General features: G+C 57.1%; 47 protein-coding genes (2 of these 47 only partly in view). 32 read left to right on the top strand and 15 right to left on the bottom strand.

Translation table 11 applies throughout. The annotated features are described in order from the left end of the window. Both GNG27_RS15505 and GNG27_RS15500 read left to right on the top strand, forming a co-directional pair. Positions 1-639: the 3' portion of an ABC transporter ATP-binding protein gene (locus GNG27_RS15505; RefSeq protein ID WP_156265157.1), read on the top strand. The gene continues 225 nt to the left of window position 1, outside the view; only the last 639 of its 864 coding nucleotides appear in the window; the start codon falls outside the window, past its left edge; its stop codon occupies positions 637-639. Between the two features lie 9 nt (positions 640-648). After that, complete coding sequence (locus tag GNG27_RS15500) at positions 649-1,422, top strand: ABC transporter ATP-binding protein (RefSeq protein WP_156264220.1); 774 nt, start codon at positions 649-651, stop codon at positions 1,420-1,422. 87 nt (positions 1,423-1,509) lie between these two features. On the opposite strand, the gene yegS is transcribed toward GNG27_RS15500, so the two are convergent. From yegS to ycgZ, 6 genes are all read right to left on the bottom strand, one after another. Beyond that, complete coding sequence (gene yegS, locus GNG27_RS15495) at positions 1,510-2,409, bottom strand: lipid kinase YegS (RefSeq protein ID WP_156264219.1); 900 nt, start codon at positions 2,407-2,409, stop codon at positions 1,510-1,512. Positions 2,410-2,536: 127 nt separating this feature from the next. Next, entirely contained in the window at positions 2,537-2,875 is a 339-nt protein-coding gene (locus GNG27_RS15490) for an anti-adapter protein iraM (protein ID WP_142486408.1), read from the bottom strand. 365 nt (positions 2,876-3,240) lie between these two features. After that, the gene (gene yegQ / locus GNG27_RS15485; RefSeq protein WP_156264218.1) at positions 3,241-4,602 is read right to left on the bottom strand and encodes a tRNA 5-hydroxyuridine modification protein YegQ; all 1,362 of its coding nucleotides are present in this window, start codon (positions 4,600-4,602) and stop codon (positions 3,241-3,243) included. Positions 4,603-4,774: 172 nt separating this feature from the next. Continuing rightward, complete coding sequence (locus tag GNG27_RS15480) at positions 4,775-5,053, bottom strand: biofilm development regulator YmgB/AriR family protein (RefSeq protein ID WP_185902374.1); 279 nt, start codon at positions 5,051-5,053, stop codon at positions 4,775-4,777. Between the two features lie 39 nt (positions 5,054-5,092). Beyond that, the gene (locus tag GNG27_RS15475; RefSeq protein WP_142486406.1) at positions 5,093-5,407 is read right to left on the bottom strand and encodes a hypothetical protein; all 315 of its coding nucleotides are present in this window, start codon (positions 5,405-5,407) and stop codon (positions 5,093-5,095) included. Between the two features lie 139 nt (positions 5,408-5,546). Next, positions 5,547-5,786, bottom strand: coding sequence for a regulatory protein YcgZ (gene ycgZ, locus GNG27_RS15470; protein WP_142486404.1), 240 nt, complete (start codon positions 5,784-5,786; stop codon positions 5,547-5,549). 305 nt (positions 5,787-6,091) lie between these two features. On the opposite strand from ycgZ, the gene GNG27_RS15465 reads away from it, so the two are divergent. Both GNG27_RS15465 and GNG27_RS15460 read left to right on the top strand, forming a co-directional pair. Then, positions 6,092-7,312, top strand: a complete 1,221-nt coding sequence (locus GNG27_RS15465; RefSeq protein WP_142486403.1) for a diguanylate phosphodiesterase — start codon at positions 6,092-6,094, stop codon at positions 7,310-7,312. A gap of 114 nt (positions 7,313-7,426) precedes the next feature. Continuing rightward, positions 7,427-8,170, top strand: coding sequence for a MerR family transcriptional regulator (locus GNG27_RS15460; protein WP_156264217.1), 744 nt, complete (start codon positions 7,427-7,429; stop codon positions 8,168-8,170). Between the two features lie 35 nt (positions 8,171-8,205). On the opposite strand, the gene baeR is transcribed toward GNG27_RS15460, so the two are convergent. From baeR to yegD, 7 genes are all read right to left on the bottom strand, one after another. Then, positions 8,206-8,931: a two-component system response regulator BaeR gene (gene baeR, locus GNG27_RS15455; RefSeq protein ID WP_142486400.1), complete on the bottom strand. Its 726-nt coding sequence runs from the start codon at positions 8,929-8,931 to the stop codon at positions 8,206-8,208. Further along, a complete protein-coding gene (gene baeS, locus GNG27_RS15450) occupies positions 8,928-10,331 on the bottom strand; it encodes a two-component system sensor histidine kinase BaeS (RefSeq protein WP_156264216.1) in 1,404 nt (467 codons plus the stop codon). Before baeS ends, baeR begins: the two co-directional genes overlap by 4 nt. Next, positions 10,328-11,743, bottom strand: coding sequence for an MFS transporter (locus GNG27_RS15445; RefSeq protein ID WP_156264215.1), 1,416 nt, complete (start codon positions 11,741-11,743; stop codon positions 10,328-10,330). The genes baeS and GNG27_RS15445 overlap by 4 nt, the downstream gene beginning before the upstream one ends. Then, positions 11,743-14,820, bottom strand: coding sequence for a multidrug efflux RND transporter permease subunit MdtC (gene mdtC / locus GNG27_RS15440; protein ID WP_156264214.1), 3,078 nt, complete (start codon positions 14,818-14,820; stop codon positions 11,743-11,745). The genes GNG27_RS15445 and mdtC overlap by 1 nt, the downstream gene beginning before the upstream one ends. Continuing rightward, positions 14,821-17,946 (bottom strand): MdtB/MuxB family multidrug efflux RND transporter permease subunit, encoded by a 3,126-nt coding sequence (locus GNG27_RS15435; RefSeq protein ID WP_156264213.1) that lies wholly within the window; start codon positions 17,944-17,946, stop codon positions 14,821-14,823. Then, entirely contained in the window at positions 17,946-19,178 is a 1,233-nt protein-coding gene (locus GNG27_RS15430) for an MdtA/MuxA family multidrug efflux RND transporter periplasmic adaptor subunit (protein WP_142486395.1), read from the bottom strand. Before GNG27_RS15430 ends, GNG27_RS15435 begins: the two co-directional genes overlap by 1 nt. 226 nt (positions 19,179-19,404) lie before the next feature. Continuing rightward, positions 19,405-20,757, bottom strand: coding sequence for a molecular chaperone (gene yegD / locus GNG27_RS15425; RefSeq protein WP_142486394.1), 1,353 nt, complete (start codon positions 20,755-20,757; stop codon positions 19,405-19,407). Between the two features lie 133 nt (positions 20,758-20,890). Between yegD and alkA the strand changes: the two genes are divergently transcribed. Beyond that, positions 20,891-21,754 (top strand): DNA-3-methyladenine glycosylase 2, encoded by an 864-nt coding sequence (alkA, locus tag GNG27_RS15420; protein WP_156264212.1) that lies wholly within the window; start codon positions 20,891-20,893, stop codon positions 21,752-21,754. Here alkA and GNG27_RS15415 read toward each other — a convergent pair. Further along, positions 21,725-25,054: a diguanylate cyclase gene (locus GNG27_RS15415; protein WP_156264211.1), complete on the bottom strand. Its 3,330-nt coding sequence runs from the start codon at positions 25,052-25,054 to the stop codon at positions 21,725-21,727. The genes alkA and GNG27_RS15415 overlap by 30 nt on opposite strands. Positions 25,055-25,398: 344 nt before the next feature. On the opposite strand from GNG27_RS15415, the gene udk reads away from it, so the two are divergent. The 3 genes from udk to asmA all read left to right on the top strand — a co-directional run bounded on the left by udk (position 25,399) and on the right by asmA (position 28,594). Beyond that, on the top strand, positions 25,399-26,040 hold the full coding sequence (gene udk / locus GNG27_RS15410) for a uridine kinase (RefSeq protein ID WP_032612454.1): 642 nt from the start codon (positions 25,399-25,401) through the stop codon (positions 26,038-26,040). 91 nt (positions 26,041-26,131) lie between these two features. Next, on the top strand, positions 26,132-26,713 hold the full coding sequence (dcd, locus tag GNG27_RS15405; RefSeq protein ID WP_142486391.1) for a dCTP deaminase: 582 nt from the start codon (positions 26,132-26,134) through the stop codon (positions 26,711-26,713). A gap of 27 nt (positions 26,714-26,740) precedes the next feature. Continuing rightward, positions 26,741-28,594 carry an outer membrane assembly protein AsmA gene (asmA, locus tag GNG27_RS15400; RefSeq protein ID WP_142486390.1) on the top strand — a complete coding sequence of 618 codons (1,854 nt, stop codon included), beginning with the start codon at positions 26,741-26,743 and terminating at the stop codon, positions 28,592-28,594. Positions 28,595-28,640: 46 nt separating this feature from the next. Here asmA and GNG27_RS15395 read toward each other — a convergent pair whose 3' ends face one another. Next, positions 28,641-30,224, bottom strand: coding sequence for a TerC family protein (locus GNG27_RS15395; RefSeq protein ID WP_142486389.1), 1,584 nt, complete (start codon positions 30,222-30,224; stop codon positions 28,641-28,643). A 690-nt stretch (positions 30,225-30,914) separates the two neighbouring features. Here GNG27_RS15395 and GNG27_RS15390 point away from each other — a divergent pair. From GNG27_RS15390 to rfbA, 24 genes are all read left to right on the top strand, one after another. Further along, the gene (locus GNG27_RS15390) at positions 30,915-32,051 is read left to right on the top strand and encodes a polysaccharide export protein (RefSeq protein ID WP_156264210.1); all 1,137 of its coding nucleotides are present in this window, start codon (positions 30,915-30,917) and stop codon (positions 32,049-32,051) included. Between the two features lie 5 nt (positions 32,052-32,056). Then, a complete protein-coding gene (gene wzb / locus GNG27_RS15385) occupies positions 32,057-32,500 on the top strand; it encodes a low molecular weight protein-tyrosine-phosphatase Wzb (protein ID WP_142486387.1) in 444 nt (147 codons plus the stop codon). 2 nt (positions 32,501-32,502) lie between these two features. Continuing rightward, entirely contained in the window at positions 32,503-34,665 is a 2,163-nt protein-coding gene (gene wzc / locus GNG27_RS15380; protein WP_156264209.1) for a tyrosine-protein kinase Wzc, read from the top strand. Between the two features lie 20 nt (positions 34,666-34,685). After that, positions 34,686-35,525: a colanic acid biosynthesis glycosyltransferase WcaA gene (gene wcaA, locus GNG27_RS15375; RefSeq protein ID WP_142486385.1), complete on the top strand. Its 840-nt coding sequence runs from the start codon at positions 34,686-34,688 to the stop codon at positions 35,523-35,525. A 2-nt stretch (positions 35,526-35,527) separates the two neighbouring features. Beyond that, entirely contained in the window at positions 35,528-36,016 is a 489-nt protein-coding gene (gene wcaB / locus GNG27_RS15370) for a colanic acid biosynthesis acetyltransferase WcaB (protein WP_142490002.1), read from the top strand. Then, the gene (gene wcaC, locus GNG27_RS15365; RefSeq protein ID WP_156264208.1) at positions 36,013-37,230 is read left to right on the top strand and encodes a colanic acid biosynthesis glycosyltransferase WcaC; all 1,218 of its coding nucleotides are present in this window, start codon (positions 36,013-36,015) and stop codon (positions 37,228-37,230) included. Before wcaB ends, wcaC begins: the two co-directional genes overlap by 4 nt. After that, positions 37,205-38,425 (top strand): colanic acid polymerase WcaD, encoded by a 1,221-nt coding sequence (gene wcaD / locus GNG27_RS15360; protein WP_142486383.1) that lies wholly within the window; start codon positions 37,205-37,207, stop codon positions 38,423-38,425. Before wcaC ends, wcaD begins: the two co-directional genes overlap by 26 nt. A gap of 11 nt (positions 38,426-38,436) precedes the next feature. Beyond that, on the top strand, positions 38,437-39,183 hold the full coding sequence (gene wcaE, locus GNG27_RS15355) for a colanic acid biosynthesis glycosyltransferase WcaE (RefSeq protein WP_142486382.1): 747 nt from the start codon (positions 38,437-38,439) through the stop codon (positions 39,181-39,183). A gap of 15 nt (positions 39,184-39,198) precedes the next feature. After that, a complete protein-coding gene (gene wcaF, locus GNG27_RS15350) occupies positions 39,199-39,747 on the top strand; it encodes a colanic acid biosynthesis acetyltransferase WcaF (protein WP_156264207.1) in 549 nt (182 codons plus the stop codon). 27 nt (positions 39,748-39,774) lie between these two features. Next, positions 39,775-40,896, top strand: a complete 1,122-nt coding sequence (gene gmd, locus GNG27_RS15345) for a GDP-mannose 4,6-dehydratase (RefSeq protein WP_106993498.1) — start codon at positions 39,775-39,777, stop codon at positions 40,894-40,896. Positions 40,897-40,898: 2 nt separating this feature from the next. Beyond that, entirely contained in the window at positions 40,899-41,864 is a 966-nt protein-coding gene (locus GNG27_RS15340; protein ID WP_142486380.1) for a GDP-L-fucose synthase, read from the top strand. A 2-nt stretch (positions 41,865-41,866) separates the two neighbouring features. Then, entirely contained in the window at positions 41,867-42,340 is a 474-nt protein-coding gene (locus GNG27_RS15335) for a GDP-mannose mannosyl hydrolase (RefSeq protein ID WP_156264206.1), read from the top strand. Then, positions 42,337-43,560 (top strand): colanic acid biosynthesis fucosyltransferase WcaI, encoded by a 1,224-nt coding sequence (gene wcaI / locus GNG27_RS15330; RefSeq protein WP_156264205.1) that lies wholly within the window; start codon positions 42,337-42,339, stop codon positions 43,558-43,560. Before GNG27_RS15335 ends, wcaI begins: the two co-directional genes overlap by 4 nt. Before the next feature lie 3 nt (positions 43,561-43,563). Then, positions 43,564-45,000 carry a mannose-1-phosphate guanyltransferase gene (gene cpsB, locus GNG27_RS15325; RefSeq protein WP_156264204.1) on the top strand — a complete coding sequence of 479 codons (1,437 nt, stop codon included), beginning with the start codon at positions 43,564-43,566 and terminating at the stop codon, positions 44,998-45,000. A 109-nt stretch (positions 45,001-45,109) separates the two neighbouring features. Continuing rightward, on the top strand, positions 45,110-46,480 hold the full coding sequence (cpsG, locus tag GNG27_RS15320) for a colanic acid biosynthesis phosphomannomutase CpsG (RefSeq protein ID WP_156264203.1): 1,371 nt from the start codon (positions 45,110-45,112) through the stop codon (positions 46,478-46,480). Between the two features lie 49 nt (positions 46,481-46,529). Further along, positions 46,530-47,924, top strand: a complete 1,395-nt coding sequence (gene wcaJ / locus GNG27_RS15315) for an undecaprenyl-phosphate glucose phosphotransferase (protein ID WP_142486375.1) — start codon at positions 46,530-46,532, stop codon at positions 47,922-47,924. 1 nt (position 47,925) lies between these two features. Continuing rightward, positions 47,926-49,404, top strand: coding sequence for a colanic acid undecaprenyl disphosphate flippase WzxC (wzxC, locus tag GNG27_RS15310; protein WP_156264202.1), 1,479 nt, complete (start codon positions 47,926-47,928; stop codon positions 49,402-49,404). A gap of 51 nt (positions 49,405-49,455) precedes the next feature. Beyond that, positions 49,456-50,736: a colanic acid biosynthesis pyruvyl transferase WcaK gene (gene wcaK / locus GNG27_RS15305; RefSeq protein ID WP_156264201.1), complete on the top strand. Its 1,281-nt coding sequence runs from the start codon at positions 49,456-49,458 to the stop codon at positions 50,734-50,736. Then, positions 50,733-51,953: a colanic acid biosynthesis glycosyltransferase WcaL gene (gene wcaL / locus GNG27_RS15300; protein ID WP_156264200.1), complete on the top strand. Its 1,221-nt coding sequence runs from the start codon at positions 50,733-50,735 to the stop codon at positions 51,951-51,953. The genes wcaK and wcaL overlap by 4 nt, the downstream gene beginning before the upstream one ends. A 13-nt stretch (positions 51,954-51,966) precedes the next feature. Beyond that, positions 51,967-53,355: a colanic acid biosynthesis protein WcaM gene (gene wcaM, locus GNG27_RS15295; protein WP_156264199.1), complete on the top strand. Its 1,389-nt coding sequence runs from the start codon at positions 51,967-51,969 to the stop codon at positions 53,353-53,355. A gap of 192 nt (positions 53,356-53,547) precedes the next feature. Beyond that, positions 53,548-54,543: an NAD-dependent epimerase/dehydratase family protein gene (locus GNG27_RS15290; RefSeq protein WP_156264198.1), complete on the top strand. Its 996-nt coding sequence runs from the start codon at positions 53,548-53,550 to the stop codon at positions 54,541-54,543. A gap of 210 nt (positions 54,544-54,753) precedes the next feature. Then, positions 54,754-55,650, top strand: coding sequence for a GalU regulator GalF (galF, locus tag GNG27_RS15285; RefSeq protein ID WP_156264197.1), 897 nt, complete (start codon positions 54,754-54,756; stop codon positions 55,648-55,650). Between the two features lie 371 nt (positions 55,651-56,021). Next, positions 56,022-57,107 (top strand): dTDP-glucose 4,6-dehydratase, encoded by a 1,086-nt coding sequence (rfbB, locus tag GNG27_RS15280; RefSeq protein WP_156264196.1) that lies wholly within the window; start codon positions 56,022-56,024, stop codon positions 57,105-57,107. After that, on the top strand, positions 57,107-57,671 hold the 5' portion of the coding sequence (rfbA, locus tag GNG27_RS15275; protein WP_156264195.1) for a glucose-1-phosphate thymidylyltransferase RfbA. It continues 305 nt past the right edge of the window; only the first 565 of its 870 coding nucleotides appear in the window; its start codon is at positions 57,107-57,109; its stop codon lies beyond the right edge, outside the window. Before rfbB ends, rfbA begins: the two co-directional genes overlap by 1 nt.

The raw sequence follows: 57,671 nt of genomic DNA, 5'->3' as shown, positions 1-57,671 counted from the left end.
CGGATGCAGTTCGGCGACGTCGATCTGCGCAGCGTCAGCGAAGCGCAGATGCGCGGCATTCGCGGCAAGCGCATCTCGATGATCATGCAGGATCCAAAGTACTCCCTGAACCCGGTGGTCTGCGTCGGGGATCAGATCGCCGAGGCCTGGCTGACCCACCATCCGGGGCGCAAGGCGGAGGCGAAAGCCAAAGTGCTGGAGATGCTGGATGTGGTGCGTATTCGCCAGCCGGAACGGGTGTATCAGCTCTATCCGCATGAGATCTCCGGCGGGCAGGGGCAGCGCATCATGATCGCCATGATGTTAATCACCGACCCGGAGCTGGTGATCGCCGATGAACCGACCTCGGCGCTGGACGTCTCGGTGCGGTTGCAGGTGCTGGGGCTGCTCGACGATTTAGTTCAGTCCCGCGGGCTGGGGCTGATCTTTATCAGCCACGATATCAACCTGGTGCGCAGCTTCTGCGACCGGGTACTGGTGATGTACGCCGGGCGGGTGGTGGAGTCGATTGCCGCCTGTGACCTGCACAACGCAAAACATCCCTATACGCAGGGGCTGATCAATGCCCTGCCGGAGATGAACCACCGCCGTCCGGTGCTGCCGGTGTTGCAGCGCCAGGCCAGCTGGCTGACCGAATAAGGAGCGAAGATGATCGAGGTAAAAAACCTGAATCTGGCATTCGGCGAAGGCGAGAAACGCAGCCAGGTTCTGTATGACGTCAATATTAACCTCCAGCCGGGGGAGATTTACGGCCTGGTGGGGGAGTCGGGCTCGGGCAAAACCACGGTGCTGAAGTGCCTGGCCGGGCTGTTCACCCACTGGGACGGGGCGCTGGCGATCAACGGCCAGCCGCTGGAGCGGCGCATCAGCCCCCAGCGCTGTCGACTGGTACAGATGGTGTTTCAGGATCCCTACGGTTCGCTGCACCCGCGGCATACCATCGGCGATATTCTGGAAGAGCCGCTGCAAATCCACGGCATCAACGACCGGGATCGCCGTATTTATGCCCTGCTGGATAAAGTCGGCCTCAACCGTGCCTTCCGCGATCGCTATCCCCATCAGCTTTCAGGCGGCCAGCGCCAGCGCGTGGCGATTGCCCGGGCGCTGATCCTCGAGCCGCAGGTGCTGCTGCTCGACGAACCCACCTCGGCGCTGGATGTCTCGGTGCAGGCGGAGATTTTAAACCTGCTGGCGGAACTGCAGCGCGAGTCGAAGCTCACCTACCTGATGGTGACCCACGATTTGGGCGTGATCGCCCATCTGTGCCAGAAGGTGGCGGTGATGCAGTACGGGAAAATCCTTGAGACGCTGACGGTAGATGACCTGGTGGCGGGGCAGGCGCAAACCGATTACACCCGGATGCTGGTCAACGCCAGCCAGCAGTACTCCCGTGAGATGGCCAGGGAGGTGGCGGTGTATTAGTGCGGTTTGTTTGCCGGGTGGCGGCTTCGCCTTACCCGGCCTACGAAACCCGTAGGCCCGCGCAAGCGCAGCGCCGCCGGGCAAAACTCAGCGCAGAAGGGGACAATCTGGCGGCAGCCGGCACCGGATCGCGTCCGGTAACAGGGCGATGCGGAAATGGTCGCCGCTCAGCGGCTCGCCGTCCAGGTTAAAGGTCATCCCGTGCGGAGCGACGACCTCGAACCAGGCAGACTGTCCGTCAATCACGTTCGGGCTCTCCTCCGGTTTAGTCAGGGTGGTCAGCAGGGCCGGGAGCAGTTCATTGGCAGAAAAAATTCGCAGCTGTAGTTGCCCGTCGTTAATCAGCGCATCCGGACAGAGCTGCTGCCCACCGCCCGCCTGACGACCATTGCCAATACCGATCACCAGCGCATCACCCTGCCAGCGAAAGTTCTCGCCGCGAATTTCACAGGTGTCGGGTTTGAGCAAATCCATGCGTGCCAGACCGTGGATCAGGTACGAAACGCCGCCCAGCGCGGCTTTCAATTTTTCCGGGGTTTCGCTGGTAATACGGGTGCCAAACCCGCCCGTTGCCATATTGATAAAGCAGGTTTCATTGTTCACCCGGGCGATATCCACCGCCGTGGCTTTACCAGCGATTGCCAGCTGCAGGGCTTTATCGAGCGCCTCCGGGATCCCGGCGCTGGTAGCAAAATCGTTGGCGGTGCCCAGCGGCAAAATGCCCAGCGCCGGACGCTGCGCCTCTGGCAAGTCAATCAGCGCTGTCGCCACTTCATTTATGGTGCCGTCGCCGCCACCTGCAATGACGGTCTCCACCCCGAGGTTGCAGGCTTCCTGAATATAACGGGCTGCATCACCTTTCTCCCATGTCACGCGGACATGGATCACCACCCCTTCTTCACGAAGAAGCGTCACGGCCTCGCGCAACAGATCGTTGCCTGTTCCTTTGCCGTTCAGAATTAATAAACTTGCCGGATAGGTCGTCATCCACATTGCTCCTGTGCTGATCTTTCAAAAGTGTATCGCAGCGCGGGAAAAAGCGGGTAAGAAGAGGATGAAAGGAAAAAAATAAATGAGTGGCGAGCCAAAACGTGCGCCACTCGGACCGTAACTTTTATGATGCAATAGCGCCATACGGGCATAACGCGAAAACACAGTCGGGATGATGTTTGCAGCGGGTCACCAGGGTGCCATCGTTACCGGGGCATCCCGAATTTGCGACAAATGATGACCAAAAGGTGGCGTTATAAGGAAAGGTTCGCAGGATGTGTAGCTTTCTGAGTGTGCCATCAACGGCAATGCCGAAGGGACTGGTAATAAGAACCGAGCCGGTGCTGATAAAGTAATCGCCTTTATACCAGATTATCAATCTAAGATTTTTAACAGTCAGAACGTGAATGAATATTGTTCCGGTACGAGGGCACACCATCCTGTTTTCAACCACCCAGTACATAGATTTCTCCTTCTCCTTAAGTGAAATTTCATTCATAAGAAGAATAGCATTCTGGATGTCTATGAATACCCTACCTTTAATAAATTGATGATTTCAGTTACTTCTCGTTGTAAATAAAGAAAAATTTACGTTAGGGACGCTAATGGTTGTATTGCGACAGCAGAGAGTGAAAGGGGGATGAGAGGAAATTCAGGCAAAAAAATTAGCCTGCGTAAGGGAGATTACACAGGCTAAGGAGGTGGTTCCTGGTACAGCTAGCATTTATGGGTTATGTTTTTCAGCGTCATAGATAATACCCGTATCAAACGCAGCGGTATGTGATCGGATTCTAAGAATCATCTCATACCAAAAAATAACCCTTAATCTTAACCGGCGTGAGGATTACGGGTATTTTCTCCGATGAAGTTACGCATCAGCAGGGCATAGTCCAGCGAGATATCTTCCGGCACCGGCAGCCAGACGGTATGTCCGTCTCCCGGCGCGACCGATACCGCTTCCCCTTTACCATTCTCCATATGTTCGAGGGTGAAATTGACGTTGCCCTGCGGGGTCATTAACTCCAAGCTGTTGCCCACGAGGAATTTGTTTTTCACCGCTACCGCCGCAAGAGGACCCTTGCGCTCGCCGGTGAACTCACCGACAAACTGCTGGCGCTCGGAAAGCGAGTGACCGTAGTCGTAGTTCTGGTAATCGTCATGAGTATGACGACGCAGGAAGCCTTCGGTATAGCCGCGGTGCGCCAGCCCTTCCAGCGTTTCCAGCAGGGTCGGGTCGAACGGTTTACCCGCAGCCGCGTCGTCGATCGCCTTGCGATAGACCTGGGCGGTACGTGCGCAGTAGTAATAGGATTTGGTGCGGCCTTCAATCTTCAGGGAGTGCACGCCCATCTGGGTCAGGCGCTCAACGTGGGCGATGGCGCGCAGATCTTTGGAGTTCATGATGTAGGTACCGTGCTCGTCTTCGAACGCGGTCATGTACTCGCCCGGACGCTGGGCCTCTTCAATCATAAACACGCTGTCGGTCGGCGCACCGATGCCCAGCGTCGGCTCAATGGTCTGCACCGGAATAGGCTCGTGTTTATGCACGATGTTGCCCACCTCATCCTGCTTACCTTCCTGGACCTTATATTCCCAGCGGCAGGCGTTGGTGCAGGTGCCCTGATTCGGGTCACGCTTGTTGATGTAGCCAGAGAGCAGGCAGCGGCCGGAGTAGGCCATGCACAGCGCGCCGTGGACGAAAATCTCCAGCTCCATTTCCGGCACCTGGCTGCGGATCTCTTCGATCTCTTCCAGCGACAGCTCGCGGGATAAAATCACACGGGTCAGCCCCATCTGCTGCCAGAATTTCACCGTTGCCCAGTTAACGGCATTGGCCTGCACCGAGAGGTGAATGTCCATCTCCGGGAAGTTCTCCCGCACCAGCATGATTAAACCCGGATCCGACATAATCAGCGCATCCGGCCCCATCTCCACCACCGGTTTCAGGTCGCGGATAAAGGTTTTCAGCTTGGCGTTATGCGGCGCGATGTTGACCACCACGTAGAATTTTTTCCCCTGCGAGTGGGCTTCGTTGATGCCGAGCTGCAGATTCTCGTGGTTGAATTCGTTATTACGCACGCGCAGCGAGTAACGCGGCTGGCCCGCATAGACGGCATCGGCGCCATAGGCGAAGGCGTAACGCATATTTTTCAGCGTTCCCGCCGGGGAGAGGAGTTCCGGTTTAAACATGATTGTTCTCGTTCTGATGACAGGTCAGATGCGCACACCAGGTGGGCGCCGGGAGGAGATCCCATACTTTAAGGGCGGGCATTGTAACGCTGCGGGGCAGGGAGGTAAATCCTTCAGATAACAAAACGCCGACGGCAGGACAGTACCGTCGGCGTTTCATTCACCGGGGCGATTAGAGATCGTCCTGGGTATGATCGACAATAATTTCCAGCGTTTTACGGATGATATCGGCTTTGACGACGTCGCGCGTGGACTCAATCTGCTGGATCAATCGTAAAATAATCGCTTTGTTGGTCAGCGGTTCCTTCGCATCCAGAATTGCGCTCATGACAGATTCCAGCAACGCCCACTCTTCGGCTAACAAACCGCCGGCGCTGCGAAAATAGTTAGACAACGCGTCGTTTGGCAGTTCTTCATAAAAGTCTGATTTCTGGAGCATAGCCTGGCTCATAGGTGTCACACCGGTTTAGTTAATAAATTAATGTTACAGCTAGTGTTTTTTGCTGTTGGCTTGCTGGCTATTGCCAAACAGGGGATACACATTACTGTTGTTTCGACCATCCGTGTCCCAATCCTGCTGTTCACTTTTAGGTTCGCGCCGGGAGCCACCCTTGCCGTCGCTGGAAATTTCCAGAATGATTTGGGAAAGCACATTCCGACGCTGGCCGTCTCGCTCTGCCGATAACATCTGTTGCAGCCTCTGCAGCAAGAGCTTCATGCTGATAGGGCCGTTTTCCTTAAGCAGAGAAAGGGTGGCTTCGCCAATAAGTTCATCAGTAAGTCGTTCATGGTCACTTCTGTTCATAACTACGTCTCTGTTGCCACGTCCACCTGCAGGGGGAATCGCGGCATTAAGTCAGTCTGTAGCGACAGTATAAAAAACCTGGCCTGAAGAAAAAACTGACTTGAAAACAATTCAATTAGCGGCTGTGGGCGTACGTCTCTTAACGATCGAACAGCAGGCCAATCAGCGTTTGGTAACGGCTCTCCTCTTCCCGATCCGATGCCTGTTCCATCCGGTAAAGCAGTCGGGTGCAGATGGCTTTTCGGTTGAGGATTTTTCCTTCCCGAAGGATCTCCACCACAATTTGTCCCAGCGTCTCCTGCTGGGAAGGCTGGTTTGCTTTATTAAAATATTGGGCAATGGCATTGGCTGTATTCGGTGCAAACCCGTTCTCGCGCATATGTCACTCCTGAAATTTGCATAGCTAAAAAATGGTTAATGTCTTGTTAACTGGTAAATACTGTACATACTAATTGTACAACTTAACAAATATATTTTGATTATTATGTGCTAACTTATAATTATCAATGGGTTAACTGTAAAAAATTTGGTAAAAAAGAAAAGAAATATTGTACATTTTCGGCGATTTTCGCCATTACTCCCGAAACAGAAAAAGGGCGCGATAGCCCCCGGGTCGGTTAACAAGACGTAGCGCCAACCATCTGATACTGTGGACTTTCATTCACCTCCTCTATTGGAAACCCTATGCTCACTACCATCATTTACCGTAGTCACTTTCGTGACCACGTGCCGGTTACTGTGCTGGAAGACATGGTTGTTGCAGCAAACAAAAAGAACAGCGAAGCCGGGGTCAGCGGCATTCTTCTGTTTAACGGCAAGCTCTTTTTTCAGCTGCTCGAAGGGCCTGAGGAGAACGTAAGAGCCATTTACCGCGCGATATGTGAAGACCCGCGCCACCACAACGTAGTGGAACTGCTGTGTGATTACTCCCCTGCGCGGCGTTTCGGCAAGTGCGGTATGGAACTCTTTGATTTACGCAAATATATTCGGCATGAGGTACTGCAAAGCGTGCTGGATAAAGGCACGACCAGGTACCAGCTTACCTATAACGACAGGGCACTGCAGTTCTTCAGAACCTTCGTCGAGGAGAGTGAAAAAGAGAACTATTTTGAGCTGCCGTCAGGGGATCACTGGGAGTTTATTGCCGATACCGACGCCCCCAGCGTTCGCTCCCTGAAGCAGCGCTACAGCGAGGTGTGCAGCTTCGCCTTTCAGCCGATTATCGATCCGCTGGCACGGGAAATTGTCTCCCTGGAAGCCCTGATCCGCACTGCGGAAGGGGAGGAGTCCCGTCACTGGTTCGAGGGGCTGGTGGGGGATGAACTCTACGAAGCCGACCTCAAAAGTAAGAGCGTTGCCTTTGCAATGGCCAGCGCGCTGGGGCTGGGGGATCAGAGCCTCTCTGTTAACCTGCTCCCGATGACCCTGGTCAAGGTGCCCAATGCGGTGAGCTATCTGATTCAGGAGATAGAGGCCCATGGGCTGGTGGCCGAGCAGATCGTCGTGGAGTTTACGGAGAACGAAGTTATCTCCCGACTCGATGAGTTTACCGGCGCGGTGCGTGAGTTAAAGGCCGCGGGGATCGGCGTGGCGATTGACCACTTCGGCGGTGGGTTTGCCGGGCTGCTGCTGCTGGCACAGTTCCAGCCAGACCGGATTAAGATCAACCGCGACCTGATCCGCGACGTACACAAGAGCGGCCCGCGTCAGGCTATCGTGCTGGCTATCATCAAATGTTGTACAGCTCTGGAAATTCTGATCTCGGCGGTGGGTATTGAGCAGCCCGAGGAGTGGATGTGGCTCGAATCGGCCGGCGTTTCTCACTTCCAGGGACACCTGTTTGCCCACCCTGAACTGGCCGGGGTCCCGCCAGTTTGCTGGCCTGAGCCGCGCGATACCTTCTGAAAGTGATACACCCCAGGCAGTGATACAATTCTGTTGTACAATATAACGGGTTGTACAGCCCGATGAGATTCGTTACTTTGTTTACAGAATATATCGGTCAGGCATGGGGAATTGATGGCCTTTTACAGTATTGGCGACGTGGCAGAACGCTGCGGTATCAACCCCGTCACACTACGCGCATGGCAGCGCCGGTATGGTCTGCTCAAGCCGCAGCGCAGTGAAGGCGGGCATCGACAATTTGACGACGACGACATCCTGCGCATTGAGGAGATCAAGCGCTGGATTGAACGTGGCGTGCCTGTCGGTAAGGTTAAAGCCCTGCTCGATCAGGACAAAGCCCCCGAGCCGGGGGACTGGGGCACGCTGCAAGATGAGATGATGGGCACGTTGCGTCAGGTCAGTCCGGGAAAATGCCGTGCCCAGATCGTGACGTTTTGCCAGCATCATCCTGTGGATGCGCTGATCGACCAGGTATTTATTCCTGTCCGGGAAACCCTCAGCCTCGATCAAAATACCGCGGGCATAATGTGCAGCATGCTGGACGGTATTCTGATTGAGCAGGCGGTCACCAGCCTGAGCGAATCACGCGCCAAAGCGGGCAGGGATGCATTGCTGATTGGCTGGAGCGTTGAGGACCGTACCCGCCTCTGGCTGGAGGCGTGGCGTCTTTCGCAGCGTGGCTGGCGTATTAACGTGTTCGCTGAACCACTGGAGTTACCCCATCCGGAGTTCTTCCCCGGACAGCATATCCTCGTCTGGGCCGGGCAAACGTTATCGCCGCAACAGCGCCTGCAGCTGGAGCACTGGCAAAAGCAGGGTTATAGCATTACCGCCCACGGGGCAGCCGAAGCTGCCTGAAAGATTACCCGCCGTAGCGGGTCACTTTTCACCTGTCACGCGCCGATCCGGCACGCATCCGCTTCCCAGCGATAACCCACACCGTATACCGCACGAATAAACGACTGATCCGCGTCGAGGGATTCCAGCTTGCGACGCAGGTTTTTGATATGGCTGTCGATAGTACGGTCGGTCACCACCCGGTAGTCATCATACAGATGGTTCAGCAGCTGCTCGCGGGAGAAGACCTTGCCCGGCTCGTGCGACAGGGTTTTCAGCAGGCGGAACTCGGCGGGGGTCAGGTCCAGCAGCTTGCTGCGCCAGCTGGCCTGGAAACGGCTTTCGTCGATGATTAACGGACTTTCGGCATCCAGCGCCTGCAGCTCGCGCTGCGGCTTGCAGCGGCGCAGAATGGTTTTCACCCGGGCCACCACTTCGCGCGGGCTGTAGGGCTTGCAGATGTAATCATCAGCACCGATCTCCAGCCCCAGCAGGCGGTCGATCTCTTCGATTTTAGCGGTCACCATCACAATCGGCACTTCGGAGAAGCGGCGGATCTCGCGGCACAGGGTCAGGCCGTCGGTGCCGGGCAGCATCAGGTCCAGCAGGATCAGATCCGGCGGGGTCTGGCGCACGTAGGGCAGGACCCGATCGCCGTGGCTGATTAGCGACGGGGCATAACTCGCCGCCCGCAGATAGTCGATTAATAACTGCCCAAGCTTAGGCTCATCCTCCACGATCAGGATGCGGGGTGTGTTTTCGTCAATGGGTAACTCAGTCATGCTTCTCTCGATAAATCGCGTTCCAGCGGTAGCTCTACTGTAATGCTAACCCCGCCAAAAGGCGAATGGGCGGCGAGGAGGGTACCTCCGTGGGCTTCGACGATGTTGACGCAGATCGCCAGCCCCAGCCCGGATCCGCCGCTGGCGCGGTTGCGGGAACCTTCGGTGCGATAAAAACGCTCAAACAGTTTGCTGAGCTGTTCGTCAGAGACGCCGGGCGCCGTGTCGGCAAAGGTCAGCGCAAAGCGGTGATCTTCGCATTTGCCGGAAATACGCAGCGCGCCGCCCGCGTCGGTATAGCGCAGGCAGTTTTCCAGCAGGTTGTTGAAGAGCTGCATCAGCCGGTCGCGATCGCCAAACACCACCGCGTTCTCCGGCAGCGACAGCTCGATGCGCAGGTCGCGGCTGGCAAAGCGTTCGCGGAAAACGCCGCTCGCCATTTCCAGAATATTAATCACATCGACAGGCGCTTTCTGATAGGCCAGCGCCCCCTCGTCGGACATCGACAGCTGATGCAGGTCCTCCACCAGCTTGGTGAGGGTGCCCACTTCCGCCTGCAGTGAGGTGACGGATTCAGGGGTGAATTTGCGCACGCCGTCCTGGATCGCCTCCAGCTCGCCGCGCAGCACCGCCAGCGGGGTGCGCAGCTCGTGGGAGATATCGGCCATAAAATCCCGGCGCATCTGCTGATTTTTCTCCAGGGTGCTGGCGAGCTGGTTAAAGTCCTGCGCCAGCTTGCCCAGCTCGTCCTCGCTGCGGGTATCCACCCGGGTGGAGAAATTGCCCGCCGCCAGCTGATGGGTGCCGTCCACCAGCCGTTTGACCGGTGCCAGCAGGCCGCGCGCCAGCGGGAAGGTCGCCAGCGCCGCCAGCAGGGTTGAGAGGGCGACAATCAGCCAGCTGGTCTGGCGCTGCTGCCGGTCGAAGTTGATGTCGGTATTGCGCGTCAAGCGTTCTACCGGGGAGGCGATCACCCAGCCGACGGCAGCGCCATTCACGGTGATGGCGCGCTTCGTGCCGTCCGGCGGCACCGGGGCGCGCGGGCCGACCAGCACCCGCATATCCTGGTCGATCACCCAGAACTGGGTACGCCAGCCGTGGGGCGGCATGCCGGGGCCGGGGCGATCGTCGTCGGTGTCGTGCTCCAGCGAGCGCAGGATCTGGAAAATAAAGCGATCATTATTGCGCAGAAAACGCCAGTTGCCGTGCAGGGCGTACTGCTCGGCCAGGGCATCGCTTAAGCCCTGTAAACGCTGCTCATTACCGTGTTTGATGTAGTCGATAAAGCCGCGCTCAAAGCTGACCCGCACCGCCCAGTGCATGGTGATCAGCAACACGATGCAGGTGGCAAAGATGGCCAGAAACAGCTTACCGGTAATGCCGGGCCGCCAGAACTTCATGGTTCACTCCTTTTGCGCCGCCTGATGACGACATTCTTGCTGGTATCATCCGGGACCCGGGCGAAAACAAAGGCCGGCAGGGCGATAATTACCGCCATGCTCAGGTAGGTGTAGAGGAACACCTGATGGACAACGGGGCTGTCCGCCGTCAGGTGATGCTGGCCGTACATGCCCAGCAGCAGCCCGGCAATGGTGACGCCCACGCTCATCGACAGCTGCATGATCATCGACAGCAGGCTGTTGCCGCTGCTCGCCTGCTCGTCGGGCAGATCCTTCAGGGTCAGGGTGTTCATGGAGGAGAAGCGGATGGAGTTGATCATCCCCTGGCAGAACAGCACCAGCGGCAGGACGTAGTACCAGCCGAGCAGCGCGACGCCCATAAACAGCAGGCTCACCAGCGCCAGCCCGAGGGTTGAGGCCACCAGCACCCGGCGATAGCCGAGAGCGTTCACCACCTGGACCACAATGCGCTTCATCCCCATGCTGCCGAGCACCATCGGGATCATCATCAGCCCGGCGTGGAATGGCGAGAAGCCGAGGCCAATCTGTAAAAATACCGGGGTCATAAACGGCAGCATCCCGCTGCCGATGCGTCCGACAAAGCTGCCGAGCAGCCCCAGCCGGTAGGTGGTATTGCGAAACAGGCTCAGGCTGAACAGGGCGCGATCGTTATCCCGGGCATGCCACAGATACCAGAGAATGGAAATCACCCCGATGGCGACCAGCCCGGCCAGCGACAGGGTGGAGATCCCCAGCCCCTTCTGACCGTCAAGGGCTAACGTCAGAGTCGCCATCCCTGCCGCCAGCAGGAAGAACCCCACCAGATCGAAACGCCGGGTCTGCATTTTGTAGTTTGGCATCAGCCAGAGGGTGGCTATCGCCCCGATAATGCCCACCGGCAGGTTGATCAGGAAGATCCAGTGCCAGGAAGCATACTCCACCAGCATCCCGCCAAGGGCCGGGCCGAGCAGCGGCCCCACCTGGCCGGGCAGGGTGACGAAGGTCATTGCCGCCATGTACTGCTCACGCGGAACGATCTTCATCACCGTCAGCCTGCCGACCGGGACCATCATCGCCCCGCCGACGCCCTGCAACACCCGGGACATCACCAGCTCGTTCAGCGTTTCCGCCCGGGCGCAGAACAGCGACCCGGCGGTAAACAGCACGATGGCGGTAAAGAAGATATTGCGCACCCCGACCTTGTCCGCCAGCCAGCCGCTGGCGGGCAGCATTACCGCCACCGTCAGCACATAGGCGACGATCACCATATGCATATGCAGCGGGCTCTCCCCCAGGCTCTGCGCCATTGAGGGGAGGGCGGTGTTAACGATGGTCGTATCCAGGGCCTGCATAAAAAAGCCGAAGGCGACAATCCATAGCTGCCAGCGAACGTTGCCGGGGAGATCAGTCATTAGCCGGTTACCGTCTCTTTCTGTTTACGTGAAAAACGCACCCGTAAGCGATCAAAGAACAGATAGACCACCGGGGTGGTGTACAGGGTCAGCAGCTGGCTCATCACCAGCCCGCCGACAATGGTGATCCCCAGGGGCTGACGCAGCTCTGCGCCATCACCGCTGGAGATTACCAGCGGCAGCGCGCCAAACAGCGCCGCCAGGGTAGTCATCATGATCGGGCGAAAACGCAGCAGGCAGGCCTGGAAGATCGCCTCCTGCGGAGTCATGTTGCCGTTGCGCTGTGCTTCCAGCGCAAAGTCGACCATCATGATGGCGTTTTTCTTCACGATCCCGATTAACAGCATAATGCCAATCAGCGCAATCAGGCTGAACGGGGCGCCAAACAGCTCCAGCGCCAGCAACGCCCCCACGCCCGCCGAGGGCAGGGTGGAGAGGATGGTCAGCGGATGGACGTAGCTCTCGTACAGCACGCCGAGAACGATATAGACCGTGGCGATCGCCGCCAGAATCAGGATCACCTGCGAGTTCATGGTCTCCTGGAACACCTGGGCGGTGCCGGCGAAGCTGCCGCGCACCGTTGACGGCACCCCGAGCTGGGTCATGGCGCGGGTGATGGCCTCGCTGGCTTCCGAGAGTGATTTGCCGGTCGGCAGGTTAAACGACACGGTCGACGCCGCCGACAGCCCCTGGTGATTGACCGACAGCGGCGCGTTAGCGGGCTGCCAGCTGGCGAAGTAGGAGAGCGGGATCGTCTTGCCGTCGCTATTAATCACAAACATCTTATCCAGGGCGCTGATGTCCTGGGTATAGCGCGGATCGACCTCCATCACCACCTTGTACTGGTTCATCGGCTGATAGATGGTCGAGATCTGCCGCTGGCCGAAGGCGTTGTTCAGCAGGCTGTTGGCGGCGTTGACATCGATGCCCAGCCGGGACATGGTTTCGCGGTCGTAGGTCAGGGCCATCTCGGCGCCGTTGTCCTGCTGGTCGGAGTTAACGTCCGCCAGCTCCGGCAGGGCCGCCAGCGCCTTGCGGATCTTCGGCTCCCACTCCCTGAGGGCCGCGAGATCGTCCGACAGCAGGGTGTACTGGTAGCTGGCGTTCGACTGACGCCCGCCGACGCGGATATCCTGCACCGCCACCAGGAACATGTTCGCTCCGGGCTCTTTGGCAAGCTTAACCCTCAGGCGGTCGATCACCTGCTGGGCGGTTTCGTTACGCTCGTCGCGGGCTTTGAGAGTGATAAACATCATCCCGCTGTTGACCCGCGACCCACCGGTAAAGCCGGTGACGTTATCCACCGCCGGATCTTCGCGGATGATCTTCATGAAGTCCCGCAGCTTGCCGCGCATCGCCTGGAAGGAGATGCTCTGGTCGGCCTGAATGCCGCCCATCAGCACCCCGGTGTCCTGCTCCGGGAAGAAGGTTTTCGGGATGGTGATGTACATCCAGACGTTAAGCGCAATGGTACCGACCAGCACCAGGCCGACGATCCGGGTGTGGTTCAGCACCCATTTGAGCGATTTGCCGTAGCCCGCCTGCAGCGCCATCAGCATCCGGCCAAAGCCTTTCTTGCGCGGCTGCGACTGGGGCGGGCTGCGCTTGAGCATCCAGCCGCACATCATCGGGGTCAGGGTTAAGGATACGAGCAGCGAAATGCCGATCGCCACCGACAGGGTGACGGCGAACTCTCTGAGCAGACGCCCCGGCAGACCGTCCATCAGCAGCAGCGGCAGGAACACCGCCACCAGCGACAGGCTCATGGAGAGCACCGTAAAGCCCACCTCCCGGCTGCCCTGCAACGCCGCCTGGAGCGGTTTCATCCCCGCTTCGAGGTGGCGGGAGATGTTCTCCAGCACCACGATGGCGTCATCCACCACAAAGCCGGTGGCGATGGTCAGGGCCATCAGCGACAGGTTGTTGAGGCTAAAGCCGCACAGGTACATGGCGGCGAAGGTGCCGATCAGCGACACCGGGACCGCCACCGCCGGGATCAGCGTCGCGCGCCCGGAGCGCAGGAACAGGAACACCACCAGGATCACCAGCGCCACCGAGATAATCAGCGACTGCTCCACCTCCTCCAGCGAGGCGCGAATGGTGGGGGAGCGGTCCTGGGCGATCTGCAGGTCAATGGCCGCCGGAATAGTCTCCTGCAGCTCCGGCAGCCGGGCGCGGATGCTGTTCACCGTCTCAATAATGTTGGCTTCCGGCAGCTTGCGGATCATCAGCAAAATGGCCGGTTTGGCGTTGGTCATCCCGGCGTTACGCACGTCCTGCACCGAGTCGGTGACGCTCGCCACGTCGCTTAAGCGCACCGCCGCGCCGTTGTTGTAGTGGATGATTAAGGGCTGATATTCCGCCGCGGTTTTCAGCTCGTCGTTGGTCTGGATCTGCCAGCGGTGGCTGCCGTCCTCCACCGACCCCTGGGGTTTACGCACGTTGGCGTTGCTGATGGCGCTGCGCACGTCGTCCAGCGACACGCCCTGGTTAAACAGCGCCTGCGGGTTGAGCCCCACGCGTACCGCGGGCAGGGAGCTGCCGCCAACGTCGACATCGCCCACGCCGTCGATCTGGGCGATGGTTTGCGCCAGCTGGGTGGAGGCGAAGTCGTACAGCTGCCCCTGGGAGTAGGTGTCCGAGGTGAGCGTCAGGATCATGATCGGCGCATCGGACGGGTTGGCCTTGCGGTAGGTCGGCCGGCTCGGCATCCCGCTCGGGAGCAGGCTTTGCGCGGCGTTGATCGCCGCCTGCACGTCCCGCGCCGCGCCGTTGATGTCGCGGTTAAACTTGAATTCCAGAATGATGCGCGTGCTGCCGAGGGAGCTGCTGGAGGTCATCTCGTTGACCCCGGCAATGCGTCCCAGGGAGCGCTCCAGCGGCGTCGCCACCGATGAGGCCATGGTCTCCGGCGAGGCCCCGGGGAGTGAGGCGCTGACCATAATCACCGGGAAATCCACCTGCGGCAGCGGGGCCACCGGCAGCAGCCGGAAGCCGAGCACGCCGCAGAGGGTGATGGCGAGCGAAATTAAAATCGTCGCCACCGGGCGGTAAATGAAGAGGGCAAAAAACTTCACTTACGCCTCCTCTTCTTCACGTTTCGGGAAGCGGCTTTTGCTCCACAAGGCCAGGCGGTCAAACAGCAGATAGATCACCGGGGTGGTGAAGAGGGTTAACACCTGGCTCACCAGCAGACCGCCGACCATACCGATGCCTAACGGACGACGCAGCTCTGCCCCGACCCCGGTGCTGAGCATCAGCGGCAGGGCGCCGAGCAGCGCGGCCAGGGTAGTCATCAGGATCGGACGGAAACGCAGCAGGCAGGCCTGATAGATCGCCTCCCGCGGCGGCATGCCCTGCTCGCGCTCGGCGGCGAGAGCAAAGTCGATCATCATGATGGCGTTCTTCTTGACGATACCGATCAGCAGGATGATGCCGATAATCGCAATCACGTCCAGCTCGCTGCCCGCCAGCATCAGGGCCAGCAGGGCCCCCACGCCCGCGGTCGGCAGGGTTGAGAGAATGGTGATCGGATGGATAAAGCTCTCGTACAGCACCCCCAGCACGATGTACATCGCCACCACCGCGGCCACGATCAGCCAGATGGTACTCCCGAGCGCCGCCTGGAATGCCAGGGTACTGCCCTGGAATTTAGTCTGGATGTCGGTCGGGAAGCTGAGGTTTTTCTCCGCGTCGGTAATTGCCTGCACCGCTTCGCCCAGCGAGTAATCATCCGGGACGTTAAACGAGATGGTGGTGGATGGGAACTGATCCAGATGGTTCACCGCCAGCGGCGTATAGCGCTCCTCCACTTTGGCAATCGCGCTCAGGGGCACAATGCCGCCGCTGCTGCTGGTCAGGCGTACCGAATCCAGTGCCGCCAGGCCTGGCGTCTGCCGGGTGTCGTGCTCGAGCACTACCCGGTACTGGTTGGCCTGGGTGTAGATGGTGGAGATCAGGCGCTGACCGAAGGCGTTGTACAGCGCATTATCCACATCCGCCATGGAGATCCCCAGACGGCTGGCGCTGTCGCGGTCGACGTTGATGTACGCCGCCAGCCCTTTGTCCTGCCAGTCGCTGCTGACGTCGGAGAGCTGCGGCAGCTGCTGTAGCTCATCCACCAGCTGCGGCACCCAGGTGCTGAGGGCGTCGAGGCTGGTGGCCTGCAGGGTGAACTGATACTGGGTGCGGCTCACCGTAGTGTCGATGGTCAGGTCCTGAGTCGGCTGCAGATAGAGCGCCACGCCCGGCACTTTCGCCACCGCGCTCTGCAATCGTTCGATCACCGTGTTGACCCGATCGTCACGATCGTCCAGCGGCTTGAGGTTGATCTGCAGGCGGGCACTGTTCAGCGACGGGTTGGTGCCATCGACGCCGACAAACGACGTCAGGCTCTCCACCGCCGGATCTTTCATGATCGCTTCCGAGACCGCCTGCTGGCGCTGGGCCATGCTGGCGAACGACACCGGCTGCGGGGCCTGCAATGTGCCCTGAATAATGCCGTTATCCTGAACAGGGAAGAAGCCTTTCGGGATCATCACCCACAGCAGCACGCTCAGGGCCAGGGTGCCCAGCGCCACGCCGAGGGTGGCCCACGGGTGGTTCAGCACTTTCGTCAGCATGCGGCCGTAGGCGGCAATAATGCGCTCGAACATGCGTTCCGAGGCGCGGGAGAAGCGGTTCTGCTTGCGCAGGGACTCATGGCTCAGCATGCGGGCGCACATCATCGGCGTCAGGGTGAGCGACACCACCGCCGAGATTAAAATCGCCACCGCCAGGGTCACCGCAAACTCGCGGAACAGTCGCCCGACGATATCGCCCATAAACAGCAGCGGGATCAGCACCGCAATTAACGAGAAGGTGAGGGAGATGATGGTGAAGCCGATCTCGCCGGCCCCTTTCAGCGCCGCCGCCAGCGGCTTTTCCCCTTTCTCGATATAGCGGGAGATGTTCTCGATCACCACGATGGCGTCATCCACCACAAAGCCGGTGGCGATGGTCAGGGCCATCAACGTCAGGTTGTTGATGGAGAAGTCGAGGAACACCATCACCGCGAAGGTGCCGACCAGCGACAGGGGCACCGCCACGGCGGGAATAATGGTCGCCGGAACGTTGCGCAGGAACAGGTAGATGATCATCACCACCAGCGCGATGGCCAGCATCAGTTCAAACTGGGTGTCGCTGACCGAGGCGCGAATGTTGGTGGTGCGATCCGACAGCACCTTGACGCTGACCGATTTCGGCAGGCTGTCGATAAGCGTTGGCAGCATGGTGCGAATGCTGTCGGCGGTATCGATGATGTTCGCCCCCGGCTGGCGCTGAACGTTCATCACGATCGCCTGCTGCTTGTTGGCCCATGCGCCGAGCCAGCTATTTTCAGCCCCTTGTTCGACGGTGGCGACATCCCCTAAGCGGATCGCCGCTCCGTTCTGATACGCGACAATCAGCTGACGATATTCGTCGGCAGACTGCATCTGGTCGTTGGCGGAGAGCGTCACTGCCCGGGTCGGGCCATCGAGCGAGCCTTTCGCCGAGTTGACGTTGGCGTTGCTGATGGCGGTGCGGATGGTTTCGCTGGTCAGCCCGAGGGAGGCGATCGCCTGGGCGTTCAGCTTCACGCGAACCGCCGGGCGCTGGCCGCCGGACAGGGTCACCAGCCCGACGCCGGAGACCTGAGAGATCTTCTGCGCCACGCGGGTTTCCACCATGTCTTCGACCTGGGTCATCGGCATGGCGGAGGAGGTGACGGCGAGGGTCATGATCGGCGGATCCGCCGGGTTGACCTTGCTGTAGACCGGCGGGTTAGGCAGGTCGGAGGGCAGCAGGTTAGTGGCGGCGTTGATCGCGGCCTGCACCTCCTGCTCGGCGACGTCCAGCGACAGGCTGAGCTGGAACTGCAACGTCACCACCGACGCGCCGCCGGAACTCTGAGAGGACATCTGCTTCAGGCCCGACATCTGCCCAAACTGGCGCTCCAGCGGGGCGGTAATGGCCGAGGTCACTACATCCGGGCTGGCGCCGGGGTAGAGCGTGACCACCTGAATGGTGGGGTAGTCCACTTCCGGCAGGGCGGAGACCGGCAGGAAGCGGTAGCCGATGATCCCCGCCAGCAGGATCGCCACCATCAACAGGGTGGTGGCGACAGGGCGCAGGATAAACAGACGTGACGGCCCGCCTGTAGAGCTCGGGGGCATCACCTGCATCAGGCGTTCTCTCCCTGTTTTTTATGTTCGCGTTTTGCAGGCCCGGCAGGGGTGTCGGCGTGGGCTTCCACCACTTCCACTTTCGCCCCTTCGGTCAGACGGTCGATGCCGTCGGTTACCACGCGGTCGCCTGCCGATAATCCGGCGGCAATCACCACGCTCTGGCTGTCCTGAATCCCCGGTTTCACCAGGTGCTTGCTGACTTTGTTGTCGCTGTTCAGCACCCAGACGAAGTTGCCTTCGTTACCCATCTGCAATGCCGCGGTCGGGATCACCACCGCGTTCTCTTCGGTGGCAACCAGCATCCGGGCGTTAACGAACTGGTTAGGGAACAGGGCGTCGTCCTGATTGTTAAAACGCGCTTTCAGCTTGATGGTGCCGGTGGTGGTGTCGATCTGGTTGTCGAGGCTCAGCAGGGTGCCGTCGCTCAGCTTCTGCTTGTTGGCCCGGTCCCAGGCTTCCACGGCTAAGCTCTGACCCGCTTTCTGCGCCTGGATCACGGTAGCGATATCGCTCTCCGGCAGGGTAAACACCAGATCGATAGGGTGGGTCTGAGTCAGCACCACGATCCCGGTGGTATCTCCGCTGGAGATCTGATTACCGATATCCACCTGCTTCAAGCCGACGCGCCCGTCGATAGGGGCGGTGATGCGGCTCCAGTCGAGCTGGAGTTGCGCGCTGGCAACAGCGGCTTGATCCGCTTTGATCGTGCCAAGGCTTTCGCTGACCAGCGCCTGCTGGGCATCAAGCTCCTGGCGGGAGACGAGATTGGTTTTCACCAGCTGTTGATAACGGGCCAGATCGCGGCGGGCATTGGCGAGGGTGGCGGTGTCTTTCGCCAGCTGGCCCTGGGCCTGAGCCAGCGCCACTTTGAACTGGCTGGGATCGACTTCCGCCAGCAGATCGCCGGCTTTCACCTGTTGCCCTTCCTGGAAGTGCAGGGCGATCAGCTGCCCGTCGACGCGGCTGCGCACGGTCACGGTATTGGCGGCGGTAATGGTGCCAAGCCCGGAGAGGTAGCGCGGCACGGATTTGCTGACCGCGGTCGCGGCCTGCACCGGCGCCAGCGCACCGCCACGCATCCCGTGGCGTCCACCGCCCGCCGGGCGCTGCGCCTGGCTGGTCGCACCGGCAGGGGCCGAAGAGTGTTGATGCCAGTACCACGCGGCGGCAAGGGCCACCACAATGATGCCAGCGGCGATTACCCAGCGGGATTTATTGCGGCCTTTCATCGTTATACGTACTCATCCTGAAACTGTGCGGAAAATAATACTAGTTTAGTGAGGCAATGGAGCAGAAAAATGGAGGAAATATGGAAGACTGTCGGGAATTGTCTGAATGGCGCGGGGCGCGGACGGTGCGGTCTGCATGCCGGGTGGCGGCGTTGCCTTACCCGGCCGACGTGTTGGTGCGGATTTTGTAGGCCGGGCAAGCGCAGCGCCGCCCGGCATTTCCACACTAGCTAAAGACTACCTGCGCCCAGCGTGCCAGCCCGGCGGTGACGGAGCCGAAATCATCGCCCCCGGCAATTGGGATGCCCGGCAATTGCTGCGCCAGCGCTTTTTTGATCAGCGGTGAGCGGGCGCTGCCCCCGGTGAGGTAGATCACGTCCGGCTTTTCGTTGCCGTTATCCAGCGCCAGCTGCACCTGTTCCAGAATGCGCTGTAACGGCTGAGCAAGCGCGGCCTCCAGCCCCTGCTGGCTGATGGCGGTCGCCAGTTCGTCGCTGATAAACGGCAGCGTCACGGCGTGCTCTGCGGCCCCGGAGAGCGCAATTTTGCTCTCTTCCGCGCTGCGCACCATCCGGTAGCTCAGGCGCTGGCGCCAGACTTTATGCAGCAGCGCCACTTTGTCGCCGTCCTGGGCGTCGCGCACCAGATCGTTAAGAAAACGCCCGTTGGCGACGCTGTAGAAATCGCTCTGGGCCGGCACGTCGTTGATCGCCACGGCGTTCCACCACGGCAGAATGGGCAGGGCGGTGCCTTTTTCAGTTTGTCCGCCCATGCCGAGCAGCGGCATCAGGCTTTTGAAGGCCAGGGCGATATCCAGGTCGTTACCGCCGATACGGCAGCCGCTGTGCCCGAGCAGGCTGGTTTCGCGATCGCGACGCTGGCGCCACTGCGGGCCCATCAGCAGCAGCGAGCAGTCGGTGGTCCCGCCGCCGATATCCACCACCAGCACCCGTTTTTCACTACTCAGGGTCGCTTCAAAATCCAGACCGGCGGCAACCGGCTCATACTGGAACACCACGTCGCGGAACCCGGCGCGCTGTGCGGCACGCTCGAGGATCCCCTGCGCCTGCTGGTTCGCCTCATCGCCCCCCAGCCCCTGGAAGTTGATCGGACGACCAATCACCGCCTGGGCGATCTCCTCCGTCAGCTGGGACTGCGCCTGCTGGCGAATATGCAGCATCATGGCGCAGACCAGATCTTCAAACAGCGCCACCTGCTGCGGCTTCAGGCCGCTGGCCCCGAGGAAGGATTTCGGTGACTTAACGAAGTACACCTCCTCCGGATCTTCAACGTAGTGACTCAGTGACGACAGGCCAAACTGCACGCTCCCCGGGGTGACGTCGATGTCTTCCTCGCGGTTAAAGTTGACCGCGCGGCGCAGCAGCGCCTGGGTTTCCGTACCGGTAGCTGGAACCTGGTGATGGCGGTACAGCCACTCGCTTACCGCCTCGCGGGTCGGTGCGCATAGCATCGACGGCAGCAGCGTGCTGTTGTTTTCCATTTTCAGCAGCTGCGGCTGCCCGTTCTGCATTACCGCAACTGAGCAGTTGGCGGTGCCATAGTCAAATCCGATAAACACTTCAACGTCCCCATGCCATTGAGAAGGGGCGAGACTTTAGCGAAATGTCAGGCTGGCGACAACAGGAATATGAAAGCAAGGCGCAACCCGCCATCTCCGTTTATGCTGAGACAGGACAAAATAAGGAGCGATGATGTTTACCCTGACCTGGCAGCCGCCCTATGACTGGCAATGGATGTTGAAATTTCTTGGCGATCGTGCGGTCGCCGGGATCGAAATCGTGACCCCCACCGACTACACCCGCAGTTTTGCCTGCGAAGGCTACCGGGGGGTGATCCACGTGACGCCGCAACCCAGGGGCACGCTGGAGGTGGTGCTCAGCGACGGACTGTTGCCGATTGCCGATCTCTGCCTGGCGCGCATCACCCGCCTGTTCGATCTGCACTGCGATCCGCAGCAGATCGCCGCTGCGCTGGGCACTCTGGGAGCCGCACGGCCTGGCCTGCGCCTGCCGGGCTCCGTTGATACCTGGGAGCAGGGCGTGCGCGCGATCCTCGGGCAACTGGTCAGCGTGGCGATGGCCGCGAAGCTGACGGCTAAGCTGGTGGCGCTCTGCGGCGAACCCCTGCCTGAGGCACCGGGCTATCGCTGTTTCCCGACGCCTGCCGCGGTGGCGGGTGCCGATCCGCTGGCGTTGAAAGCGCTGGGCATGCCGCTGAAGCGCGCGGAAGCGCTGATTCATCTTGCGCAGTCGGTGGTGGCGGGGGATTTCCCCCAGGAAACCCCGGAGGATATCGACAGCGCGATAAAAGCCCTCCAGACCCGACCGGGGATCGGCCGCTGGACGGCGAACTACTTTGCCCTGCGCGGCTGGCAGGCCAAAGATGTCTTTCTGGCGGATGATTATGCGATTAAACAGCGCTTTGCCGGGATGACCCCGGCGCAAATACGCCGCTATGCCGAACGCTGGCAGCCGTGGCGTTCGTATGCCCTGCTGCATATCTGGTATACCGACGGCTGGACGCCATCAGTTGATGGCGAAATAAGTGGTATTTAGCAGGAGTTCCAGCGGCTGCGGCTCACCGATGGTATTGCCGAAGATATAGTCAATACCAATGCCGGAAAGGGTATCCATCATGATCGGCTGATTGCTCGGCCCGGCAATGGTCTTAATGCCCAGACGACGGGCATGGCCCTGAATAATGGTCACCAGCATCTCATCCATCAGATTACCGTGGACGTTAATCACCAGCTCGGGATCGAGGAGCAGATAATCGGCCATCTGCGCGCTCAGGTGGTTGAACACCTCCATATCGCGGCCCACGTGGCTCAGGATAATCTGGCATCCGGCCTGGCGCAGCTTGTCCAGGTTGTTGCGGCTGTGCTCATCCTCCAGCGTCAGCACGCTGACGTGCACCACCAGATGCAGCAGACGCGGCTGTAGCGGGCTGGCGCTCAGCATCTCCAGCAGTTCATCTACCAGCGTGGCGCTGGCGAGACCGGCCATCGACAGCGGCAGGGCGACCCCGGTGCCTTTGCTGGTCAGTGGCGTGGCGAAATTGCGGAAAAACTCCTGCAAAATACGTCTGTCGAGGGCGTGTACCAGCTCAGGCTCTGCCAGCCCGGCCCGGAATGTTTGCTCTTCCAGCATCTCGCCGTCGTTGGTCCACAGTCGCAGGGCCAGCATCCAGAAGGTGCTGCTTTCAGGGATCCGCGGCGACGCGACGCTGCGGGCGATCATCAACAGATGGTTGTCTTTGATCATGTGCCACTGTTCGTCGAGCGAGATGGTGCCCGGCGCGTCAGGCATCCGTTCCTGCTGCGGTTCATACACCGTCACCACGCCGCGACCGTTGTTTTTCGAGGAGTAGCAGGCGATATCGGCCTGCGACATCACCTCTGAGGCCTGATTGTTGCGCTCGTCGATCTGGGTGATCCCGGCGCTGGCACCAATCCGGTGCAGGCGGCCCTCCCACATAAAGTGATACTCGTTAATAGCGTCAATGATGCGACCGGCAATATAGCGCGCGCTTTCGGTATTGCAGTCCGGCAGCAGCAGGCCGAACTCATCCCCGCCGAGGCGCGCCAGCATGTCGGTGGAGCGCAGCATACTGAGCATCAGCGACGACAGCTCCCGGAGCAGCGCATCCCCCGCCGCGTGGCCTGCCGTGTCGTTGACCGCCTTAAAGCGGTCGAGATCGATAAACACCAGCGCATGACGCTGACGGGTATCCTGCACGGTGTGTAACATCCGCTTGAGATAGGCTTCAAAGCTGACGCGGTTCGCCAGGTGGGTAAGGGCATCGTGAGAGGCGTTATAGCTCAGCTCGCGCAGCATTTTGCGCGACTCGGTGACGTCCTGAATGACCAGCACCGAGCCAATGTTTTGCCCGTCGAGGGTGCTCAGCGGGGTAATGCTGTAGTGGATGTCGTAGCTGCCGCCGTTGCGGCTGTGCAGCACCACATCCTGTTCAATATCCGTCCGGGACATATCCCCGCTATGAATATTCTCCATCAGCGGGCCGTTATCCCCGAAGGTAATATGCAGCACCGAGAGGATCGGTTGCCCCAGCGCATCCTGCTGCAGCCAGCCGCTCATTTTCTCCGCCACCGGGTTCATAAAAGTGACGTTCATATTCACATCGGTACAGAGCACCGCTTCACCGATGGAGTCGAGGGTAATATGCAGACGCTCTTTTTCCTGGAACAGCGCCTCATTCAGCTCTTTGACCTCGGTCATATCCATATTGATGCCGAGCAGGCGTTCCACTTCCCCCTGCTTATTGAGAACCCGGTTCGCCAGGGCGCGGATATGGCGAATGCCATCCTTCACCCGGATGCGGAACTCCAGCTTGAACGGAATGCGGGCTGCCAGCGAATCACGTACCACCTGTTCTGCCAGGGCGCGATCTTCCGGCAGCATGCACTCGTGCCACAGCTGCCAGGTAGGTTTGACGTGCGCTGGCACTTCGTACATCTCGAACATGCGTTTGTCCCAGCTGATGACGTTAGGTTTAACGTCCCACTCCCAGATGCCGATACCGCCCGCTTCGTTGGCCAGGGTAATACGCTCCATCAGGCGCTTATTGACCCATTCGGTATGCTTGAGATCGTTAATGTCTTCGATCTGGGCGATAAAATAGAGTGGCGTGCCGTCGGCGTGACGCACCAGCGACACCGCCAGCAGCGCCCAGACCACCTCACCGTTACGGGTGTAATAGCGTTTCTCCAGCGAGTAACTGTTGATTTCGCCGTTCAACAGCTGCTCAAGCTGCTCCAGATCGCTTTCAAGATCTTCCGGCCAGGTTAATTGCTGGAAGTTAAGGGAGCGCAGCTCTGACTGGCTGTAGCCGAGGAACTGACACAGCGCCTTGTTGGCCTGTAGCCATTGGCCGTCGGTGCTGACCAGCGCCATGCCGATAACGGAATATTCCATCGCATTACGGAAACGCTCTTCGCTCTCGGTGATGTGCTTACGCTCTGCGCGAAACGCATACATCACCATGGTCATGATGTTAGCGGGGAGCAGCATCATCAGGAACGGCAGCCAGGGGGCGTTGATCATCGCGCTGGCATATTGTGTCGCCAGCGGGGTGGGGTTTTTGGCGATCATCAACGACACCATCATCACCGTGACCAGGAAGACCAGGAAGGCTTCCAGGCGCGGCAGCCGCACGGCGCTCCACATCAGCAGAACGATAATGGCCGTAAACGGCCACGGCAGAAACTGCAGGGAGATCCAGCTCAGAACCAGCGTTACCGCCATGGTCAGCAGGGTTTCAAACAATAACCGCGGATTGCGGTGACGCAGAAGATAGTGCGGCTTGAACAGCAGGCCTAAAGGCACCAGCGCCAGCGAGCCGATGGACTCCGACAGCACCCAGACCAGGAAACTGCGCAGCGGCTCGTCGCCCGGCACCAGCAGATAAATCAGCACCCCGCCCAGCAGGGGAGGGAGCACGGCGCTGCCGATCGCCAGACGGATCCAGTCGGCCAGATTCTGCAGCGGATTGTAGCTGGGCAGCAGTTTACGCAGCAGCAAGGCCCCAACGAAGGCCTCCGCGATGTTAACGCCGGCATACCAGAAGTTGATCGACGCCCAGGAGAAGATCAGCCAGGAGGCCAGGATGTTACCGAGGGTGCAGGCGAAGGCGATCCCGGGCCACATCTTTCCGGCGTGGCGGTAAAACGCCACCATCATAATGGAGGTCGGGAACCATAAAGGTGCCAGAAATGTTCCGAAACGGGTTAGTTCGAGCGAGAAAAGAGTGAAGATGAAGGTAACCAGACCAAGACTGACAAGCCGTAGTAAAGGATGTGGCGTAGTTACCAAAACGCGCTGGTATTTTTTATTCATTACCGCTTTATCCGAAGACGCCATGCCGCCAGGAGCCAACTCCGGACGAGTTCATTTTCTAATTTGGATCATGCTAGTACAAACAATTTACAATTAATATGGTATGTGCTCATAATTTGACATCACAGAGTTATTAAATACTTATCCTGCAAAAATTTCACCTTTGACGCTGGAAAAGTAACCGGGAAAATTTACCAGAGGGACGATCGGCACGGACTTTGAACGCGTCTCGCATAACATTTCTATTCGACTGGTATCAGGCCCGTGAAATCCCTATAATTGCCGCGTTTGACGCTCAGGCGTCGTCCTTCCTTACATCCAGGTTACTCAGGTCGCAAAAATTTATGACTGATAAGTCTCATCAGTGCGTCATTATAGGCATCGCCGGCGCATCGGCTTCAGGTAAAAGTCTCATTGCCAGTACACTTTACCGTGAATTACGTGAACAGGTCGGTGATGAGCACATCGGTGTGATTCCAGAAGACAGCTATTACAAAGATCAAAGCCATCTGTCGATGGAAGAGCGTGTTAAGACCAATTATGACCATCCAAGCGCGATGGATCACAGCCTGTTATTCCAGCACCTCCAGGCCCTGAAGAACGGCACCGCCATTGAGTTGCCGGTCTATAGCTATGTCGAACACACCCGTCTGCAGGAAACCGTGCGCATCGCCCCGAAAAAGGTCATCATCCTCGAAGGGATCCTGCTGCTGACCGACGCCCGTCTGCGCGAGTCGATGAATTTCTCGATTTTTGTCGATACGCCGCTGGATATCTGCCTGATGCGCCGCATCAAACGCGACGTGAACGAACGCGGCCGCTCCATGGATTCGGTGATGGCGCAGTACCAGAAAACGGTACGCCCAATGTTCCTGCAGTTCATTGAGCCCTCCAAACAGTATGCCGATATCATCGTGCCGCGCGGGGGTAAAAACCGCATTGCCATTGATATCCTGAAAGCGAAAATCAGCCAGTTTTTTGAATAACACGCGCGAATTGTGTACCGTTCAAAGATAATCGGGTTCGCCCTCCGGCTTTATCGGCCTGAGGGCGCGATGCACGAAAGGAGAAAGTGGCATGCGTCTTTGTGACCGAGATATTGAAGCCTGGCTGGACGAAGGCCGTCTGACCATCACCCCGCGCCCGCCGGTCGAGCGGATTAACGGCGTCACTGTTGATGTGCGTCTGGGGAATAAGTTTCGTACCTTCAGCGGACATACCGCGCCCTTTATCGACCTCAGCGGGCCGAAAGATGAAGTCAGCGCCGCGCTCGATCGGGTGATGAGTGATGAAATCGTGCTGGACGACGGCGACGCGTTTTACCTGCACCCGGGTGAACTGGCGCTGGCGGTCACTTTTGAGTCCATCACCCTGCCGGCGGATCTGGTCGGCTGGCTCGACGGCCGTTCCTCTCTGGCGCGTCTGGGGCTGATGGTGCACGTCACCGCGCACCGTATCGATCCAGGCTGGTCCGGGCGGATTGTGCTGGAGTTTTTCAACGCCGGTAAGCTGCCGCTGGCGCTGCGCCCGGGCATGATGATCGGCGCGTTGAGTTTTGAGCCGTTAACCGGCCCGGCGGCACGTCCTTATAACGCCCGTCAGGACGCCAAATATCGCGACCAGCAGGGTGCGGTCGCCAGTCGTATTGATAAAGATTGAGCTTAAACCCGGTCCATTGAGGAAGCCATGAGAAGAGTTCTGACAACGCTGATGATTTTGCTGGTGGTGCTGGTTGCTGGCCTGTCAGCGTTGGTTCTGCTGGTCAACCCCAATGACTTCCGCGCCTACATGGTGCGTCAGGTCGAGGCGCGCAGCGGTTACGCTCTGAAGCTGGAGGGGCCGCTGCGCTGGCACGTCTGGCCGCAGCTCAGCATCCTGTCCGGGCGTATGTCGCTGACCGCACCGGGGGCGACAGTGCCGTTGGTTGCCGCCGACAACATGCGCCTCGACGTGGCGTTGATGCCGCTCTTTTCGCATCAGCTACAGGTCAATCAGGTGATGCTCAAAGGGGCAGTGATCCAGCTGACCCCGCAGTCTGAAGCGGTACGTAATGCCGATGCGCCGGTGGCCCCGCGTGAAAACACGCTCCCGGATAAAGCGGACGATGCCGGCTGGTCATTCGATATTGGCCGCCTGAAGGTGGCAGACAGCCTGCTGGTATTTCAGCATGAGGGTGACGAGCAGGTCACGGTGCGCAATATCAACCTGCATATGGAGCAGGATGAACATCACAAAGGCAAGATTGACTTTAGCGGCCGCGTTAACCGCAATCAGCGCGATCTGACCCTCTCCTTCGCAGCAAATGTCAACGCCTCTGATTATCCCCACCTGCTCAGCGCCGACATTCAGCAGCTGAGCTGGCAACTGACCGGTGTTGATCTGCCTGCGCAGGGCATCAGCGGGCAGGGTACGCTGCAGGCGCAGTGGCGCGAAGAGCAGAAGCAGCTCGAGCTTAACCAGCTCAGCTTACAGGCCAATGACAGCGCGCTCACCGGACAGGCGAGCGTGATCCTGGGCAAGGAACCGCAGTGGAACATGAACCTGCAGTTCGACAAGCTGAATCTTGAAAACCTCCTTCCTGCGCAGGCCGCCGCAGCCGCCGACGGCGAGGTGGTACAGCAGGGGCAAACTCAGGCTAAACCGCAGCGCCCGGTGATCGCCTCCAGTCTGGAGCAACCCGATTACAACGGCCTGCGCGGTTTTAGCGCCGATATTCTGCTGAAAGCCAATACCGTTCACTGGCGGGGGATGGACTTTACCCAGGTCTCCAGTCAGATGAGCAACAAAAACGGTCTTCTGACCATTGCTGAACTGAGCGGTAAGCTGGGGGAAGGGCATATCTCCTTACCCGGTACGCTCGATGTGCGTAAAGCCGTTGCCCGGTCGATGTTCCAGCCGCGTCTGGACAACATTGAGATCGGCACCATCCTGAAGGCCTTTAACTACCCGATTTCGCTGACCGGTAGCCTGACCATGGCGGGTGATTTCTCGGGCAGCAAGATTGACGCCGATGCCTTCCGTCACCACTGGCAGGGTCAGGCCCATCTGGAAATGCAGAATACCCGGATGGAAGGGCTTAACTTCCAGCAGCTGGTGCAGCAGGCCGTAGAACGCAGCAGCAATGTGAAGGTGAAAGAGAACGTCGATAACGCGACCCGTCTGGATAGCTTTGTCACCGATCTGAGCCTCGATGAAGGTCAGGTGACGCTGGATGATATGCAGGGCGCCTCGCCAATGCTGACCCTCGAAGGTAACGGCACCCTGGATCTGATCAAGGAGACGGCCGACACCCGCTTCAAAATCCGTGTGCTGGAGGGCTGGCTGGGTGAAGGTAAGCTTATCGATTTCCTCAAAACGACGCCGATCCCGCTGAACGTGTATGGCAACTGGCAGGCGCTGAACTACAGCCTGCAGGTGGATCAGCTGCTGCGTAAACATCTTCAGGATGAGGCGAAACGCCGTCTGAGCGGTTGGGCGGATAAGAATAAAGATTCGCAAAACGGCAAAGATGTGAAGAAGTTACTGGAGAAGCTTCAGTAAGCGCTCATTTCTCTCACACCCCGCCCGGGAAGGCGGGGTGAAAGTATCACAACTCGTAATCCACATCATCCTGCGTCATTAGCGGGATCAGCTGCACCTTCTGCACCCGGTGGTTTTCCACCTCCAGCGTTTTCAGCGCATAATCCCCCACCTGAACCTCTTCGCCCGGCTGCGGGATCCGCTGCAGGTACTCCATCAACAGACCAGCAATGGTGTGATATTCCCGCTTATCGTCCAGCGGCAGCGGCACATACTGGACCAGATCTTCCAGCGGCATATGGCCGTTGGCAGTCCAGCTGCCGTCAGCATTCTTCTGAATATCGTGCCGGGCGTCGATCTCCTCCACTTCGTTCGGCAGGTTCCCGGCGATGGTTTCCATCACGTCGCTGAGGGTCACGAGCCCCTCTACGGAACCAAACTCATCCACCACGAAGGCGAAATGGGTGCGCGCATTACGGAACTGCTCCAGCGCCTGCAGCAGCGGCAGCATCTCCGGGAACACCAGCGGCTGACGGATCAGAACCCGCAGGTTAAGCGGCTCGCCGCGCAGCTGCTGATTGAGCAGGTCGATAACGTGTACCACCCCCAGTAGCTCCTCTTCCTTTTCGCCACCTGTAACCACGATGCGGGTGTGCTGGTTTTTATCCAGCAGAGCACGAATGCTGCTCTCGGGTGTATTGAGGTCGATATGCTCAATATCGTGGCGCGAGGTCATGATGCTGCTGACGGAGCGCTGATTAAGGTGCAGCACCCGCTCAATCATCCGCCGCTCCTGCGGGGCAAAGATCGGGCTGTCGTCGTGGTCGGCCAGCAGCGAGGCGGCCTGCGCATCCAGTTCGGCATCCTCTTTCTTACCGCTCAGCAGACGAATAACCGTGTCGGCGGTACGCTGGCGCAGCGTCTGATTAGCGGAGAGGAAGCGGCGGCGGTTGAAGATCGCCAGCTGGTTCAGGGCCTCGATAATCACCGAGAAGCCAATCGCGGCATACAGATAGCCTTTCGGAATATGGAAGCCAAAACCGTCGGCCACCAGGCTAAAGCCGATCATCAGCAGGAAGCTCAGACATAAAATCACAATCGTCGGATGGTCATTCACAAAGCGCGTGAGCGCCTTGCTGGCCATCACCATCAGCGCAATGGCGATAATTACCGCAGCCATCATCACCGCCAGGTGATCGACCATTCCCACGGCGGTGATCACCGAATCCAGTGAGAAAACGGCGTCCAGCACCACGATTTGTGCGACCACGGCCCAGAATTTGGCTCCGCGCCGCTGGGTGGGGTTCTCGCTGTCCTTGCCTTCAAGCCTTTCGTTGAGTTCGACGGTGGCTTTGAAAATCAGGAAAAAACCACCAAACAGCATGATCAGATCGCGGGCGCTAAAGCCAAAACCGTGGACGGTAAACAGCGGGCGGGTGAGGGTCACCAGCCAGGAGATAGAGGCCAACAGCAGCAGGCGCATCACCATCGCCATTAACAGGCCGGTGATGCGGGCGCGGTCGCGCTGAGCAGGGGGCAGTTTTTCGGCGAGAATAGCGATAAAGACCAGGTTATCGATACCGAGCACGAGTTCCAGCACCACCAGGGTGACCAGACCGGCCCATATTGATGGATCTGCTATCCATTCCATAGTGTGAGTAATACCTTTCGTTATATGACAATTGTCACATTTCGATCATGGATACTGCGCCTGAAAAATGCAATGCCAGCCGGGCATTTATCTGCACAGATTTTCCTGAATCATGGGGGAAATAAACCTCGCACTCTGTAGGTTAATATTGTGAATAGTCTGTATTCTCGCAAAATAAGAAATATCGCAGGCCGAGATGGCTATCGAATAAAGTCAATATAAAGCTATTCCTAAAAATGCAGAAATGTCGGCGTTAATATTAATCTTAAAAGCCACGCCTTCGTAGATGTTTCCTTGCCTGCTATTCCGTTAGCTGCAACAATTCTTTCAGCATCAAATTGCGCTGCTTCCTGATGCTATTTCTGTGTCGGTTTAATGACGTGAAAAACTTATATCGGGTTCGGAATTTTCCTGCCTTTTATATTTTTCCGTTATGCCATATCAAAGAGGGTGTTTATCCCTAACTTACTGTTTATGCAGTGGATTGGTAACTGAAAGCCAAGGGCGGTAGCGTGCCTGAAGGCGTGATGATCAGCCTCGATTATTCTGTCAATAGCCTTAAGGTGAATAAGCTTCTTTTAGGACTGATGCCAGTTATATTTCTCTTTTATTAACTGCATGCTAAAACTAATACGCCTTTAGCTTATTTAAACGCACAGGGTAATTACCTGCCAAAGTGATAAATAATCAATGATGAAATCCAAAATGAAATTGATGCCATTATTGGTATCTGTGACCTTGATGAGTGGTTGTACAATCTTCCCCGGCAGCAATATCTCAACTTCCGGTAAGGATGTGATTAAACAGCAGGATGCTGATTTTGATATCAACCGCATGGTGAATGTTTATCCAATGACTCCGCAGCTGGTTGAACAATTACGCCCTCGTCCGGTCGTGGCGCGACCTAACAACAGCCTCGACCAGGAGATCGCCAACTACCAGTACCGCGTCGGGCCCGGGGATGTCATTAACGTCACCGTCTGGGATCACCCGGAGCTGACCACCCCGGCGGGGCAGTATCGTAGCTCCAGCGATACCGGCAACTGGGTTCAGGCGGATGGCACCATGTTCTATCCCTATGTCGGCAAACTTCGCGTGGCGGGCAAAACGCTCGCGCAGATCCGTAGTGATATTACCGGCCGTTTAGCGCAATACATCGCTGACCCGCAGGTGGACGTTAATATCGCCGCGTTCCGTTCGCAGAAAGTCTATGTCTCCGGCCAGGTGAATAAATCCGGCCAGCAGCCAATCACCAACGTGCCGCTGACGGTGCTTGACGCTATCAACGCCGCGGGCGGCCTTACCGATGGCGCCGACTGGCGCAACGTGGTGCTGACCCATAAGGGCAAAGAGGAGCGTATCTCCCTGCAGGCGCTGATGCAGAACGGCGATCTGAGCCAGAACCGTCTGCTCTATCCGAGCGATATCCTGTTTGTGCCGCGCAATGACGACCTGAAAGTGTTCGTGATGGGTGAAGTGAAGAAACAGAGCACTCTCAAGATGGACTTGAGCGGTATGACCCTGACCGAAGCGCTCGGCAACGCGGAAGGGCTGGATATGAGCACCTCCGACGCCAGCGGTATCTTCGTGATCCGTCCGATTACAGGAAACGCTGGGAAGGGCAAGATCGCCAACGTCTACCAGCTGGATATGTCTGATGCCACCTCGCTGGTGATGGCAACCGGGTTCCGCCTGCAGCCGTACGACGTGGTCTACGTCACCACCGCGCCGATAACGCGCTGGAACCGTGTGATGAACCAGCTGATGCCGACCATCAACAATATCCATACCATGACCGACACGGTACATCAGTACCACAACTGGTGATAACGATGTTTAACAAAATACTGGTGGTTTGTGTGGGGAATATTTGCCGTTCCCCCACCGCTGAGCGGCTTTTGAAACAGTACCAGCCACAGCTGACCGTCGCGTCAGCCGGGCTGGGGGCACTGGTAGGTAAAGGTGCTGACGAGCGCGCAAGTCAGGTCGCGGCAGAGCATCAGCTTTCGCTCGACGGGCATTGCGCCCGTCAGGTGTCAGCCAGCCTGTGCCGTGACTATGACCTGATCCTCGCCATGGAAAAACGCCACATCCACGCCCTGTGCGATATCGCACCGGAGATGCGCGGCAAGGTGATGCTCTTTGGTCACTGGGATAACGAGCGTGAGATCCCCGATCCGTATCGCAAAAGCCATGAAGCGTTTGAGGCGGTTTACACCTTACTCGACCAGTCTGCCCGCCAGTGGGCACAGGCACTGAACGTTCAGCAGGGATAATAATGACAGCAAACGTAAAACCTTCTGCCGCCCCGAGTGCGGGCAGTGATGAAATTGATATTGGTCGTCTGATCGGCACCGTGGTTGAGGCGCGCTGGTGGGTGATAGGGATCACCGCGGTATTTGCCGTTGCGGCGGTGATTTACACCCTCTTTGCCACCCCGATCTACAGCGCCGACGCGCTGGTGCAAATTGAGCAGAACAGCGGCAGTTCGCTGGTGCAGGACATTGGTTCGGCGCTGGCGAACAAGCCGCCCGCCTCGCAGGCGGAAATCGAGCTGATTCAGTCCCGCCTGGTGTTGGGTAAAACCTTGGACGATCTGGATCTCGATATCGGCGTCAGCAAAAACACCTTCCCGGTGTTTGGCGCAGGCTGGGATCGGCTGATGGGCCGTCAGAACGATACCGTCAAAGTGACCACCTTTACGCTGCCAGCCGGGGGGGCCAGCCAGGTCTTCACCCTTGAGGTGCTGGGCAAAGATCAGTATCAGCTCACCAGCGACGCCGGGTTTAGCGCCCGCGGCAAGGTGGGTGAAATGTTGACGAAAGACGGCGTGAGCATGATGGTAAGCGCCATTCATGCCGAGAGCGGCAGCGAATTTACCGTCAGCAAATTCTCAATGCTGGGGATGATCAATAACCTGCAGGGCAACCTGACGGTCACCGAAACCGGGAAAGATACCGGGGTGCTGAGGCTGAACTTTACCGGGGAAGACAAGGATAAGATCCGCGACATTCTCAACAGCATCACCCGCAACTACCAGGCACAAAACGTGAAGCGCAAGTCGGAAGAGGCGTCAAAAAGTCTCGACTTCCTTGCCAAACAGCTCCCGGAGGTGCGCGGTCATCTGGATGAGGCCGAGAACAAGCTCAACGCCTTCCGCCAGGATAAAGATTCCGTCGACCTGCCGCTGGAGGCGAAGTCAGTGCTGGATTCGATGGTCAACATCGACGCCCAGCTCAACGAGCTGACCTTTAAAGAGGCGGAAATTTCCAAACTCTACACCAAACGTCACCCTGCCTACCGCACGCTGCTGGAAAAACGCCAGACGCTGGAAGAGGAAAAAGCGAAGCTCAACGGTCGCGTCACCGCGATGCCAAAAACCCAGCAGGAGATCCTGCGTCTGACCCGCGACGTGGAGTCCGGTCAGCAGGTCTATATGCAGCTGCTGAACAAACAGCAGGAGCTAAAGATCACCGAAGCGAGCACCGTTGGCGACGTGCGGATTGTCGATCCGGCCATCACCCAGCCCGGCGTGCTGAAGCCGAAGAAGGCGCTGATTATTCTCGGCAGCATCATTCTCGGCCTGATGCTCTCTATCGTTGGGGTCCTGCTGCGCTCCCTGTTTAACCGTGGGATCGAAAGCCCGCAGGTGCTGGAAGAGCACGGCATCAATGTCTACGCCAGCATCCCTCTGTCGGAATGGCAGAAAACCCGTGACAACGTCAAAACCACGAACGGGGTTAAACGTTACAAACAGAGCCAGCTGCTGGCGGTGGGTAACCCGACGGATCTGGCCATCGAAGCCATTCGTAGCCTGCGCACCAGCCTGCACTTCGCCATGATGCAGGCCAGCAATAATGTGCTGATGCTCTCGGGGGTCAGCCCGTCGATCGGTAAAACCTTCGTCTGCGCCAACCTGGCGGCGGTGGTCAGTCAGACCAACAAGCGTGTGCTGTTGATCGACTGCGATATGCGTAAGGGCTACACCCACGAACTGCTGGGCACCAACAACGTAAACGGGCTGTCGGACATCCTGCTTGGCAAGGGGGATATCAGCCAGTGCGCGAAACCGACCTCCATCCCTAACTTTGACCTCGTCTCGCGTGGGCAGGTGCCACCGAACCCGTCGGAACTGCTGATGAGCGAGCGTTTCACCCAGCTGGTGAAATGGGCCAGCGAGAATTATGACCTGGTGCTGATCGATACCCCACCAATCCTTGCGGTGACCGATGCGGCGATTGTTGGTCGCCACGCGGGTACCACTCTGATGGTGGCGCGTTATGCGGTGAACACCCTGAAAGAGGTCGAGACCAGCCTCAGCCGCTTTGAGCAGAACGGCATTGCGGTGAAAGGGGTGATCCTCAACTCCATCTTCCGCCGCGCTACCGGGTATCAGGATTACGGATATTACGAGTACGAATATAAATCGGACAGCAAGTAATGAGCCATTCGGGGAATACCATGACACCACGCCCTTTGATTTCTATTTATATGCCGACATGGAACCGTCAGCAGCTGGCGATCCGTGCGATAAAGTCGGTATTGCGCCAGGATTACGACCACTGGGAATTGATCATCGTTGACGACTGCTCCTCCTCCTGGGAACAGCTGCAGCAGTTTGTCACTGACCTCAACGATCCGCGCGTGGTCTATACCCACAACGCCATCAACTCTGGCGCCTGTGCGGTACGCAACCAGGCGATCCTACAGGCCAACGGCCAGTACCTGACCGGCATTGACGATGACGACGAATGGACGCCGAACCGGCTCTCTACCTTCCTGGCGCATCAGCACCATCTGGTGACCCATGCGTTCCTCTATGCCAACGACTATGTCTGCGAAGGGGAGGTCTACTCCCAGCCCGCCAGCCTGCCGCTCTACCCGAAATCGCCATACTCGCGCCAGCTGTTCTACAAGCGCAACATCATCGGCAATCAGGTCTTTACCTGGGCATGGCGCTTTAAGGAGTGCCTGTTCGATACCGAACTAAAGGCCGCCCAGGACTACGACATCTTCCTGCGGATGGTGATGGAATATGGCGAGCCCTGGAAGGTGGACGAGGCGACGCAGATCCTGCACATCAACCACGGGGAGATGCAGATCACCTCCTCGCCGAAAAAGTTCTCCGGCTACTTCCACTTCTACCGCAAGCACCGGGACAAGTTCGACCGCGCCAGCCGTAAGTATCAGCTGTTTACCCTGTATCAGATCCGCAACAAGCGCATGAACTGGCGCACGCTGCTGACGCTGATCTCGGTGCGTAACGGCAAGCGCCTGGCTGACGGACTGCGGGGGAAATAATGGTGCTGGAAGATTGTCGCGCAAACAGCTGGAGCCTGCGCCCCTGCTGCATGGTGCTGGCCTATCGGGTGGCACATTTCTGCTCCGTCTGGCGCAAAAAGAACGTCCTCAACAATCTGTGGGCGGCCCCGGTGCTGGTGCTGTACCGCATCATCACCGAGTGCTTCTTCGGCTACGAAATCCAGGCCGCGGCCACCATCGGACGGCGCTTTACCATTCACCACGGCTATGCCGTGGTGATCAATAAGTTCGTGGTCGCCGGGGATGATTTTACCATCCGTCACGGCGTAACCCTCGGCAACCGCGGCCCGGACAGCCTGGCCTGCCCGGTGATCGGCAATAACGTTGAGCTGGGCGCCAACGTAGTGATGATCGGCGATATCACCGTGGGCAATAACGTCACCGTGGGAGCGGGAAGCGTGGTGCTCGACAGCATCCCGGACAACGCGCTGGTGGTGGGCGAGAAGGCCCGGGTGAAGGTGATCAAATGAATATTCTGCAATTTAACGTGCGTCTCGCCGAGGGCGGGGCGGCAGGGGTGGCGCTGGATCTGCACCAGCGCGCGCTGCAAAAAGGGCTCCAGTCGCGCTTTATCTACGGCTACGGCAAGGGCGGCAAGAAGAGCGTCAGCCACGACCGCTACCCGCAGGTGGTGAAACACACCCCGCGGCTGACCTCGGTAGCGAATATTGCGCTGTTCCGTCTGTTTAACCGCGATCTTTTCGGCAACCTTAATAACCTGTATCGCACCGTGACCCGCACGCCGGGCCCGGTAGTACTGCATTTCCACGTGCTGCACAGCTACTGGTTGAAGCTGGAGGAGGTGGTGGCCTTCTGTCAAAAGGTGCAGGCGCATAAGCCCGATACCACCTTCGTCTGGACCCTGCACGATCACTGGAGCGTCACCGGCCGCTGTGCCTTTACCGACGGCTGCGAAGGCTGGAAAGACAATTGCCAGAAGTGCCCGACGCTCGGCAACTATCCCCCGGTGAAAGTGGATCGCGCCCACCAGCTGGTGGCGGGTAAACGCCAGCTGTTCCGTGACATGCTGGCGCTCGGCTGCCAGTTTATCTCCCCCAGCCAGCATGTGGCCGACGCCTTTAACAGCCTGTACGGGGCAGGGCGCTGCCGCATCATCAACAACGGTATCGACGTGGCGACGGAAGCCATTCTGGCGGAGCTGACGCCGGTCGCCGTCACGCCGGGCAAACCGAAAATCGCGGTGGTGGCCCACGACCTGCGCTACGACGGCAAAACCAACCAGCAGCTGGTGCGCCAGATCATGGCCCTTGGCGATAAGGTCGAACTGCACACCTTCGGCAAGTTTTCGCCCTTTGACGGCGCCAACGTGATCAACCACGGCTTCGAAACCGACAAGCGCAAGCTGATGAGCGCCCTGAACGGTATGGACGCGCTGGTGTTCAGTTCCCGGGTTGATAACTACCCGCTGATCCTGTGCGAGGCGCTCTCCATCGGGGTGCCGGTGATCGCTACCCACAGTGACGCCGCCCGGGAAGTGCTGGAAAAATCAGGGGGCAAAACCTTCAGTGAAAACGAGGTGCTGCCGCTGGTGCAGCTGTCGAAGGCGGAGATCGCCCAGGCGGTTTTTGGCACTGACCTGGAATCGTTCCGCACCCGCAGCCGCCAGGCCTACAGTGGACAACAGATGCTGGAGGAGTATGTCTCGTTCTATCAGAATCTGTAGCTATCTGCTGCTGCCGCTGATCTACCTGCTGGTCAACGTCAAAATTGCCCAGTTGGGTGAGAGCTTCCCCATCACCATCGTCACTTTTTTACCGCTGCTGCTGTTGCTGTTCGTCGACAAGATTAGCGTGAAAAAGTTGATGATTGCGCTGGGATTGGGCGTCGGGCTGACGGCCTTTAACTACATCTTTGGTCAGTCGCTGGACGCCAGCAAATATGTCACCTCTACCATGCTGTTCGTCTATATCGTGATCATTATCGGGATGGTGTGGAGTATTCGTTTTAAAACTATCTCGCCGCACAATTATCGGAAGATCCTCAGGTTCTTTTATCTGGTCATCGGCATCATTGTTATGATAGCGGCGCTGGAGATGGCGCAAATTATTTTGACGGGCGGCAGTAGCCTGATGGAAATAATTTCGAAATATCTTATTTACAGTAATAGCTATGTACTGAATTTCATTAAATTTGGCGGCAAGCGTACCACGGCACTCTATTTCGAACCGGCATTCTTCGCTCTGGCGTTAATCTCAATTTGGCTCAGCATCAAACAGTTTGGTATCAAAACGCCCAAGAGCGATGCTATGATTCTTGCAGGAATAGTCCTGTCTGGATCGTTCTCCGGGGTAATGACCTTTATTCTTTTTTACCTCCTGGAGTGGGCGTTCCAGTATCTGAATAAAGAGGCCATCAAGAAAAAGTTACCTTTGGCGATCATTTCATTGTCAGTGTTTCTGGTCGGGGTGGTATTCGCCTTCCCGTATATTTCCGAGCGTCTGGGTGATTTAGGAACCGAAGGATCGTCATCCTATTACCGTATTATCGGTCCACTGGTGATGGTGGGTTACTCTTTAACCCATATTGATGGCGTTGTCAGATTTGGCTCACTTTATGAATATGTCGCATCATTCGGAATCTTTAACGGTGCGGATGTCGGAAAAACCATAGACAATGGCTTGTATCTGCTGATTATTTATTTTTCCTGGTTCGCAGTGTTATTAACGGCGTGGTATCTGTTCAAAGTTTTCAAAATGACGATCAGCGCCTTTGGTGATAATCAGAATTTTCGCGTACAGCTTTATCTTTTTACGCCGGTGTCGCTGTTTTTTACCGGGTCAATATTTAGCCCGGAGTACGCATTCTTAATTGTTTGCCCGTTTATTTTGCGCAAGGCGCTTAATATTACGCATTCATAACGAGGTGGTTTATGTTACTCAGCGTTATTACTGTTGCCTTCCGTAACCTTGACGGCGTGGTAAAAACCTGGCGGTCGCTGCGCAATCTGGCCCGCGATCCCAGCCTCAGCTTTGAATGGATTGTGGTGGATGGCGGTTCGAACGACGGCACGGCGGAGTTTCTCGAAAAACTGAACGGGGAGTTCAACTTACGTTACGTCAGCGAGAAGGACCGCGGTATCTACGATGCGATGAATAAAGGCATCGATATGGCCCAGGGGCGCTACGCTATCTTCCTTAACTCCGGCGATATTTTTCATGACGACGTGGCGCAGTTTGTACGCCAGCTCAACCGGGTGCAGGGTAACGCCATGGTCATGGGCGACGCCTTACTCGATTTTGGCGACGGCAATAAAGTCCGCAGGGCAGCGAAGCCGGGCTGGTATATTTACCACAGCCTGCCGGCCAGCCATCAGGCGATTTTCTTTCCCCTGAGTGGATTAAAAACGTACCCCTACGATCTGCAGTATCGCGTCTCGTCAGATTACGCCCTGACCGCCAGAATGTATAAAGCCGGTTATCCGTTTAAACGACTGCCGGGCCTGGTCTCTGAATTTTCGATGGGCGGGGTGTCAACCTCGAATAATCTTGAATTATGCCAGGATGCAAAAAAAGTGCAGCGCCAGATATTGCGCATGCCGGGCGTGCTCGCGGAATTATCTTATTTATTACGTCTGAAAACGACGGGTAAAACCAAAGCCTTATATAACAAAGCCTGAATATAAGGAAACACAATGCAGGAATTAAGTGGCTTCTCTGTGCCAAAAGGTTTTCGTGGCGCAGGCGGTATTAAGGTGCAGTTATGGTGGGCAGTGCAGGCAACGTTATTTGCCTGGTCACCACAAATAATGTACCGCTGGCGCGCCTTTTTATTACGCCTGTTTGGCGCAAAAATCGGAAAAAACGCAGTGATTCGACCGTCGGTAAAAATTACCTACCCGTGGAAATTAACCTTAGGGGATAACGCCTGGGTGGGCGACGACGCGGTGTTATATACGCTGGGTGATATTTCGATTGGTGCCAATTCGGTGGTATCGCAGAAGTGTTATCTCTGTACCGGCAGTCACGATTATATGAGTCAACATTTTGATATTAATGCGCAGCCCATCACCCTGGGTGAGAAATGCTGGCTGGCGACCGACGTCTTTGTCGCGCCCGGCGTTTCCATCGGCGATGGCACCGTTGTAGGTGCGCGCAGCAGTGTTTTTAAATCGCTACCGGCAAATAAGCTTTGCCGTGGCAATCCCGCAGTGGCGATACGCGAACGCGTTGAAACTGAATAACTTCTGATAAGTCTGGAGAAAATAAACATGTCTAAAGTCGCTCTCATCACCGGCGTTACCGGACAGGATGGTTCTTATCTGGCGGAACTCCTGCTGGAAAAAGGCTACGAAGTGCACGGAATCAAACGTCGTGCCTCCTCGTTTAACACCGAGCGCGTGGATCATATCTACCAGGATCCGCATGCAGCAAACCCGAAATTCCACCTGCACTACGGTGACCTGACCGACAGCTCCAACCTGACCCGTATTTTGCAGGAAGTGCAGCCGGATGAGGTCTACAACCTGGGCGCGATGAGCCACGTAGCGGTCTCCTTCGAATCCCCGGAATACACCGCCGACGTGGATGCGATGGGTACCCTGCGTCTGCTGGAAGCCATTCGCTTCCTTGGTCTGGAGAAGAAAACCCGTTTCTACCAGGCGTCCACCTCCGAGCTGTATGGCCTGGTGCAGGAGATCCCGCAGAAAGAGACGACCCCGTTCTACCCTCGCTCGCCGTATGCCGTGGCTAAAATGTACGCCTACTGGATCACCGTGAACTACCGTGAGTCCTACGGCATCTACGCCTGTAACGGCATTCTGTTCAACCATGAATCCCCGCGCCGCGGCGAAACCTTCGTCACCCGTAAGATCACCCGCGCTATCGCCAACATTGCCCAGGGTCTGGAATCCTGCCTGCACCTCGGCAACATGGACTCCCTGCGTGACTGGGGCCATGCCAAAGACTACGTGAAAATGCAGTGGATGATGCTGCAGCAGGAAAAACCAGAAGACTTCGTTATCGCCACCGGCGTGCAGTACTCCGTACGTCAGTTCGTTGAGATGGCGGCAGCCCAGCTGGGTATCAAACTGCGCTTTGAAGGCACCGGCGTGGAAGAGAAAGGTATCGTCGTTTCCGTCACCGGCCATGACGCACCGGGCGTGAAGCCGGGCGATGTGATTGTCCAGGTTGACCCGCGCTACTTCCGTCCTGCTGAAGTGGAAACCCTGCTCGGCGACCCAAGCAAAGCGCACGAAAAACTGGGCTGGAAGCCGGAAATCACCCTCCAGGAGATGGTGTCAGAGATGGTGGCCCACGATCTTGAAGCGGCGAAGAAACACTCCCTGCTCAAGTCCCATGGCTACGAGGTTGCCATCGCGCTGGAGTCCTGAGTATGAGCAAACAACGAATTTTTGTTGCCGGTCATCGCGGGATGGTGGGTTCCGCGATTGTCCGCCAGCTGGAACAGCGCGGCAACGTTGAACTGGTGCTGCGCAACCGTGATGAACTGAACCTGCTGGATGCGGGCGCGGTACAGGCCTTCTTTGCCGAACAGCGTATCGATCAGGTCTATCTGGCGGCGGCAAAAGTGGGCGGTATTGTTGCAAACAATACCTATCCGGCGGACTTCATCTACGAAAACATGATGATCGAGAGCAACATCATTCACGCTGCGCATCTGCATAACGTGAACAAGCTGCTGTTCCTCGGATCCTCCTGTATCTATCCGAAGATGGCGAAACAGCCGATCGCCGAGAGCGAGCTGCTGCAGGGCACTCTTGAAGCCACCAACGAGCCCTACGCCATCGCCAAGATTGCCGGGATCAAGCTGTGCGAATCCTATAATCGCCAGTACGGTCGCGACTATCGCTCGGTGATGCCGACCAACCTGTACGGCCCGAACGATAACTTCCACCCGAGTAACTCCCACGTGATCCCGGCGCTGCTGCGTCGTTTTCACGAGGCGACCGTCAGCAACGCGCCGGAAGTGGTGGTGTGGGGCAGCGGCACGCCGATGCGCGAGTTCCTGCACGTGGATGATATGGCTGCCGCCAGCATTCACGTGATGGAGCTGGCCCGCGAGGTGTGGCAGGAGAACACCGAGCCGATGCTGTCGCACATCAACGTCGGCACCGGGGTGGACTGCACCATTCGCGAGCTGGCCGAGACCATCGCTCAGGTGGTGGGATACAAGGGGCGCGTGGCCTTCGATGCCAGCAAACCCGACGGCACGCCGCGCAAGCTGCTGGATGTGACTCGTCTGCATCAGCTGGGCTGGTTCCATGAGGTGACGCTGGCCGCAGGGCTGGCCAGCACTTACCAGTGGTTCCTGGAAAACCAGCAGCGCTTCCGGGGGTAGATATGTTTTTAAGTCAGGAAGATTTTGCCACTGTGGTGCGTTCCACGCCGCTGATCTCCATCGATCTGGTTGTGGAGAACGAGCGGGGCGAGTTCCTGCTCGGACAGCGTACCAACCGTCCGGCGCAGGGCTACTGGTTCGTGCCGGGGGGGCGGGTGCAGAAAGACGAGACGCTGGAAAATGCTTTCGCGCGTCTCACTGAGGCGGAGCTGGGGCTGCGCCTGCCGATGACGGCGGGGCAGTTCTACGGGGTCTGGCAGCACTTCTATGACGACAACTTTTCCGGCACCGGTTTCACCACCCACTACGTGGTGATCGGTTATCGCCTGCGGGTGAATGAGGCAGACCTGCGTCTGCCTGATTCCCAGCACGACGACTACCGCTGGCTGAAACCGGATGCGCTTCTGGCAAGCGAGAACGTACATGACAACAGCCGGGCCTACTTCCTGGATCGGTCAGGGGTGCCGGGTTTATGAAAATTTTGGTGTACGGCATTAACTACTCCCCGGAGCTCACCGGTATCGGCAAATATACCGGCGAGATGGTGGAATGGATGGCCAGCCAGGGTCATGAGGTGCGGGTCATTACGGCCCCGCCTTACTACCCGGAATGGAAAGTGGGCGAGCGCTATTCAAGCTGGCGCTACCGCCGTGAAGAGGGGGCTGCCACCGTCTGGCGCTGCCCGCTGTACGTGCCTAAGCAGCCCTCAACCTTAAAGCGTTTGATTCACCTGGGCAGCTTTGCCCTGAGCAGTTTCTTCCCGCTGATGGCGCAACGTCGCTGGAAGCCGGATCGCATTATCGGCGTGGTGCCGACCCTGTTTTGTACCCCGGGCATGCGCCTGCTGGGCAAACTCTCCGGGGCCCGCACCCTGCTGCACATTCAGGATTATGAAGTGGACGCCATGCTCGGTCTGGGCATGGCGGGCAAAGGCAAGGGCGGCAAAGTCGCGAAACTGGCCAGCGCCTTCGAGCGCAGCGGCCTGCACAACGTGGATTATGTCTCAACCATCTCCCGCTCAATGATGAACAAGGCGCAGGAGAAGGGCGTGGCGGCGGAGAAGGTGATCTTCTTCCCTAACTGGTCTGAAGTGGCGCGTTTTCGCGACGTCACGCCTGAAGACGTGGCGGCGCTGCGCGCGCAGTTGGGTCTGGCTGAAGCGCAAAAGATTGTGCTCTATTCCGGCAATATCGGTGAGAAGCAGGGGCTGGAGAACGTCATCGACGCCGCCGCAGCGCTCAGCGATAAGCCCTGGCAGTTTGTGATTGTCGGCCAGGGGGGCGGTAAAGCGCGGCTGGAGAAAATGGCCCGCGAGCGCGGCCTGCAGAATGTTCAGTTCTTCCCGCTGCAGTCTTACGACGCCTTACCGGCGCTGCTGAAGATGGCCGACTGCCATCTGGTGGTGCAGAAGCGCGGCGCGGCGGATGCGGTTCTGCCCTCAAAGCTGACCAACATTCTGGCGGTAGGCGGCAACGCCGTGATCACCGCCGAAGCCCACACCGAGCTGGGCCAGCTGTGCGACACCCTGCCGGGGATCGCCGTGTGCGTGGAGCCCGAGTCGGTGCCCGCGCTGGTGGCCGGGATCGAACAGGCGCTGACGATGCCCAAAGAGAACAGGGTCGCCCGTGACTATGCCGAACGCACGCTCGAGAAAGAGAACGTGCTGAGCCAGTTTATTGCAGATATTCGGGGATAAATCATGAGTAAAAATACGTTGTACCCGGTGGTAATGGCAGGTGGCTCTGGCAGCCGGTTGTGGCCGCTCTCCCGCGTGCTCTATCCAAAACAGTTCCTCTGCCTGAAAGGGGAACTCACCATGCTGCAGACGACGGTGAACCGTCTGAATGGCGTGAATTGTGAAAGCCCGGTGGTGATCTGTAATGAACAGCACCGCTTTATCGTCGCCGAGCAGCTGCGTCAGCTGAACAAGCTGACCGAAAACATCATTCTTGAGCCTGCCGGGCGCAACACCGCCCCGGCCATCGCCCTGGCGGCGCTGGCGGCGCAACGCAGCAGCCCGGATTGCGATCCGCTGATGCTGGTGCTAGCGGCGGATCACGTGATCCAGCAGGAAGAGGCCTTCCGCGATGCCGTGCGTTCAGCCATTCCCTATGCCGAAAGCGGCAAGCTGGTGACCTTCGGCATCGTGCCAGATCTGCCGGAAACCGGCTATGGCTATATTCGCCGCGGCAACGTCACGCCGGGCGAGGGCGAGAGCCTGGCCTTTGACGTGGCGCAGTTTGTCGAAAAGCCGAATATGGAAACCGCCCAGGCCTACGTCGCCAGCGGTGAATATTACTGGAACAGCGGCATGTTCCTGTTCCGCGCCGGTCGTTATCTGGAAGAGCTGGCAAAGTTCCGGCCGGATATCCTGGATGCCTGCGAAAAAGCCATGGCAACCGTCGACCCGGATCTGGACTTTATTCGCGTCGATGAAGCCGCGTTCCTCGCCTGTCCGGAAGAGTCGGTGGATTATGCGGTAATGGAACGTACCGCTGATGCGGTAGTGGTCCCGATGGATGCGGGCTGGAGCGACGTTGGCTCCTGGTCCTCGCTCTGGGAGATCAGCGCCCAGACCCCGGAAGGTAACGTCCATCACGGGGATGTGATCAGCCATAAAACCGAGAACAGCTACGTTTATGCCGAATCCGGGCTGGTGACCACCGTCGGCGTCAAAGATCTGGTGGTGGTGCAGACCAAAGACGCGGTGCTGATTGCCGATCGCAACGCGGTGCAGGACGTCAAAAAAGTGGTGGAGCAGATTAAGGCCGATGGTCGCCATGAGCACCACATTCACCGCGAAGTCTACCGTCCATGGGGCAAATACGACTCCATCGACGAGGGCGATCGCTACCAGGTCAAACGCATCACCGTTAAACCGGGCGAGGGGCTTTCGGTGCAGATGCACCATCACCGCGCCGAGCACTGGGTGGTGGTGGCGGGTACCGCCAAAGTGACCATCGACGAGGTGGTGACGCTGCTGGGGGAAAACGAATCGATCTACATCCCACTGGGCGCGACCCACTGTCTGGAAAACCCGGGGAAAATCCCGCTCGACCTGATTGAAGTGCGCTCCGGCTCGTACCTGGAAGAGGACGATATTGTCCGCTTTGAGGATCGTTACGGGCGCGTATAGCGCTTACGCATTTGCCCGGTGGCGCTGCGCTTACCGGGCCTACGAAAAGATAAAAATTTAATTGGCCCTGTCCGGGTCGGGCCAACTGTTGCCTGAATAAGGGGTAATGATGCAAAAATTAACCTGTTTTAAAGCCTACGATATTCGCGGCAAGCTCGGTGAAGAGCTGAATGAGGACATTGCGTGGCGCATTGGCCGCGCGTACGGCGAATACTTAAAGCCAAAAACCATTGTGCTGGGCGGCGACGTGCGTCTGACCAGCGAATCCCTGAAGCTGGCGCTGGCGAAAGGGCTGCAGGACGCGGGCGTCGACGTGCTGGACATCGGTTTGTCCGGTACCGAAGAGATCTACTTTGCCACCTTCCATTTAGGCGTCGACGGCGGGATCGAAGTGACCGCCAGCCATAACCCGATGGACTACAACGGCATGAAGCTGGTGCGCGAAGGGGCTCGTCCGATCAGCGGCGACACCGGCCTGCGCGACGTGCAGCGTCTGGCGGAAGCCAACGATTTCCCGCCGGTGAACGAGGCGAAGCGCGGCAGCTATAAAACTATCGATCTGCGTGAGGCCTATATCGACCACCTGCTGGGCTACATCAATCTGGCGAACCTCAAGCCGCTCACGCTTGTGATCAACTCCGGTAACGGCGCGGCAGGCCCGGTGGTGGATGCCCTAGAAGCCCGCTTTAAGGCGCTTAACGTGCCTGTCACCTTCATCAAAGTTCACAACACCCCGGACGGTACCTTCCCGAACGGTATTCCGAACCCGCTGCTGCCGGAGTGCCGGGCCGACACCCGCAACGCGGTAATTGAGCACGGCGCGGACATGGGCATTGCCTTTGACGGCGATTTCGACCGCTGCTTCCTGTTCGACGAGAAAGGGCAGTTTATCGAGGGGTATTACATCGTCGGCCTTCTGGCGGAAGCCTTCCTCGAGAAAAACCCCGGCTCGCGCATTATTCACGACCCGCGTCTCTCCTGGAATACGGTGGATGTGGTCGCGGCGGCGGGCGGTACACCGGTGATGTCGAAGACCGGCCATGCGTTTATCAAAGAGCGGATGCGCGAAGAAGACGCGATTTACGGCGGCGAGATGAGCGCCCATCACTACTTCCGCGATTTTGCCTACTGCGACAGCGGGATGATCCCGTGGCTGCTGGTCACCGAACTGCTGTGCCTGAAGGGCCAGTCGCTGGGTGAGCTGGTGCGTGACCGCATGGCGGCCTTCCCGGCGAGCGGGGAGATCAACAGCACCCTCGCGGCCCCGGCCGAAGCGATTGCCCGGGTGGAGAACCACTTTGCTCTGCACGCGCTGGAGATCGACCGTACCGACGGCATCAGCATGACCTTCCCCCAGTGGCGCTTCAATTTACGCTCGTCGAATACCGAGCCGGTGGTGCGCCTGAACGTGGAATCCCGCGCCGATGCGGCGCTGATGGCGGCGCGAACGCAGGACATTATGGCGCTGTTGAATCAGTAATCCTTGCCCCTCTCCCGACGGGGGAGGGGACCCTGAAACAGGAACAACGATGACAAATCTAAAAAAGCGCGAGCGAGCCAAAACGAATGCATCGTTAATCTCTATGGTGCAGCGTTTTTCTGATATCACCATCATGTTCGGTGGCTTGTGGATGGTGTGTAAACTCAGCGGGCTGCCTTTCCTCTACATGCACCTGCTGATGGCGCTGATCGCGCTGGTGGTCTTCCAGATGATCGGCGGGATGACCGACTTCTACCGTTCATGGCGTGGCGTCAAGATCGCCACCGAGCTCCTGCTGCTGTTGCAGAACTGGACCTTAAGCCTGGTCTTCAGCTTCGGGCTGGTGGCGTTTAACAACGACTTTGATAATCGCTTTGCCACCTATTTTGCCTGGTACCTGCTCACCAGCGTGGGGATGGTGGTCTGCCGATCGCTTATCCGCTACGGCGCGGGCTGGCTGCGCAACCGCGGCTACAACACCCGTCGGGTGGCGGTGGCCGGGAGTATGCCCGCCGGGCTGGCGTTGCTTGACGGCTTTCGCAAGGAGCCGTGGCTGGGATTTGACGTGGTCGGGGTCTATCACGACGCGCAGCCCGGCGGTGTCTCTGCTGACTGGGCCGGTAATTATTCCCAGCTGATTGACGATGCCAAAGCCGGCAAGATCCACAACGTCTACATCGCCATGCCGATGAGCGACGAAGCCCGAATCAAAACCCTGATGCGCAAACTGGCGGATACTACCTGCTCGGTGATCCTGATCCCCGATGTCTTCACCTTTAACATCCTGCATTCCCGCATTGAAGAGGTAAACGGCGTGCCGGTGGTGCCGCTGTATGACACGCCGCTTTCCGGGCTCAACCGGGTGTTGAAGCGCGCGGAGGACATCGTCCTCTCCTCGATGATCCTGCTGCTGATCTCCCCGGTGCTCTGCGCCATTGCCCTGGCGGTGAAACTCACCTCAAAAGGGCCGGTGATCTTCCGCCAGACCCGTTACGGCATGGACGGTAAGCCGATCATGGTGTGGAAATTCCGCTCCATGAAGGTGATGGAAAATGACGAGGTGGTGACCCAGGCGACGCAGAACGATCCGCGCGTCACCCGCGTCGGTAACTTCCTGCGCCGCACCTCCCTCGACGAACTGCCGCAGTTTATTAATGTGTTAACCGGAGGCATGTCGATTGTCGGCCCGCGTCCGCACGCCGTGGCACATAACGAGCAGTATCGCGCCCTGATTGAAGGCTACATGCTGCGCCATAAAGTGAAACCGGGCATCACCGGCTGGGCGCAGATCAACGGCTGGCGCGGTGAAACCGACACCCTGGAGAAGATGGAAAAACGCATTGAGTTCGATCTGGAGTACATCCGTGAGTGGAGCCTCTGGTTCGATATCAAAATCGTTTTTCTCACCGTCTTCAAGGGCTTCGTGAATAAAGCGGCGTACTAACATGAGCTTACGTGAAAAAACCCTCAGCGGGGCAAAGTGGTCGGCTATCGCCACGATGATCATCATCGGCCTCGGGCTGGTGCAGATGACGGTGCTGGCGCGCATTATCGATAACCACCAGTTTGGCCTGTTGACCGTCTCGCTGGTGATCATCGCTCTGGCCGATACGCTGTCAGACTTCGGCATCGCCAACTCGATTATTCAGCGTAAGGAGATCAGCCAGCTGGAGCTGACCACCCTCTACTGGCTGAACGTTGGCCTTGGGGTGCTGGTATTTGTCGCACTTTTCCTGCTCAGTGATGTTATTGCTGACGCGCTGAATAACCCGGAGCTGGCCCCGCTGATGCGCGCCCTGTCGTTTGCGTTTGTGGTGATCCCCCATGGGCAGCAGTTCCGCGCCCTGATGCAAAAGGAGCTGGAGTTCAGCAAAATCGGCATGATCGAGACCAGCGCGGTGCTGGCCGGGTTTACCTTTACCGTGGTCAGCGCCCATTTCTGGCCGCTGGCAATGACCGCGATCCTCGGGTATCTGGTGAACTCTGCCGTACGCACCCTGCTGTTCGGCTACTTTGGCCGCAAGATTTACCGTCCTAGCTTCCACTTTTCGCTCTCTTCGGTATCGTCCAACCTGCGCTTCGGCGCCTGGCTGACTGCCGACAGCATCATTAACTACGTCAACACCAACCTTTCCACTTTAGTACTGGCGCGCATTCTCGGGGCCAGCGTGGCGGGGGGCTATAACCTGGCGTACAACGTGGCGGTGGTGCCGCCAATGAAGCTTAACCCGATCATCACTCGCGTGCTGTTCCCGGCTTTTGCCAAAATTCAGGACGACACTGAAAAGTTGCGGATCAACTTCTACAAGCTGCTGTCGGTGGTGGGGATCATTAACTTCCCGACTCTGCTGGGGCTGATGGTGGTTTCCGGAAATCTGGTGCCGCTGGTGTTCGGTGAAAAGTGGGTCAGCATTGTGCCAATCCTGCAGCTGCTGTGCGTGGTGGGGCTGCTGCGCTCGGTTGGTAACCCGATTGGTTCCCTGCTAATGGCCAAAGCCCGCGTCGATATCAGCTTCAAATTCAATGTGTTTAAAACATTCCTGTTTATCCCGGCGATCGTCATCGGCGGCCATCTGGCCGGCGCGATGGGGGTAACGCTGGGCTTCCTGCTGGTGCAGATAATCAATACCGTGCTGAGCTACTTCGTGATGATTAAGCCGGTGTTGGGCTCCAGCTATCGTCAGTACATCCTGAGCCTGTGGCTGCCGTTTTACCTGTCGCTGCCGACGCTGGCGGTGAGCTATGGCCTGGGTATCGCCCTTAACGGCCAACTGCCGCTGGCGGCGCTGCTGGCGGTGCAGGTGACAGCCGGTGCGCTGGCCTTCGCGGTGATGATCGTGCTGTCGCGGAATGCGCTGGTGGTGGAGATCAAGCGTCAGTTCTGCCGCAACGAAAAGATAAAAACGCTGCTTCGCGCAGGCTAATTATTTCCTCCCCCTCACCCCTTGGGGAGGGGAATCTTTTAAGAGGTTATTATGAAATTACTGATTCTGGGCAACCATACCTGTGGTAACCGTGGTGACAGCGCCATTCTGCGCGGCCTGCTGGATGCCATTTACGCTCTGTCGCCGGAGACCGAAGTTGATGTGATGAGCCGCTACCCGGTGAGCTCCTCCTGGCTGCTGAACCGTCCGGTGATGGGCGATCCGCTCTACAGCCAGATGAAACAGCATAACAATGCCGCAGGCGTGATGGGGCGGGTGAAAAAGGTCCTTCGCCGCCGCTATCAGCACCAGGTGCTGCTGTCCCGCGTGACCGACACCGGCAAGCTGCGCAACATTGCTATCGCCCAGGGCTTTACCGATTTTGTCCGTCTGCTCTCCGGCTACGACGCCATCATCCAGGTGGGCGGCTCCTTCTTCGTTGACCTCTACGGCGTGCCGCAGTTTGAGCATGCGCTCTGTACCTTTATGGCGAAAAAGCCGCTGTTTATGGTCGGCCACAGCGTCGGGCCGTTCCAGGATCCGCAGTTCAACCAGCTGGCGAACTATGTGTTTGGCCACTGCGATGCCCTGATCCTGCGTGAGTCGGTAAGTCTGAATCTGATGCAGCGCAGCGAGATCGATACCACCAAAGTGGAGCAGGGTGTGGACACTGCCTGGCTGGTGGATCATCAGGAGGCGAACTTTACTCCGAGCTATGCCGTGCAGCACTGGCTGAACGTGGTGGGGCAGCAAAAAACCGTCGCCATTACCCTGCGTGAACTGGCCCCGTTCGACAAACGTCTGGGCACCACCCAGGCGGCCTACGAAAAGGCCTTTGCTGAGGTGGTCAACCGGGTACTGGACAGTGGTTATCAGGTGCTGGCGCTCTCTACCTGTACCGGGATCGACAGCTACAACAAAGATGACCGCATGGTGGCGCTCAACCTGCGCCAGCACGTCAGCGATCCGTCCCGATATCACGTGGTGATGGACGAACTGAACGACCTCGAGATGGGCAAACTGCTGGGGGCCTGCGATCTGACCGTCGGCACCCGTCTGCATTCCGCGATCATCTCCATGAACTTTGGCACCCCGGCCATTGCCATTAACTATGAACACAAGTCTGCCGGGATCATGCAGCAGCTGGGGATGCCGGAGATGGCGGTGGATATTCGCCATCTGCTGGATGGCTCCCTGGGCGCGATGGTGGGCGACACCCTCGGCCAGTTGCCGGCCATTAACGAACGCCTCGCGGTGGCGGTGAAAGCCGAACGTGAGAACGGCATCAGGATGGTGAAATCGGTGCTGGATCGGGTCGGGGAGGGCAAATGAAGGTTGGTTTCTTCTTACTGAAATTCCCGCTCTCGTCAGAAACTTTTGTGTTGAACCAGATCACCGCGTTTATTGATATGGGTTATGACGTGGAGATCGTCGCCCTGCAGAAGGGCGATACGCAAAATACCCATGCCGCGTGGACGCAATACGACCTGGCCAGCAAAACCCGCTGGTTGCAGGACGAGCCGCAGGGCAAGCTGGCAAAACTGGGCTACCGCGCCCGCCAGACCCTGCGCGGGCTGCATCGCCCCGGCACCTGGAGGGCGTTGAATGTTTCCCGCTATGGCGCCGAATCGCGCAACCTGATCCTCTCAGCTATCTGCGGCCAGACGGCACGGCCCTGGCGCGCGGATGTGTTTATCGCCCATTTCGGCCCGGCGGGCGTCACGGCGGCCAAACTGCGCGAGCTGGGGGTTATCGAGGGGAAAATCGCTACCGTCTTCCACGGGATCGACATCTCCAGCCGGGAGGTACTGGCGCACTACACCCCGGAGTATCAACGCCTGTTTCAGCGTGGCGATATGATGCTGCCGATAAGCGATCTCTGGGCCGGGCGTCTGAAAAACATGGGCTGCCCGCCCGAAAAAATCACCGTCTCGCGCATGGGCGTGGATATGGATCGCTTTACCCAACGACCGGTGAAGGCCCCGGGAACTCCGCTGGAGATTATCTCAGTGGCACGCCTGACCGAGAAAAAAGGGCTGCACGTGGCGATCGAGGCCTGCCGGCAGCTAAAAGCGCGCGGGGTAGCTTTTCGCTATCGTATTCTCGGCATTGGCCCCTGGGAGCGCCGCCTGCGCACCCTGATCGAACAGTACGAGCTGGAGGAGTATGTCGAGATGCCGGGGTTCAAGCCCAGCCATGAGGTCAAAGCCATGCTCGATGCCGCCGATATCTTCTTACTGCCGTCGGTCACCGGCACGGATGGCGATATGGAAGGCATCCCGGTGGCGCTGATGGAGGCGATGGCGGTGGGGATCCCGGTGGTTTCCACGGTACACAGCGGCATTCCTGAACTGATCGAACCCGGCCACTCCGGCTGGCTGGTGGAAGAGAACAACCCCGAGGCGCTGGCCACGCAGCTGGAGCGCTTCGCCGCGCTGGATCACCATGAGCTCTCGCCCGTGCTGCACAATGCGCGCCGGAAAGTCGAGAACGATTTTAATCAACACCTGATCAACCGGCAGTTAGCCACTCTGCTACAGACGCTTTAAAAAGGGAGGCGATATGCCGAAAGAGATGACGCGACGCGCCTTTGTCGCCACCTGTTCCGTACTGGCCGCCGCATCCATGACAGGCGTGCGTGCCGCCGCTAGCGGCGGCACGGTGGATATCAGCCGGTATAACCATCGTGACTGGATCGCAGCCTTTAAAAAGGCCTTTACCGACGGCGACACCGTGGTGGTACCCGCCGGGCTCACCTGCGACAACATCAACACCGCCATCTTTATCCCCGAGGGCAAAACCCTGCGCATCCGCGGCGCGCTGACCGGCAATGGACGGGGACGGCTGGTATTGCAGGATGGCAGTAAAGTGATTGGGGAAGGGGAGGGGCGCAGCGAAAACATCACCCTCGACGTTCGCGGCTCCGACTGCGTGATCCAGGGGCTGGCCATGAGCGGCTATGGCCCGGTAACCCAGATTTACATCGGCGGTAAAAAACCGCGGGTGATGCGCAACCTGCTGATCGACAATCTGCGGGTCACGAAGGCGAACTATGCGATCCTGCGTCAGGGGTTCCACAACCAGGTGGATGGCGCCAAAATCACCAACTGCCACTTCAGCTATCTACAGGGCGATGCCATTGAGTGGAACGTGGCGATCAACGACCAGAACATCCTGATCTCAGACCACGTTATCGACCATATCGACTGCACCAACGGTAAAATTAACTGGGGGATCGGCATTGGCCTGGCCGGAAGCACCTATGACAATGCCTACCCGGAAGACCAGGCGGTGAAGAACTTTGTGGTGGCCAATATCACCGGCAGCAACTGCCGCCAGTTAGTGCACGTTGAGAATGGTAAACACTTTGTTATCCGTAATGTTAAAGCCCGAAATATCACTCCGGACTTCAGCAAAAAAGCGGGGATCGATAACGCAACGGTAGCGATATATGGCTGCGATAACTTTGTCATCGATAATGTTGAAATGGTCGAGAGCGCGGGGATTTTAATTGGCTACGGGGTGATCAAAGGCGATTATTTGTCGATACCGCAGAATTTTCGCCTGAACAATATTCACCTCGACAATCATAACCTTGCACGAAAATTGCGCGGAATACAGATCTCCTCCGGCAATGCCACTTCGTTTGTGGCGATCACCAACCTCGAGATGAAGCGCGCCACGCTGGAGTTACATAATAAACCGCAGCATCTTTTTATGCGCAATATCAACGTGATGCAGGACGCAGACAGAGGGCCGGCCCTGAAGCTGAATTTCGATCTGCGCAAGGATGTGCGCGGGAAATTTATGGCTCGCGAAGAGACGCTGCTCTCGCTGGCGAACATTAAGGCGATTAATGAGAAGGGGCAGAGCTCGGTGGATATCGACCGCATCGATCAGCATACGATTAATACGGAGCGGCTGAATTTTAAGCTGCCGACGAAGCGGTAGCAGACAATAAATGGATGAAATTTCAAGAGCCATCCTCTGGAACTCTTGAAATTTTGTTACTGAACTCACAACAATTAAGGACTATAATCCGAGCCATTAAATTACGGACTTCATCCCTTCTAACGCGTGATTCCTCATGAAAGGTACGATACGTTGTCAGGGGATACTTACACATTACAGAATGAGCGGTTTATGAACGAGAAAGTATTATTTATTGGTGCATCTGGTTTTGTGGGCACTCGTTTGATTGAGATTTCTCAGGGCGAGTTTGATGTCACCAACCTTGATAAACAGCAAAGTCACTTTTACCCAGAGATTACCGTGGCTGGTGATGTCCGTAATCAGGAACAACTCGACGCTGCTCTTGCCGGATTCAACACCGTAGTTTTACTTGCTGCAGAACATCGTGATGATGTGAGCCCAACATCGCTTTATTACGATGTTAATGTTCAGGGGACACGCAATGTTCTGGCTGCTATGGAAAAAAATGGTGTTAAAAACATCATTTTCACCAGTTCTGTGGCCGTGTACGGTTTGAACAAAGTTAACCCGAATGAAACACATCCTCATGACCCTTTCAATCACTATGGTAAGAGCAAGTGGCAAGCCGAAGAGGTACTCAGGGAGTGGCATGCTAAAGCGTCGTCTGAACGTTCTCTGACTATCATTCGTCCGACAGTTATTTTTGGCGAGCGGAACCGGGGTAACGTGTACAATCTGCTCAAACAGATAGCTGGCGGTAAATTTGCTATGGTAGGTGCTGGAACTAACTATAAGTCAATGGCATACGTTGGGAATATCGTAGAGTTTATCAAGTTCAAGCTCACAAATGTTCAGCCTGGTTATGAGGTTTATAATTATGTCGATAAGCCAGATCTGAACATGAATCAGTTAGTATCGGAAGTGGAAAAAAGCCTGAGTAAAAAAATTCCATCAGTACATCTCCCATACCCTTTAGGCATGTTAGGGGGCTATTGCTTTGATATTCTTAGCAAAGTGACGGGCAAAAAATATGCTATTAGTTCGGTCCGTGTAAAAAAATTCTGTGCAACAACGCAGTTTGATGCTCATAAAGTTCATAACTCCGGATTTAAAGCGCCTTACACATTATCACAAGGGCTTGACCGTACCTTAAAGTACGAATTTGTGCATGAGAAGAAGGACGACATCACGTTTGTTTCTGAGTAGATGTTGAGCGATTGGTCGAAAAAAGGACTGTTACGAGCCAAATATCCTTAATTCCGACTATTCTGGGTCTAACTTTGTTCTGGATCGGGTTAAGTAATACTACTATTCAGCCAAAACGTGATTTGCATATGACGTGTTCAGGCTTTCGCGTCTGGGTTCTATCCTGCGAAACGTCTATACTTCGTCAATCCTCTTAAGGTGGAAAAGGTAATGGTTAATTTGAAAGCGGTCATTCCAGTAGCAGGTTTGGGCATGCATATGCTGCCAGCCACAAAGGCAATCCCTAAAGAGATGCTACCTATCGTTGACAAGCCAATGATTCAGTACATTGTCGACGAGATTGTTGCTGCAGGTATCAAAGAAATCGTTCTGGTTACCCATTCTTCGAAGAATGCGGTGGAAAACCACTTCGACACCTCTTACGAACTTGAGGCCCTTCTGGAGCAGCGCGTTAAGCGTCAGTTGCTGGCGGAAGTCCAATCTATCTGCCCGCCGGGTGTAACCATTATGAACGTTCGCCAGGCGCAGCCGCTTGGGCTGGGTCACTCTATTCTGTGCGCGCGTCCCGTTGTGGGAGATAACCCATTTGTAGTTGTTTTGCCGGATATCATTCTGGACAGCGCATCTGCCGATCCGCTGCGCTATAACCTTGCTGCCATGGTTGCACGTTTCAACGAGACTGGCCGCAGTCAGGTGCTGGCGAAGCGTATGAAAGGCGATCTGTCCGAGTACTCTGTTATTCAGACCAAAGAGCCGCTTGATTCAGAAGGTAAAGTCAGCCGTATCGTTGAGTTTATTGAGAAACCCGATCAGCCGCAGACTCTCGACTCCGATCTGATGGCAGTGGGTCGTTATGTATTAAACGCTGAAATCTGGACTGAGCTGGAGCAGACCGAGCCAGGTGCCTGGGATCGTATCCAGCTGACCGATGCGATTGCAGAGCTGGCGAAGAAACAGTCTGTCGACGCGATGTTGATGACCGGCGACAGTTATGATTGCGGTAAGAAGATGGGATACATGCAGGCCTTTGTGCAATATGGCCTTCGTAATCTTAAAGAAGGGCAGAAGTTTCGTGAAAGTATGAAGAAGCTATTAACTAACGATTAACGGTTGGTTAGGCGTTGTCTTACGGCAGTGGATCATTCCAGGCTTTTATTGGCTCAGTGAATGGCACTGCCGTTTTTGTTTTTGAATATATTGTTTAATTTCAGTCGGTTAATTGCTGCTTTTTTGTATCGATAGCCTGGTTTTTTCCCTTGTTTCTAACAGCATTTAAGACGACAATTATTAATTGATTTGCGTCCTACCCTGTCACAACTATGCCAGGGTCAGACGGCAAAAAACCTCTATTATGATCACGTTCAGTGCACTGGTAGCTGTTAAGCCAGGGGCGGTAGCGTGTCTGATTTTTGAAAATGCTGTTTGATCTATTTTCAGATTTCAATGTCCTGATGTATTCATTTAACGGAAAATAACGCGTGAAAATACTTGTTACCGGTGGTGCTGGCTTTATCGGCTCTGCAGTTGTACGACATATTATTCAAGATACCCAGGATACAGTGGTCAATGTCGATAAATTGACCTATGCCGGTAACCTGGAATCTCTGGCTGAAGTAAGCAACAGTCAGCGTTACGTTTTTGAACATGCTGATATTTGTGATAAAGCGGCGATGGACCGTATTTTTGCCGAGCATAAGCCTGATGCCGTCATGCATCTGGCGGCGGAGAGTCATGTTGACCGCTCCATTACCGGGCCTGCAGCATTTATTGAAACCAATATCGTCGGCACCTATGTGCTGCTTGAAGCGGCCAGAGCCTATTGGTCAACGCTTGAAGGCGATGCGAAAAAAAACTTCCGCTTCCACCATATTTCCACTGACGAAGTGTATGGGGATCTGCCACACCCGGACGAACATCCTGCCGCTGCAAAATTGCCACTATTTACTGAAGCAACAGCCTATGCACCAAGCAGCCCGTATTCGGCTTCGAAAGCGTCCAGTGATCATCTTGTTCGCGCATGGTTGCGTACTTATGGATTCCCGACCATTGTAACAAACTGTTCTAACAACTACGGGCCGTATCATTTTCCGGAAAAACTAATACCATTAGTTATCCTTAACGCGCTGGAAGGTAAAACTTTACCAATTTATGGTAAAGGCGATCAAATCCGCGACTGGTTGTATGTTGAAGATCATGCACGTGCACTTTATACCGTTGTCACGCAGGGCAAGCCTGGTGAAACCTATAACATTGGGGGTTACAACGAGAAGCAAAATCTGGATGTAGTCCATACTATTTGCGATCTGCTTGATGAGATTGTGCCGAAAGAGGGTTCTTACCGAGATCAAATCTCCTATGTTATCGATCGTCCTGGCCATGACCGCCGTTATGCCATTGATGCAACTAAAATAAATAATGATTTGGGATGGAAACCATTAGAAACGTTTGAGAGTGGAATTCGTAAAACTGTTAATTGGTATTTGGCGAATGAGACGTGGGTCAGCAATGTGAAAAGTGGAGCGTACACCGCGTGGCTGTCCAAACAATATGGAGAGAATAACTAATGAAAGGTATCATACTTGCGGGTGGGTCAGGTACCAGGCTATATCCTATCACTATGGGTGTATCTAAACAGCTGCTTCCCATATACGACAAACCTATGGTGTATTATCCATTATCAGTGCTAATGCTTGCGGGTATAAAAGATATTTTAATTATTACAACCCCAGAAGATCAGGCAGGTTTTATTCGATTGTTAGGTGATGGAACCCAATTTGGAATTAATTTGAACTATGCTATTCAGCCGAGTCCAGATGGATTAGCTCAAGCATTCATTATTGGCGAAAAATTCATTGGTAATGACTCAGTTTGTTTGGTCCTTGGAGATAATATATTCTTTGGGCAAGGTTTTACACCAAAATTACAGATGGCAAGTAGTCGAGCCAGCGGTGCTACCGTTTTTGGCTATCAAGTCATGGATCCAGAACGTTTTGGCGTTGTAGAGTTTGATAATAATTTTAAGGCGTTAAGTATTGAAGAAAAACCTGCGAAACCTAAATCGAATTGGGCTGTGACAGGACTTTACTTTTATGATAATGACGTAATTGATATTTCCAAAAATATCAAAC

Source organism: Leclercia sp. 119287, assembly GCF_009734485.1.
GTDB classification, from domain to species: domain Bacteria; phylum Pseudomonadota; class Gammaproteobacteria; order Enterobacterales; family Enterobacteriaceae; genus Enterobacter; species Enterobacter adecarboxylatus_C.
Note: the sequence above shows the minus strand (reverse complement) of the source record. Positions and strands in the feature narration are given on the sequence as shown.

Coding starts and splice junctions, on each gene's coding strand:
- wcaL (WP_156264200.1), top strand. CDS start 50,733: ATGAAGGTTGGTTTCTTCTTACTGAAATTCCCGCTCTCGTCAGAAACT.
- gmd (WP_106993498.1), top strand. CDS start 39,775: ATGTCTAAAGTCGCTCTCATCACCGGCGTTACCGGACAGGATGGTTCT.
- wcaA (WP_142486385.1), top strand. CDS start 34,686: ATGACACCACGCCCTTTGATTTCTATTTATATGCCGACATGGAACCGT.
- wcaK (WP_156264201.1), top strand. CDS start 49,456: ATGAAATTACTGATTCTGGGCAACCATACCTGTGGTAACCGTGGTGAC.
- wcaD (WP_142486383.1), top strand. CDS start 37,205: ATGTCTCGTTCTATCAGAATCTGTAGCTATCTGCTGCTGCCGCTGATC.
- cpsB (WP_156264204.1), top strand. CDS start 43,564: ATGAGTAAAAATACGTTGTACCCGGTGGTAATGGCAGGTGGCTCTGGC.
- wcaE (WP_142486382.1), top strand. CDS start 38,437: ATGTTACTCAGCGTTATTACTGTTGCCTTCCGTAACCTTGACGGCGTG.
- GNG27_RS15335 (WP_156264206.1), top strand. CDS start 41,867: ATGTTTTTAAGTCAGGAAGATTTTGCCACTGTGGTGCGTTCCACGCCG.
- GNG27_RS15445 (WP_156264215.1), bottom strand. CDS start 11,743: ATGACTGATCTCCCCGGCAACGTTCGCTGGCAGCTATGGATTGTCGCC.
- GNG27_RS15390 (WP_156264210.1), top strand. CDS start 30,915: ATGATGAAATCCAAAATGAAATTGATGCCATTATTGGTATCTGTGACC.
- asmA (WP_142486390.1), top strand. CDS start 26,741: ATGAGAAGAGTTCTGACAACGCTGATGATTTTGCTGGTGGTGCTGGTT.
- GNG27_RS15465 (WP_142486403.1), top strand. CDS start 6,092: ATGCTCACTACCATCATTTACCGTAGTCACTTTCGTGACCACGTGCCG.
- GNG27_RS15490 (WP_142486408.1), bottom strand. CDS start 2,875: ATGTACTGGGTGGTTGAAAACAGGATGGTGTGCCCTCGTACCGGAACA.
- wcaF (WP_156264207.1), top strand. CDS start 39,199: ATGCAGGAATTAAGTGGCTTCTCTGTGCCAAAAGGTTTTCGTGGCGCA.
- GNG27_RS15480 (WP_185902374.1), bottom strand. CDS start 5,053: ATGAGCCAGGCTATGCTCCAGAAATCAGACTTTTATGAAGAACTGCCA.
- galF (WP_156264197.1), top strand. CDS start 54,754: ATGGTTAATTTGAAAGCGGTCATTCCAGTAGCAGGTTTGGGCATGCAT.
- wzb (WP_142486387.1), top strand. CDS start 32,057: ATGTTTAACAAAATACTGGTGGTTTGTGTGGGGAATATTTGCCGTTCC.
- wcaJ (WP_142486375.1), top strand. CDS start 46,530: ATGACAAATCTAAAAAAGCGCGAGCGAGCCAAAACGAATGCATCGTTA.
- udk (WP_032612454.1), top strand. CDS start 25,399: ATGACTGATAAGTCTCATCAGTGCGTCATTATAGGCATCGCCGGCGCA.
- wcaI (WP_156264205.1), top strand. CDS start 42,337: ATGAAAATTTTGGTGTACGGCATTAACTACTCCCCGGAGCTCACCGGT.
- ycgZ (WP_142486404.1), bottom strand. CDS start 5,786: ATGCGCGAGAACGGGTTTGCACCGAATACAGCCAATGCCATTGCCCAA.
- cpsG (WP_156264203.1), top strand. CDS start 45,110: ATGCAAAAATTAACCTGTTTTAAAGCCTACGATATTCGCGGCAAGCTC.
- wzxC (WP_156264202.1), top strand. CDS start 47,926: ATGAGCTTACGTGAAAAAACCCTCAGCGGGGCAAAGTGGTCGGCTATC.
- GNG27_RS15415 (WP_156264211.1), bottom strand. CDS start 25,054: ATGAATAAAAAATACCAGCGCGTTTTGGTAACTACGCCACATCCTTTA.
- baeS (WP_156264216.1), bottom strand. CDS start 10,331: ATGAAGTTCTGGCGGCCCGGCATTACCGGTAAGCTGTTTCTGGCCATC.
- GNG27_RS15340 (WP_142486380.1), top strand. CDS start 40,899: ATGAGCAAACAACGAATTTTTGTTGCCGGTCATCGCGGGATGGTGGGT.
- GNG27_RS15290 (WP_156264198.1), top strand. CDS start 53,548: ATGAACGAGAAAGTATTATTTATTGGTGCATCTGGTTTTGTGGGCACT.
- GNG27_RS15430 (WP_142486395.1), bottom strand. CDS start 19,178: ATGAAAGGCCGCAATAAATCCCGCTGGGTAATCGCCGCTGGCATCATT.
- GNG27_RS15500 (WP_156264220.1), top strand. CDS start 649: ATGATCGAGGTAAAAAACCTGAATCTGGCATTCGGCGAAGGCGAGAAA.
- wcaM (WP_156264199.1), top strand. CDS start 51,967: ATGCCGAAAGAGATGACGCGACGCGCCTTTGTCGCCACCTGTTCCGTA.
- wzc (WP_156264209.1), top strand. CDS start 32,503: ATGACAGCAAACGTAAAACCTTCTGCCGCCCCGAGTGCGGGCAGTGAT.
- baeR (WP_142486400.1), bottom strand. CDS start 8,931: ATGACTGAGTTACCCATTGACGAAAACACACCCCGCATCCTGATCGTG.
- alkA (WP_156264212.1), top strand. CDS start 20,891: ATGTTTACCCTGACCTGGCAGCCGCCCTATGACTGGCAATGGATGTTG.
- wcaC (WP_156264208.1), top strand. CDS start 36,013: ATGAATATTCTGCAATTTAACGTGCGTCTCGCCGAGGGCGGGGCGGCA.
- yegS (WP_156264219.1), bottom strand. CDS start 2,409: ATGACGACCTATCCGGCAAGTTTATTAATTCTGAACGGCAAAGGAACA.
- GNG27_RS15395 (WP_142486389.1), bottom strand. CDS start 30,224: ATGGAATGGATAGCAGATCCATCAATATGGGCCGGTCTGGTCACCCTG.
- GNG27_RS15460 (WP_156264217.1), top strand. CDS start 7,427: ATGGCCTTTTACAGTATTGGCGACGTGGCAGAACGCTGCGGTATCAAC.
- yegQ (WP_156264218.1), bottom strand. CDS start 4,602: ATGTTTAAACCGGAACTCCTCTCCCCGGCGGGAACGCTGAAAAATATG.
- GNG27_RS15475 (WP_142486406.1), bottom strand. CDS start 5,407: ATGAACAGAAGTGACCATGAACGACTTACTGATGAACTTATTGGCGAA.
- dcd (WP_142486391.1), top strand. CDS start 26,132: ATGCGTCTTTGTGACCGAGATATTGAAGCCTGGCTGGACGAAGGCCGT.
- GNG27_RS15435 (WP_156264213.1), bottom strand. CDS start 17,946: ATGCAGGTGATGCCCCCGAGCTCTACAGGCGGGCCGTCACGTCTGTTT.